At 72.2% G+C, this 57,671-nt stretch carries 50 protein-coding genes, 2 tRNA genes and 1 pseudogene (2 of these 53 running past the window's edge); 44 read left to right on the plus strand and 9 right to left on the minus strand.

What is annotated here, in order from left to right; all coding sequences use genetic code 11:
- On the minus strand, nt 1–579 hold the start of the coding sequence (locus AB0950_RS03995; RefSeq protein WP_366777746.1) for a polysaccharide pyruvyl transferase family protein. Its footprint begins 819 nt before the window's first position; only the first 579 of its 1,398 coding nucleotides appear in the window; its start codon is at nt 577–579; the stop codon falls past the left edge of the window.
- A 222-nt stretch (nt 580–801) separates the two neighbouring features.
- Here AB0950_RS03995 and proB point away from each other — a divergent pair, with 222 nt between their 5' ends.
- From proB to AB0950_RS04020, 5 genes are all read left to right on the plus strand, one after another.
- Nucleotides 802–1,908: a glutamate 5-kinase gene (gene proB, locus AB0950_RS04000; RefSeq protein ID WP_360145474.1), complete on the plus strand. Its 1,107-nt coding sequence runs from the start codon at nt 802–804 to the stop codon at nt 1,906–1,908.
- A 120-nt stretch (nt 1,909–2,028) separates the two neighbouring features.
- On the plus strand, nt 2,029–2,454 hold the full coding sequence (locus AB0950_RS04005) for a hypothetical protein (protein WP_360144520.1): 426 nt from the start codon (nt 2,029–2,031) through the stop codon (nt 2,452–2,454).
- Nucleotides 2,455–2,525: 71 nt separating this feature from the next.
- Nucleotides 2,526–3,812 (plus strand): glutamate-5-semialdehyde dehydrogenase, encoded by a 1,287-nt coding sequence (locus AB0950_RS04010; protein WP_360144517.1) that lies wholly within the window; start codon nt 2,526–2,528, stop codon nt 3,810–3,812.
- Between the two features lie 115 nt (nt 3,813–3,927).
- On the plus strand, nt 3,928–4,518 hold the full coding sequence (locus AB0950_RS04015; RefSeq protein ID WP_366777747.1) for a hypothetical protein: 591 nt from the start codon (nt 3,928–3,930) through the stop codon (nt 4,516–4,518).
- Nucleotides 4,519–4,607: 89 nt separating this feature from the next.
- The gene (locus tag AB0950_RS04020) at nt 4,608–5,678 is read left to right on the plus strand and encodes a hypothetical protein (protein ID WP_360144511.1); all 1,071 of its coding nucleotides are present in this window, start codon (nt 4,608–4,610) and stop codon (nt 5,676–5,678) included.
- 126 nt (nt 5,679–5,804) lie between these two features.
- Here the strand turns inward: AB0950_RS04020 and AB0950_RS04025 are convergent, their stop codons facing one another.
- Nucleotides 5,805–6,893, minus strand: coding sequence for a M48 family metallopeptidase (locus AB0950_RS04025; protein ID WP_360144508.1), 1,089 nt, complete (start codon nt 6,891–6,893; stop codon nt 5,805–5,807).
- A 102-nt stretch (nt 6,894–6,995) separates the two neighbouring features.
- On the opposite strand from AB0950_RS04025, the gene AB0950_RS04030 reads away from it, so the two are divergent.
- The 7 genes from AB0950_RS04030 to AB0950_RS04060 all read left to right on the plus strand — a co-directional run bounded on the left by AB0950_RS04030 (nt 6,996) and on the right by AB0950_RS04060 (nt 11,326).
- Nucleotides 6,996–7,160, plus strand: coding sequence for a hypothetical protein (locus AB0950_RS04030; RefSeq protein ID WP_360144505.1), 165 nt, complete (start codon nt 6,996–6,998; stop codon nt 7,158–7,160).
- Nucleotides 7,161–7,279: 119 nt separating this feature from the next.
- Nucleotides 7,280–7,435 carry a hypothetical protein gene (locus AB0950_RS04035; RefSeq protein WP_330340003.1) on the plus strand — a complete coding sequence of 52 codons (156 nt, stop codon included), beginning with the start codon at nt 7,280–7,282 and terminating at the stop codon, nt 7,433–7,435.
- A gap of 56 nt (nt 7,436–7,491) precedes the next feature.
- A complete protein-coding gene (gene nadD / locus AB0950_RS04040; protein ID WP_360144502.1) occupies nt 7,492–8,187 on the plus strand; it encodes a nicotinate-nucleotide adenylyltransferase in 696 nt (231 codons plus the stop codon).
- 16 nt (nt 8,188–8,203) lie between these two features.
- The gene (locus AB0950_RS04045) at nt 8,204–9,922 is read left to right on the plus strand and encodes a LytR C-terminal domain-containing protein (protein WP_366777748.1); all 1,719 of its coding nucleotides are present in this window, start codon (nt 8,204–8,206) and stop codon (nt 9,920–9,922) included.
- 103 nt (nt 9,923–10,025) lie between these two features.
- On the plus strand, nt 10,026–10,469 hold the full coding sequence (rsfS, locus tag AB0950_RS04050) for a ribosome silencing factor (protein ID WP_360144496.1): 444 nt from the start codon (nt 10,026–10,028) through the stop codon (nt 10,467–10,469).
- Nucleotides 10,469–11,137: a histidine phosphatase family protein gene (locus AB0950_RS04055; RefSeq protein WP_366777749.1), complete on the plus strand. Its 669-nt coding sequence runs from the start codon at nt 10,469–10,471 to the stop codon at nt 11,135–11,137. Before rsfS ends, AB0950_RS04055 begins: the two co-directional genes overlap by 1 nt.
- A 116-nt stretch (nt 11,138–11,253) precedes the next feature.
- A tRNA-Ala gene (locus AB0950_RS04060) sits at nt 11,254–11,326 on the plus strand.
- A gap of 76 nt (nt 11,327–11,402) precedes the next feature.
- Here the strand turns inward: AB0950_RS04060 and AB0950_RS04065 are convergent.
- Nucleotides 11,403–12,419: a helix-turn-helix transcriptional regulator gene (locus AB0950_RS04065; RefSeq protein ID WP_366777750.1), complete on the minus strand. Its 1,017-nt coding sequence runs from the start codon at nt 12,417–12,419 to the stop codon at nt 11,403–11,405.
- Nucleotides 12,420–12,724: 305 nt separating this feature from the next.
- Here AB0950_RS04065 and AB0950_RS04070 point away from each other — a divergent pair, with 305 nt between their 5' ends.
- From AB0950_RS04070 to AB0950_RS04085, 4 genes are all read left to right on the plus strand, one after another.
- Nucleotides 12,725–14,089 (plus strand): MFS transporter, encoded by a 1,365-nt coding sequence (locus tag AB0950_RS04070; RefSeq protein WP_366777922.1) that lies wholly within the window; start codon nt 12,725–12,727, stop codon nt 14,087–14,089.
- Between the two features lie 69 nt (nt 14,090–14,158).
- Nucleotides 14,159–14,332, plus strand: a complete 174-nt coding sequence (locus tag AB0950_RS04075) for a hypothetical protein (RefSeq protein WP_330340009.1) — start codon at nt 14,159–14,161, stop codon at nt 14,330–14,332.
- 3 nt (nt 14,333–14,335) lie between these two features.
- Nucleotides 14,336–14,569 carry a hypothetical protein gene (locus tag AB0950_RS04080; RefSeq protein WP_006136074.1) on the plus strand — a complete coding sequence of 78 codons (234 nt, stop codon included), beginning with the start codon at nt 14,336–14,338 and terminating at the stop codon, nt 14,567–14,569.
- Between the two features lie 287 nt (nt 14,570–14,856).
- A tRNA-Ala gene (locus AB0950_RS04085) sits at nt 14,857–14,929 on the plus strand.
- 116 nt (nt 14,930–15,045) lie between these two features.
- Here the strand turns inward: AB0950_RS04085 and AB0950_RS04090 are convergent.
- Nucleotides 15,046–16,656: an NADH-ubiquinone oxidoreductase-F iron-sulfur binding region domain-containing protein gene (locus tag AB0950_RS04090; RefSeq protein ID WP_360144487.1), complete on the minus strand. Its 1,611-nt coding sequence runs from the start codon at nt 16,654–16,656 to the stop codon at nt 15,046–15,048.
- Nucleotides 16,653–17,930 (minus strand): cytochrome b/b6 domain-containing protein, encoded by a 1,278-nt coding sequence (locus AB0950_RS04095; protein ID WP_366777751.1) that lies wholly within the window; start codon nt 17,928–17,930, stop codon nt 16,653–16,655. Before AB0950_RS04095 ends, AB0950_RS04090 begins: the two co-directional genes overlap by 4 nt.
- Before the next feature lie 437 nt (nt 17,931–18,367).
- Between AB0950_RS04095 and leuS the strand changes: the two genes are divergently transcribed.
- The 8 genes from leuS to holA all read left to right on the plus strand — a co-directional run bounded on the left by leuS (nt 18,368) and on the right by holA (nt 29,766).
- The gene (gene leuS / locus AB0950_RS04100) at nt 18,368–21,247 is read left to right on the plus strand and encodes a leucine--tRNA ligase (protein ID WP_360144481.1); all 2,880 of its coding nucleotides are present in this window, start codon (nt 18,368–18,370) and stop codon (nt 21,245–21,247) included.
- 142 nt (nt 21,248–21,389) lie between these two features.
- The gene (locus AB0950_RS04105) at nt 21,390–22,136 is read left to right on the plus strand and encodes a hypothetical protein (RefSeq protein ID WP_360144478.1); all 747 of its coding nucleotides are present in this window, start codon (nt 21,390–21,392) and stop codon (nt 22,134–22,136) included.
- A gap of 71 nt (nt 22,137–22,207) precedes the next feature.
- Nucleotides 22,208–23,053 carry a DegV family protein gene (locus tag AB0950_RS04110; RefSeq protein WP_360144475.1) on the plus strand — a complete coding sequence of 282 codons (846 nt, stop codon included), beginning with the start codon at nt 22,208–22,210 and terminating at the stop codon, nt 23,051–23,053.
- A 119-nt stretch (nt 23,054–23,172) separates the two neighbouring features.
- Nucleotides 23,173–24,399 (plus strand): ComEA family DNA-binding protein, encoded by a 1,227-nt coding sequence (locus AB0950_RS04115; RefSeq protein WP_360570853.1) that lies wholly within the window; start codon nt 23,173–23,175, stop codon nt 24,397–24,399.
- A gap of 140 nt (nt 24,400–24,539) precedes the next feature.
- On the plus strand, nt 24,540–27,287 hold the full coding sequence (locus AB0950_RS04120; protein ID WP_366777923.1) for a ComEC/Rec2 family competence protein: 2,748 nt from the start codon (nt 24,540–24,542) through the stop codon (nt 27,285–27,287).
- Nucleotides 27,288–27,312: 25 nt separating this feature from the next.
- On the plus strand, nt 27,313–28,152 hold the full coding sequence (locus AB0950_RS04125; protein ID WP_366777752.1) for an arylamine N-acetyltransferase: 840 nt from the start codon (nt 27,313–27,315) through the stop codon (nt 28,150–28,152).
- 101 nt (nt 28,153–28,253) lie between these two features.
- A complete protein-coding gene (locus AB0950_RS04130; RefSeq protein WP_360144463.1) occupies nt 28,254–28,499 on the plus strand; it encodes a hypothetical protein in 246 nt (81 codons plus the stop codon).
- 277 nt (nt 28,500–28,776) lie between these two features.
- A complete protein-coding gene (gene holA, locus AB0950_RS04135; RefSeq protein WP_360570859.1) occupies nt 28,777–29,766 on the plus strand; it encodes a DNA polymerase III subunit delta in 990 nt (329 codons plus the stop codon).
- A 514-nt stretch (nt 29,767–30,280) separates the two neighbouring features.
- Here the strand turns inward: holA and rpsT are convergent.
- The gene (rpsT, locus tag AB0950_RS04140) at nt 30,281–30,547 is read right to left on the minus strand and encodes a 30S ribosomal protein S20 (protein ID WP_360144457.1); all 267 of its coding nucleotides are present in this window, start codon (nt 30,545–30,547) and stop codon (nt 30,281–30,283) included.
- Nucleotides 30,548–30,772: 225 nt separating this feature from the next.
- Between rpsT and lepA the strand changes: the two genes are divergently transcribed.
- The 5 genes from lepA to AB0950_RS04165 all read left to right on the plus strand — a co-directional run bounded on the left by lepA (nt 30,773) and on the right by AB0950_RS04165 (nt 38,743).
- On the plus strand, nt 30,773–32,647 hold the full coding sequence (gene lepA / locus AB0950_RS04145) for a translation elongation factor 4 (protein WP_360144454.1): 1,875 nt from the start codon (nt 30,773–30,775) through the stop codon (nt 32,645–32,647).
- 271 nt (nt 32,648–32,918) lie between these two features.
- Nucleotides 32,919–34,793 (plus strand): AMP-dependent synthetase/ligase, encoded by a 1,875-nt coding sequence (locus AB0950_RS04150; RefSeq protein WP_360144451.1) that lies wholly within the window; start codon nt 32,919–32,921, stop codon nt 34,791–34,793.
- 202 nt (nt 34,794–34,995) lie between these two features.
- Nucleotides 34,996–36,816, plus strand: a complete 1,821-nt coding sequence (locus AB0950_RS04155; protein WP_366777924.1) for a SpoIIE family protein phosphatase — start codon at nt 34,996–34,998, stop codon at nt 36,814–36,816.
- Between the two features lie 41 nt (nt 36,817–36,857).
- Nucleotides 36,858–38,090 (plus strand): radical SAM family heme chaperone HemW, encoded by a 1,233-nt coding sequence (hemW, locus tag AB0950_RS04160; protein ID WP_366777753.1) that lies wholly within the window; start codon nt 36,858–36,860, stop codon nt 38,088–38,090.
- Nucleotides 38,091–38,116: 26 nt separating this feature from the next.
- Entirely contained in the window at nt 38,117–38,743 is a 627-nt protein-coding gene (locus AB0950_RS04165; protein WP_360144446.1) for a hypothetical protein, read from the plus strand.
- Here AB0950_RS04165 and AB0950_RS04170 read toward each other — a convergent pair.
- Nucleotides 38,727–39,530 carry a DUF3097 domain-containing protein gene (locus AB0950_RS04170; protein WP_360145465.1) on the minus strand — a complete coding sequence of 268 codons (804 nt, stop codon included), beginning with the start codon at nt 39,528–39,530 and terminating at the stop codon, nt 38,727–38,729. The two genes, AB0950_RS04165 and AB0950_RS04170, sit on opposite strands and share 17 nt — an antisense overlap.
- A 97-nt stretch (nt 39,531–39,627) precedes the next feature.
- Nucleotides 39,628–40,350 (minus strand): MBL fold metallo-hydrolase, encoded by a 723-nt coding sequence (locus AB0950_RS04175; protein WP_366777754.1) that lies wholly within the window; start codon nt 40,348–40,350, stop codon nt 39,628–39,630.
- A 169-nt stretch (nt 40,351–40,519) separates the two neighbouring features.
- Between AB0950_RS04175 and hrcA the strand changes: the two genes are divergently transcribed.
- The 10 genes from hrcA to AB0950_RS04225 all read left to right on the plus strand — a co-directional run bounded on the left by hrcA (nt 40,520) and on the right by AB0950_RS04225 (nt 51,473).
- On the plus strand, nt 40,520–41,536 hold the full coding sequence (hrcA, locus tag AB0950_RS04180) for a heat-inducible transcriptional repressor HrcA (protein WP_360144442.1): 1,017 nt from the start codon (nt 40,520–40,522) through the stop codon (nt 41,534–41,536).
- Nucleotides 41,537–42,670 carry a molecular chaperone DnaJ gene (dnaJ, locus tag AB0950_RS04185; RefSeq protein WP_360144439.1) on the plus strand — a complete coding sequence of 378 codons (1,134 nt, stop codon included), beginning with the start codon at nt 41,537–41,539 and terminating at the stop codon, nt 42,668–42,670. It begins immediately after the preceding gene.
- 333 nt (nt 42,671–43,003) lie between these two features.
- Nucleotides 43,004–44,080, plus strand: a complete 1,077-nt coding sequence (locus AB0950_RS04190; RefSeq protein WP_360144436.1) for a nitronate monooxygenase — start codon at nt 43,004–43,006, stop codon at nt 44,078–44,080.
- On the plus strand, nt 44,077–44,829 hold the full coding sequence (locus tag AB0950_RS04195; RefSeq protein WP_360144433.1) for a 16S rRNA (uracil(1498)-N(3))-methyltransferase: 753 nt from the start codon (nt 44,077–44,079) through the stop codon (nt 44,827–44,829). Before AB0950_RS04190 ends, AB0950_RS04195 begins: the two co-directional genes overlap by 4 nt.
- A gap of 15 nt (nt 44,830–44,844) precedes the next feature.
- On the plus strand, nt 44,845–45,237 hold the full coding sequence (locus tag AB0950_RS04200; RefSeq protein ID WP_366777755.1) for a VOC family protein: 393 nt from the start codon (nt 44,845–44,847) through the stop codon (nt 45,235–45,237).
- 106 nt (nt 45,238–45,343) lie between these two features.
- The gene (locus AB0950_RS04205) at nt 45,344–45,856 is read left to right on the plus strand and encodes a hypothetical protein (RefSeq protein WP_366777756.1); all 513 of its coding nucleotides are present in this window, start codon (nt 45,344–45,346) and stop codon (nt 45,854–45,856) included.
- A 46-nt stretch (nt 45,857–45,902) separates the two neighbouring features.
- Complete coding sequence (locus AB0950_RS04210) at nt 45,903–49,133, plus strand: PDZ domain-containing protein (protein WP_366777757.1); 3,231 nt, start codon at nt 45,903–45,905, stop codon at nt 49,131–49,133.
- Between the two features lie 49 nt (nt 49,134–49,182).
- The gene (locus tag AB0950_RS04215; RefSeq protein ID WP_360144421.1) at nt 49,183–49,536 is read left to right on the plus strand and encodes a histidine triad nucleotide-binding protein; all 354 of its coding nucleotides are present in this window, start codon (nt 49,183–49,185) and stop codon (nt 49,534–49,536) included.
- Between the two features lie 6 nt (nt 49,537–49,542).
- On the plus strand, nt 49,543–50,448 hold the full coding sequence (locus AB0950_RS04220; protein WP_366777758.1) for a ribonuclease Z: 906 nt from the start codon (nt 49,543–49,545) through the stop codon (nt 50,446–50,448).
- Nucleotides 50,449–50,468: 20 nt separating this feature from the next.
- Entirely contained in the window at nt 50,469–51,473 is a 1,005-nt protein-coding gene (locus AB0950_RS04225; protein ID WP_360144415.1) for an adenosine deaminase, read from the plus strand.
- On the opposite strand, the gene AB0950_RS04230 is transcribed toward AB0950_RS04225, so the two are convergent.
- Entirely contained in the window at nt 51,425–52,729 is a 1,305-nt protein-coding gene (locus AB0950_RS04230; RefSeq protein ID WP_366777759.1) for an MFS transporter, read from the minus strand. The genes AB0950_RS04225 and AB0950_RS04230 overlap by 49 nt on opposite strands.
- 275 nt (nt 52,730–53,004) lie before the next feature.
- Here AB0950_RS04230 and AB0950_RS04235 point away from each other — a divergent pair.
- From AB0950_RS04235 to ybeY, 5 genes and pseudogenes are all read left to right on the plus strand, one after another.
- Nucleotides 53,005–53,915: pseudogene (locus tag AB0950_RS04235) on the plus strand (5-dehydro-4-deoxyglucarate dehydratase).
- Complete coding sequence (locus tag AB0950_RS04240; protein ID WP_360144409.1) at nt 53,912–55,201, plus strand: glucarate dehydratase family protein; 1,290 nt, start codon at nt 53,912–53,914, stop codon at nt 55,199–55,201. Before AB0950_RS04235 ends, AB0950_RS04240 begins: the two are co-directional and overlap by 4 nt.
- 82 nt (nt 55,202–55,283) lie before the next feature.
- Nucleotides 55,284–56,423: a PfkB family carbohydrate kinase gene (locus AB0950_RS04245; RefSeq protein WP_360145462.1), complete on the plus strand. Its 1,140-nt coding sequence runs from the start codon at nt 55,284–55,286 to the stop codon at nt 56,421–56,423.
- Nucleotides 56,424–56,553: 130 nt separating this feature from the next.
- On the plus strand, nt 56,554–57,633 hold the full coding sequence (locus AB0950_RS04250) for a PhoH family protein (RefSeq protein ID WP_360144406.1): 1,080 nt from the start codon (nt 56,554–56,556) through the stop codon (nt 57,631–57,633).
- Nucleotides 57,634–57,645: 12 nt separating this feature from the next.
- Nucleotides 57,646–57,671, plus strand: the start of a protein-coding gene (ybeY, locus tag AB0950_RS04255) for an rRNA maturation RNase YbeY (protein ID WP_360144403.1). The gene runs 472 nt beyond the window's last position; the window shows 26 of its 498 coding nt (coding positions 1–26); the start codon lies at nt 57,646–57,648; the stop codon falls past the right edge of the window.

Here is a 57,671-nt window from a genome sequence, read left to right on the forward strand (position 1 = left end):
CACCGCGATCCGCGACTCGGCGGTCAGCGCCGGCACCCGCTTGCGGACGTCCAGCTCGGCGCCGTACAGGAACATCGACGGGCAGCCGATGATCTCCACGTCACGGAAACCCATGTCCCGCAGATACTGCTCGGTGAACTCGCCCCGCACCCCGATCGACGAGCTGCGCTCCAGCACCGCCGCGCAGAACTCGCGCACCGACCGCTCCATCGGCTTCAGCCGGGCCGGGTCGTAGGTCACCCCGGTCTGCGCGCCGACGCCCAGGACCACGACCGGGATCCTCAGCTTGGAGATCAGCCGGGTCAGCCGCTTCAGCCGGGCCTCGAAGGACGGCCGGAAGGCGTTGGCCAGGGGGACGACGAACGCGTCGTACTCCTCGTTGATCCGCGCGGCCGCGGTCAGGTCCGTGCCGATGCCGTTGGAGACGACCTCGGTGTCCGGTGTCTGCAGGATCTTGTGGGCCGCGTCGCTGAAGATCAGATTGCCTGAGTTGGTCGCGATGACGTCCCGGTGCAGGGCTTCCTCGATGGGCAGGACGTCGTACGGGCTCTTGCCCGACCTCAGCAGAATGCGTTTCACGACCTTCAACTTATGTTGACGCGAGCTTTAATTTCCATACGCAACCAGTACAACCTTTTTGCCGTACGCAAACCGTGAACGGACGGCTACGGCCCGCTTGTCCGGAGGCTGGACCGGCGCGCGCGGGACGATCCACTTCGCGTAGATTGCCAGTCGGGGAGCCGTAACCGCGCGCGGGACCGAGAAGGAACAGAGGGCAAGGTGACAAGGGCAAGGCAGGCCGTGGGCGAGGCCCGCAGGATCGTCGTCAAGGTGGGCTCCTCGTCGCTGACCACCGCGGCCGGCGGACTGGACGCCGACCGCGTCGACGCCCTGGTCGACGTGCTCGCCAAGAGCCGCAGCGGGGGAGAGCGGGAGGTCGTCCTCGTCTCCTCCGGCGCCATCGCCGCCGGTCTCGCGCCGCTCGGCCTGCGCCGCCGCCCGAAGGACCTCGCCCGCCAGCAGGCCGCCGCCAGCGTCGGCCAGGGCCTGCTCGTCGCCCGCTACACCGCCTCCTTCGCCCGCTACGGCGTCCGCGTCGGCCAAGTCCTGCTCACCAGCGACGACATGAGCCGCCGCGCCCACCACCGCAACGCCTCCCGCACCCTCGACAAGCTCCTCGCGATGGGCGCCTTCCCGATCGTCAACGAGAACGACACCGTCGCCACCGACGAGATCCGCTTCGGCGACAACGACCGCCTCGCCGCCCTCGTCGCCCACCTCGTCCACGCCGACCTGCTGGTCCTGCTCTCCGACGTGGACGGCGTGTACGACGGCGACCCCAGCAGGCCCGGCACCTCCCGGATAGCGGAAGTGAAGGGACCGGAGGACCTCGCGGGCGTCGAGATCGGCAGCGCGGGCAAGGCCGGCGTCGGCACCGGAGGGATGGTCACCAAGGTCGAGGCCGCCCGGATCGCGGCCGCCGCCGGCATCCCCGTGGTCCTCACCAGCGCCGTGCACGCGGCGGAGGCCCTGAGCGGCGGCGACACCGGCACCTACTTCCACCCCGCCGGCAAACGCTCCGCCGACCGCCTGCTGTGGCTCCAGCACGCCTCCACCCCCCAGGGCGCGCTGACCCTGGACGACGGCGCGGTGGACGCCGTCGTCAGGCGGCGCACGTCGCTGCTGCCCGCCGGAATCGCCGCCGTGGAGGGCGACTTCAGCGCCGGCGACCCCGTCGAACTGCGCGATGCCGCGGGCCGCGCGGTGGCCCGCGGGCTCGTCAACTTCGACGCCAAGGAGATCCCCCGGCTGATCGGGCGCTCGACCCGCGAACTGGCCCGGGAACTCGGCCCGGCGTACGAACGCGAGGTCGTACACAGGGACGACCTGGTGCTCCTGCACGCGTAAACCCTGGCCCAACGACGGCCCCCGGTGGGGGACCTTCCGTAAAACCGCCCCGCGGACCCTTACGGGCTGCTCAACTTTGACTCAGGAAACGTTCCCGAGCGCTGGGTGAAGGAGGCCGTCGTGAGACGAGTGCGCCCTGGGGCGACAACCCGCGGTGCCCTGACGAGCGTCGCGGCCGGGGACACCTACGAGGAACCCAAGGACCTGCCCAGGCTGTGGCACGTCACCCTCAGCGTCGCCGGCCCGGCGGTCCCGCTCAAGGAGCTGCGGCGGGCCCTGGAACAGCTGGCCCACGACCACCCCTTCCTGCTGACCAGCAGATACGCGAGCGACCACGCGGAGATCCGGTACTGGGAAGAGGCCCGCGACCTGCACGACGCCGCCGCCGTCGCCCTGCGCCTGTGGGGCGAGCACCGCCAGAGCGCCGGACTGCCCCCGTGGGAGATCGTCGGCCTGGAGGTCATCGACCGCGAGACCTACCACCAGCGCCTCGCCGAGGGCTACGGCCCGCCGCCCGCGACACCGGTCGGGGTGCACCCCTTTTGAGCCCCCTGAGACGCTGTCTCGCGGTTCGGGATGAGCGGTGACCTGCCCCTGCCGCGCACTACCCTTCCCTCATGACCACGCTCTCGCCGTACGACTCCATGTCCCCGGTCACCCGGGCCGCCTACCGGGCCAGGGCCGCCGCCGCCGATCTCGCGCCGCTCCCGCGCGCCGAGAAGGACGACGCGCTGCTCGCCATCGCCGACGCCCTGGAGGTCCGGACCGCCGAGATCGTCGAGGCCAACGCCCGCGACGTGGCCAAGGCCCGGGAGAACGGCACCAGCGAGGCCATCGTCGACCGGCTCACCCTCACCCCCGAGCGGGTCCGCGCCATCGCCTCCGACGTCCGTGACGTGGCGGGGCTGCCCGACCCGGTCGGCGAGGTCGTCCGCGGCTCCACCCTGCCCAACGGCATCGACCTGCGCCAGGTCCGCGTCCCGCTCGGCGTCGTCGGCATCATCTACGAGGCCCGCCCGAACGTGACCGTCGACGCGGCGGCGCTGTGCCTGAAGTCCGGCAACGCCGTCCTGCTGCGCGGCTCCGCCTCCGCCTACGAGTCCAACACCGCCCTCGTCCGCGTCATCCGGGACGCCGTCGGCGGCGCCGGGCTGCCCGCCGACGCCGTCCAGCTGGTGCCCGGCGAGAGCCGCGAGTCCGTCCGCGAGCTGATGCGCGCCCGCGGCCTGGTCGACGTGCTCATCCCGCGCGGCGGCGCCTCCCTGATCCAGACGGTCGTGAACGAGTCGACCGTCCCGGTCATCGAGACCGGCACCGGCAACTGCCACGTCTACGTCGACGCCCAGGCCGACATCGACATGGCCGTCGACATCCTGATCAACTCCAAGGCCCAGCGGGTCAGCGTCTGCAACGCCGCGGAGACCCTCCTCGTCCACCAGGACATCGCCCCGCGGTTCCTGCCGCGCGCCCTCGACGCCCTCGCCGAGGCCGGCGTCACCGTGCACGCCGACGAGCGCGTCCTGGCCTACGCCAAGGACACCGAGGCGACCGTCGTGGAGGCCGTGCCCGAGGACTGGGAGACCGAGTACCTCTCCCACGACATCGCCGCCGCGGTGGTGGACTCGCTGGACAAGGCCGTCGAGCACATCCGGCTGTGGACCTCCGGCCACACCGAGGCGATCGTCACCACCTCCCAGCAGGCCGCCCGCCGCTTCACCCAACTGGTCGACTCCACCACCGTCGCCGTCAACGCCTCCACCCGCTTCACCGACGGCGGCCAGTTCGGCTTCGGCGCCGAGATCGGCATCTCCACCCAGAAGCTGCACGCCCGCGGCCCGATGGGCCTGCCGGAGCTGACCAGCACCAAGTACATCGTCACCGGCGACGGCCACGTGCGCCCCTGACGTTCACCCGTCCGGCCGCAGGTCACCGGGCGTGCTCCCGGTACGGCCGGGAGCCGGGCCGCGCGGCTGGAAGGCGTCTCACCAGTCAGACGAATTTCCATACCGTCTGCCCAAATTGACCCCCCAGGTCTACTCTGGATGCGTGCCGGAGGACGTGGGGGGCACGCCGTTCCCTGACGGCTGGGAGCCCGACGACGACCACGACCACGGGGTGTCGGACGAAGAGTTCGCCTCCGTGGTCTTCGACGAGGCCTTCATACAGGCGGCCACGGTCCACGAGCCGACCGCCGTCGAACGCCTCCTTGCCGCCGCGCAGGCCAGAGCCGAGGCCTCCGAGGCGGAGGCCCGCCGCTCCCACGCCCGAGGCGAGCGCTACGACGACGCCTACGGCCCCGAGGGCACCGATTTCGGACAAGATCCGGACGACGAACTGGAGGACACCTACGTCCTCGGCGACCGCCACCTCGGCGGGTACGGCAAGCAGGTCCGCTGGCACCGCCCCGTGGCCTGGGTGCTGGCCGTCGTGATGGGCATCGGCATGGTCGCCCTCGCCTTCGCCGCCGTCTACCGCGGCGGCTCCGCCGGCACCCGCGACGGGGTCCCCACGCCCGCCCCCACCGGCCTGGAACAGGGCAGCGTCGCCGCGCCCTCCGTCTCCGCCGACACCTCCCAGCCGGCGGCCTCCGCCATCCCGAGAACGCCCTGAGCGGCCGCCCCCACTTTTGGTGAGCACCTGTCAGAACTTGTCCGTCAGCGGGGCGTTTACCCGAGCCTCACGCGACCTACTCTGAAAGTATGGGCGGGCCTGGAGACCCACCGGAGGGCGGCCCCGAGGGCAGCACCGGCGGCGCAGAGGACGAGTACCGATCCGTCGTGTTCGACGAGTCGTTCGTCCGCGCTGCCCGCCTACAGGAATACTCCGCCGAGGAGCGGATGGCCGACCACGCGCCCGCCGTACGGCGCCGCCCGCCCCTGCACCGCGGACTCACCCGCCAGGCCCTGATCCTCCTCGCGCTGATCGCCGTCGCCTTCGGCACCGCGATCTTCATGGGCGTCCGCCACCCCTACGGCTCCCCGGAGGCCCGGCGCCCCGTCGAGCCCCTGCGGATGACGGTGATCCCGCTCGCCCCGACGGGCAAGGTGCCCGGCACCGCCGACGCCGAGTACCTGTACGCGCACAGCCCCGCCGCCCAGTACGACGTCGGCGCCGAGGGGATATCCCTGCCGGCCACCCGCAGCACCGCCCACTTCTCCGACAGCCAGGTGGTCAGCGCCCTCACCACCGCCAAGGACTACATCGTCCGCTCCTCGCTCTACCCCGAGGTGCTCACCGGCCGTGACGTCCAGCCTGCCCGGTCCCTCCTCGACGCCGACCAGCTCGACCAGTTCGACCAGAGCTTCGACCACCCGTCGGCGGACGGCCGGCACGCCCCCACCGGCTGGCTGGTCCGCCTCGACCCCTCCCGCGCCCAGCTCGCCGACGACCGCATCCGCGTCCAGGGCGATCTGCAGGCCACCGAGGCCGACTCAGGCGCCCTGGAGGTCACCGCCGACCACACCTTCGTCTACGCCCTGCGCCCCACCGGCGCCGCCGCGAACGCGCCGGCCTCCCTGTTCACCGTCCGCCGCGAGCTGACCTTCCGCTTCACGCGCGAGGACCTGCGCACCCACCAGGTCCAGCTGGTCACGTCCTACGTCCAGGCAGGCCCCCTCGCCTGCGCCGAGGACTCCACGGCCTACTTCCGCCCCCTCCTGGCCGGCCAGACGGCCCGCACCGGCGGCCCCGCGGGCACCGACCCCTACGAGACGGACAGCCCTACGGCCCTGTGCGGCACGCTGTCCGCTGGGGCTGAGCCGAAGGTGTGACGCGGAGTCTCCGAGGGGGCCTGGGGGAGGGGGCCGGGGCGAGGGCGGGCGGTACCGGTGCCGGTGTTGCGGGGCAGTCGGCACCGGTGTGGCCGGGCGAGGGCAGTCGGTGTCGGTGTGGCGGGGTCAGCCCTCCTGCGGGGCGTCCGACGGGCCTGCCTTCGGAGGGGGCGAGCTGCGGAAGCCGTCGAAGCCTCGGCGGACCCGGCCGCCCAGGTCGCCCGCGCCGTCGGCGAGGTCCGTGACCAGCTTCATCAGCGGGTCCTTGGACGCCTTCACATCGCTCGCATAGCTCGCCGCCGACTCACGGAAGGAGTCGCTGACCGAGGTGTCCTTGTCCTGGTCGCGCCGCGGATAGTGGCCGTCCATGATCCGCTGGAAGTCCCGCGACTCGGCCCACTTCTTCAGCTCGGCCGCGCGGATCGTGGCGAAGGGATGCGACCGCGGCAGCACGTTCAGGATCTTCAGCACCGAGTCGCGCAGATCGCCCCCGGACTCGTACTCCTCGGCCTGCTCCAGGAACGCGTCCACGTTCATCTCGTGCAGATGGTTGCCGCCCGCGATCTTCATCAGGCCCCGCATCGAGGCCCGCAGGTCCTGGCCCACCAGCAGGCCCGCCCGGTCGGCGGACAGCTCCGACTTGCGGAACCACTCCCTGAGCGCCGTGATGATGGCCATGACCGCGAGGTTGCCCAGCGGGATCCAGGCGACCTTCAGCGCGAGGCTGGTCAGGAACAGCAGGATCGTGCGGTACACCGAGTGGCCGGACAGCGCGTGTCCCACCTCGTGCCCGACGACCGCCCGCATCTCCTCCTCGTCGAGCAGCTCCACGAGCCCCGTGGTGACCACGATGATCGGCTCGTCCAGGCCGATGCACATCGCGTTCGGCTGCGGGTCCTGGTTGACGTACATGGGCGGGACCTTCTCCAGGTCCAGGATGTAACAGGCGTCCAGCAGCATGTCGTGCAGATGCTGGAACTGCCGCTCGGAGACCCGCACCGAGTCGGACAGGAACAGAAGCCTCAGGCTCCGCTCGGGCAGCAGCCCGCTGAGCGCCTTGAAGACGGTGTCGAATCCGCTCAGCTTGCGCAGCGCCACCAGGGCCGAGCGGTCGGCCGGGTGCTCGTAGGCACGCGAGGAGATCCCGGGGAAGCGCCTGCGCTGCCTGCTCGGCACGCGCTCGTGCCCCGTCTGCTGCCGGCCGTCGTCGGACATGTCTTCCCCCAAGTGCGTGTGAGTGCCCACTGTGCCCCCGAGGCGGAGCCCAGCCTAGGCGGAGATACCGTGGACGGGCAGTACAGCCGAAGGAGTCCACTCATGGAGCACCACCCCGCAGCCGTCTGGCTGACCGAGGCCGCCGCGAGCGCCGTCAAGCAGCACGGGGCGGGGAATCTGCTCCGCATCGTCCTCGTCCTGATGATCCTGGGTTGTGTACTGACCGCCTGGTTCCTGCTGCGCGGCTACAAGCGGAAAGACGACTGACAGCTCGCGAAAGTTCCCCGCCCGGCCCAACGGCGGAGTCGGCGTGATCGCCGCCGGGCCGCCCGCATACGATGAGCCGACATCTTTATCCCGCCCACACGCGTTAGGTCCTGCCGAAGATGAGCCTTCCCAGCACCGCAGCCCACTTGGTCACCCTCGCCGAAGCCGAGGGCGGCCACCACAACAGCCTCAACCCGGCGGTCACCGGCGGCAGCGCCCTGGCCATCCTGCTGCTCCTGCTGTGGATCACCACGCGCTTCAACCGCGACCGCTGAGCGGGGACCCCGTCCCCGGCCGGACGTCACAAGCCGGGCCGGTAGGGTCTGCACGCATGGGAGAGCAGGACATGCCTACCGGTCCGGCGCACGAGGCCGCCGACGACACGGTGAAGCACCCGCAGTACCGGCTGCACCGGCCGGGCCACGGCCCCGCCCACACGGGCAAGCGGCGCCTGGGCGTCATGGGCGGAACGTTCGACCCGATCCACCACGGGCACCTGGTGGCCGCCAGCGAGGTCGCCGCGCAGTTCCAGCTGGACGAGGTGGTGTTCGTGCCCACCGGCCAGCCGTGGCAGAAGTCCCACCGCAAGGTCTCCCCGGCCGAGGACCGCTATCTGATGACGGTCATCGCGACCGCCGAGAACCCGCAGTTCTCCGTCAGCCGCATCGACATCGACCGCGGCGGCCCCACCTACACCGTGGACACCCTGCGCGACCTGCGCGCCCTCAACCCCGACACGGACCTGTTCTTCATCACCGGCGCCGACGCCCTCGCCCAACTGCTGACCTGGCGGGACAGCGAGGAGCTGTTCTCCCTCGCCCACTTCATCGGCGTCACCCGGCCCGGCCACCACCTGACCGACCCGGGCCTGCCGGAAGGCGGCGTCTCCCTCGTCGAGGTCCCGGCCCTCGCCATCTCCTCCACGGACTGCCGTGCGAGAGTCGCCAAGGGAGAACCCATCTGGTACATGGTGCCGGACGGAGTCGTGCGCTACATCGACAAGCGCGAGCTGTACCGCGGCGAGTGAGCCGAGAGGGGCACCGGTGAACGACCGATACGACGCGGGCGACGGAGGCTACGGCGCCGGTCCGTACGAGATCGTCGGCTACGACGAGTACGGCCGGCCCGTGTACCAGCAGGTCCCGGCACAGCCGGCACCGCAGGCCCAGCAGGCCACCTACGACCCGTACGCCCAGCAGCAGGGCTACGGCTACGACCCGTACGCCACCGGCCCGCAGCCGCAGGCGCCCTCCTACGACACCGGCAGGCCCGGCTACGACCCCTACGGCTCCCAGGCGCCGTACGACCCCTACGGCACCGGCGCCCAGCAGCCCGCCGGCTACGACCCCTACGGGCAGGCCGCGAGCAGCGGGCAGCAGCCCCGGGTCACCGAGCAGCCCGCCTACATCCCGCAGCAGGCCGGCCCGGCGGATGCCCCGACCTCCCCGGCGCACTCCGAGGAGCCCGGACAGGAGGACGAACGGGACTACCGCACCGAGCAGTTCGCGTTCGTCGAGGAGCCGGACGGCGACTCCGAGGACGTCATCGACTGGCTGAAGTTCACCGAGAACCGCACCGAGCGCCGCGAGGAGGCCCGCCGCCGCGCCCGCAGCCGGATCATCGCCCTCCTCGTCGTCCTCGCCCTGGTCGCCGTCGGCGGCGTCGGTTACCTCTGGTACGCCGGAAAGCTGCCCGGCCTGTCCTCCTCCGGTTCCAAGCCCGGCGCGGCCACCCCGGTCAGCGCCCAGAAACGCGACGTGATAGTCGTCCACCTGCACGTCACCGGCAAGGGCGGCACCTCCACGGCGCTGCTGGTCGACAACACCACCACCAAGCAGGGCAGCACCGTGCTGCTGCCCAACTCCCTCGCTCTGAGCGACGACGACGGCTCCACCACGACCCTCGCCAAGTCGGTGGACGACGACGGCTCCTCCGGCACCCGTGACCAGCTCGACACCGTCCTGGGCACCAACATCCAGGGCACCTGGCGTCTGGACACCCCCTACCTGCAGAACCTCGTCGACCTGGTCGGCAACATCGACATCGACACCAACACCGACGTGCCCGACCCGGACGCCAAGAAGAAGGGCGCCGAGCCGCTCGTCCACAAGGGCAGCGAGCAGACCCTCAGCGGCAAGATGGCCGTCGCCTACGCCACCTACCGCGCCCCCGGCGAGTCCCAGAACGCCCAGCTGGAGCGCTTCGGCCAGGTCATGCAGGGCGTGCTGCGCAAGATGTCCTCCGACCCGGCGTCGGCCACGACCACCGTGCAGACCCTCGCCCAGATCCTCGACCCGCCGCTCACCGACAAGGACCTCGGCACCTTCCTCGCCAAGCTCGCGGACCTCGCCAAGAGCGGCACTTACAAGACCGCCCTGCTGCCCGTGCAGCCCGACGGCACCCTGAGCGCGAAGACCAGCGACAGCGTGGTGAAGGACATCCTCGGCGGCACCGCCAAGAGCCCCGACGCCGGCTCCGCGGTCCGGGTCTCCGTACAGAACGCCACCGGTGTGAAGGACGACACGGAGAAGGCCCGCGTGGTCCTGCTCAACGGCGGCTTCACCTTCCTGGAAGGCGGCAGTGCCTCCGGCACCCAGGCCACCTCGAAGGTGGTCTACTCCGACGCCTCCCACAAGCCGGACGCCGCCGAGGTCGCCAAGACCCTCGGCCTGCCCGCCGGCTCCGTGGCCAAGGGAACCGTCTCCTCGGGCGCCGACGTCTCGGTCGTCCTCGGCCAGGACTACAAGCCCGCCGGTTCCTGACCGGGTCCCGCGCACGCCACGTGCCACCGTAATCACGTGGGGTGCGCCCGGCGGTCCGTGAGACCCTTGAGAAGTTCAGTGACCGCCGACCGAAAGCTACGCAGTGACCGCCACCGACCGTTCCCTTGAGCTCATCAACACCGCCGCCCAGGCGGCGGCCGACAAGCTCGCCCACGACGTCATCGCCTACGACGTCAGCGACGTCCTGTCGATCACGGACGCCTTCCTGCTGGCCTCGGCGCCGAACGACCGCCAGGTCAAGGCCATCGTCGACGAGATCGAGGAGCGCCTGCTGAAGGAACTCGGCGCCAAGCCGGTGCGGCGCGAGGGCGACCGCGACTCCCGCTGGATTTTGCTCGACTACGTCGACATCGTCGTCCACGTTCAGCACAGCGAGGAGCGCGTCTTCTACGCCCTGGAGCGGCTGTGGAAGGACTGCCCCGAGCTGGAGCTGCCCGCCGACGCCAAGGCCACCCGCGGCAAGGCGGAGGAGCACGCGAGGACGCAGGCCGCCGAGGCCGAGCAGGAGCCGGGCGGGGAGTGGTGATGAGCGCCACCGGCGAGGTGACCGACCGGAAGAACCGCGGCCGCCGCATCATCCTGTGGCGGCACGGCCAGACCGCCTGGAACGTGGAGCGCCGCTTCCAGGGCAGCACGGACGTGCCGCTCACCGAGACCGGCGTGGGCCAGGCCCGCCGCGCGGCCCGGCTGCTGGCCTCCCTGAGGCCGGACGCGATCGTCTCCTCGGATCTGCAGCGGGCGGCGGACACGGCCGCCGAGCTGGCCTCGCTCACCGGCCTCGACGTCACCCTCGAAGAGGGCCTGCGCGAGACCTACGCGGGCGTCTGGCAGGGGCTGACGCACGAGGAGATCATCGCCCGCCACGGCGAGGAGTACGCCGCCTGGAAGCGCGGTGAGGCGGTGCGCCGCGGCGGCGGCGAACTGGAGACCGAGGTCGCCGACCGCGCCGCGCCGGTCGTCCTGCGGCACGCCGAGAAGCTTCCGGAGGACGGCACCCTCGTCGTCGTCAGTCACGGCGGCACCATCCGCACCACCATCGGCCGGCTGCTCGGCCTGGAGGCCCGGCACTGGGAGAGCCTCGGCGGCCTGTCCAACTGCTGCTGGTCCGTGCTCGGTGAGGGGGCCCGCGGCTGGCGCCTGCTGGAGCACAACGCCGGCACCCTCCCGGAGCCCGTCCTCGGCGACGACGACTGAGCCGGGGACACCCCCGGGACACCGGATTTCACTTTCTGGCAGGTCACAGGCTAAAGTTCTTCTTGTTCGCCCCGCCGAGCGGGAGCGGAACACCATGCGGCTCGGCTGCGTGGCAAGGGGCTATAGCTCAGTTGGTAGAGCGCCTGCATGGCATGCAGGAGGTCAGGAGTTCAATTCTCCTTAGCTCCACTGATCGACACTCTGTTGAGTTATCAAGGATCGGTGATGAAGGTCCCGTCCCCGTCAGGGGCGGGATTTTCTGCGTTCAGCCGCGGACGAGGTCTTCCGCCTCCTCGCCCTCGTGCTCCGGCGGCCACAGCCGTATCCGCCGCGCCCGCAGCAGCCCGACCTTCTCGCGCGTCTCCTCGTCCTCGGGGGTGTAGACGACGATCCGGCACTCGGGCATGCCGTCGATGGACAGTGACTGCGAGGTCATCCGCAGCTCACCCACCGCCTCGTGCCGGAAGGTCTTCACCCGGGGCCCCGGAAGCACCACCTGACCGCTCGCCCACAGCTCCGCGAACCAGGGGCTCGCCGCGGACAGCGCGCGTATGTAGTCCTCCCAGGCCGGCTCGCCCACGTGTCTGCCGTATGCCGACCGCAGCGTCGCCACCATCAGCGGCAGCTCCCGCTCCCGCCCCACCACGGGGCAGGCGTCCTCCGACACCGTGAACAGCGTCCACAGCACGTTCGGCAGACCGAGCCTGAGGGTCTGCGGCACCGCGAACAGGTCCCGGTAGGCGGCGTTGGTGGCCAGGACGTCGTAGCGCGCGTTGTAGACCACCGCGAGCAGGGGGTCCAGGGTGTCGATGATGCCCTGCACCTCCGGGGCGACCCGCCGCGGCAGGGCGTCCGGCGCCGCCTCGAACGGCACCTCCGCCAGCCGGTACAGATGCTCGCGCTCCGGAGCGTCCAGCCGCAGGGTGCGGGCCACCGCGTCCAGCACCTGCGGTGAGGCGTTGATCGGCCGGCCCTGCTCCAGCCAGGTGTACCAGGTCACGCCCACACCGGACAGCTGGGCGACCTCCTCCCGCCGCAACCCGGGCGTGCGCCGGCGCAGGCCCGGCGGCATTCCCACGTCGGCGGGTGTCACCCGCGCCCGCCTGCTGCGCAGGAAGGCGGCCAGCTCGTGCCGTCGCCGCTGCGTGCTCGCCGGTCGCGCCGCCTTCGCCGCCCGTGCCGTATCGGCAGCGTCCGTCGTCCACTTCTCCCGTGCGGCGCGCGCCGTGTTCGGCGCGCTTGCCGTGCTCGCACTGCTCGCCGTGTTCGTCGTCATCGTCATCGTCGATCCCCCGTTCGTCCCCCGTCGTCCCCGTCTTCATGGTCGGCACCCGGATCCGGCTCTGCCAGGTGCTGGCAGTACCAGCATCGCCGGGCTCTCGGCACCGGTACCGGACCGTCGTCAGGCTCGACGCCATGACGACGACATCCCGAACCGGGCCGGATACCGGGCCCGTTGCGAACCCTGCGACCAGTGAAGCATCCGCCACTGACAGTGACCTCCCGGCCGGTCGCGGTCCGGAATCCTCCATCACCCACAGTGAAGCACCCGCCACTGACAACCGGTCCCGGCTGCTGCTCGCGGTCCTGCTCGCCGCCCTGTTCATGGCGGCCCTCGACGTGTTCATCGTGAACGTCGCGGCGCCCACCATCGGTTCCGAACTCCACGCCTCCGGCGCCGACCTGCAACTTGTCATCGCCGGTTACACCATCTCGTACTCCGTGCTGCTGATCACCGGCGCGCGGCTCGGCGACCGGCTCGGGCACGGCCGGGTCCATCTCACCGGCGTCGCCCTGTTCACGACCGCCTCGCTGGCCTGCGGCCTGGCGCAGGGGGCGACCGAGCTGATCGTCTTCCGGCTGGTGCAGGGCGCCGGCGCCGCACTGGCCATCCCGCAGGTGCTCAGCCTGATCCAGCGCACCTTCACCGGCGAGGCCCGGGCCCGGGCGCTCGGCGCCTATTCGGCGGTCCTGGCGGTCGGCGCGGTGGCCGGGCAGATCGTGGGCGGCGTGCTGGTCAGCGCCGATCTGTTCGGCACCGGCTGGCGGCCGGTGTTCCTGGTCAACGTGCCGGTGGGCGCGCTGCTGCTCGTACTGGGCCGCCGGGTCCTGCCGCTGGGCGGCGCGAGCCGGAGCGAGCGGGCGCGTGCGCTGGACCTGTCCGGACTGGTGCTGCTGGGCGCGGCCGTGTCGCTGCTGACCGTGCCGCTGGTGCTCGGGCAGGAGGAGGACTGGCCGCTGTGGTCCTGGCTGTCGCTGGCCGGAGCGGCGGTGCTGTTCGCGCTGTTCTGCGGGTACGAGACCCGGCTGGCCCGGCACGGCGGCGCCCCGTTGATCGCGCCGCGGGTGCTGCGCCACCCCGGGATCGGCCTGGCCGTGTTCCGCGTCCTCACCGTGATGTCGGTCAATGCGGGCTTCCTCTTCGCGCTCACCCTCCATGTCCAGGGTGGCCTCGGCTACAGCGCGCTGCGGGCGGGCCTGAGCTTCGGCCCGACCGCCGCGGTCTTCGCCGCCGTCAGCCTGACCTGGCGGAGGTGGCCCGCCGGGCTCCAGCGGGCGCTGACGGCGGCCGGGTTCGCGCTGACCGCGGTGTCCGTGGCCGTCGTGGGGCTGGCCTTCCACGGGGGCGGCGACGGGGGAGTGCTGCTGTACGCCGGATACACGGGCCTGGGCGCCGGGCTCGCGCTCGCCTTCAGCCCGACGCTCACCGGAGCGCTCGCCACTGTGCGGCCCGAGGACGCGGCGGACGCCAGCGGCCTGCTGGCGACGGTGACCCAGCTCGGTCAGCTGATCGGCGTGGCGTCTTTCGGCACACTGTTCCTGAACCGGCTTGAGTCAGTCGCGGTTCTGCGCTCGTATACCTCTGCGGAGGCGTTCTCGGTGTGTGCCTGGGCGCTGGCCGCGGCGGCAGCGGCGGGTGCCGTGTCCGGACTGGTACTGAGGCGTCGCTGACCGTATTGCTCCGGCCGTGGCAGAATCAAACGGCCGGAAGGGGGCGCGGCCCGACGGGAGGGAGTAGTGATGCCTGCGAGCATCCTTGAGGAGGTCGGCCACCTCCTCGGTGCGGCGTTGATACAGGACACGACCACCCGGCTGAGCTGCCCTTCCTGCGGTTCCGCGCACGTCGCCCAGGTCCTCGGCGACAACGGCGGAATCTCCTACGTGTGCACGGCCTGCGGCCACAGCTGGAGCTGATCGATGGGTGCACACAGGCGAAAGTGCGACTGGTGTGGGAGCGGTACGCCGATCGTCCGTGACATGGAGCCGATCAATCCCGACTACCAGTACTGGTGCGAGGAATGCGCGCGGGCGCTGATCATAAAAGGCGACCCGATCGAGACGTACCGGGAATTGGAGGGTGAGCCGATCTACGGCCGCCTTCTCGAGGAACACTGCACTCTCAAGCGCTTCTACTCCTTCGTCACGGCTTGACGCCGCTCGCTGCCGACTGCCGCGCCGAGCGACGACAGGGCAATTCCAGGGCGCCCCGATGGACTTCGGGGCGCCCTCTAGCGTGCCGCACTCCCAGGGGGCGCGCCACAGGCCGGCGCACCGACCCCCACCAGGTGGCATCCACACGCGCGTAGCCGACGAGTTCACGCCGCAAACCGGACATTTATGCCTGTATCGCGGCGGGGTCGAAACCGATTTGGCGCTGCGCCGCAGGGCCTGTAATGTTTACGTCGTCGCCGGGGGAACCGGGCGAAACAAGAGAACAAGGGGCTATAGCTCAGTTGGTAGAGCGCTTGCATGGCATGCAAGAGGTCAGGAGTTCAATTCTCCTTAGCTCCACAGAAATCGAAGGCGGATCATCCTCACGGATGGTCCGCCTTCGGCGTGTTGCGCAGGACGCAATCGAACGAAGGGGGCGGGGCGCCCGAGCCGGGCACCCCGCCCCCTTCGTGTGCTCAGCGGCCTAGCGCGCGCCGGCCCCGGCCCTGCGAGACGACCGGAAGGTTGCGGGACGGCGCCTGTCCGCGGGTGTCCTCCTCGATGCGCAGGGCGAGCGCAGGGCAGCGGCGCACCGCCCGCAGCGCCTTCGCCTCCGCGTAACGCGGCACCTGCGCCTGGGCGACCGTCGGAAAACCGTCGGCGCCGAGCTCGAACACCTCCGGCAGGATGTCGGCGCACAGCCCGTGGCCCCGGCACAGCGTCCAGTCGACGTAGATCCTCTGGCGGCTGGCGCCGGTCTCCTCGGGCTCTCCGCCGCCCGGGATGCCCGTAGGGGCCCTGCCGCCCTCGAAGAGCGGCAAAACGCCCTCCACGGGCCGTCCGCAGCCGTTTCCGAGGACATGCGCGGCCAGGTCGTCGGTGAACGCCTTGATGGTCGACTCCAGGAACATCGCCGAGCCGTCCGGATGCGAACACGCGCCGCGGCGCTTGACGTTCTTCGCGACCTGCTTCAGCGCCTCCAGAGCGGCCGGACCGCCGCCGTTGAGGATGTCCTCCATGCCGCGCGCCGCGGCCGGCAGCCCGAGGTAGCAGGGGCCGCACTGGCCGGCGCTCTCCTCGGCCAGCCACTGCGCCACCCGCAGCGACTCGCCCAGCGGGCAGGTCTCCTGGGTGATCGGCAGGATCGCGCCCGCGCCCAGCGAACCGCCCACCGCGTCCAGCGAGTTGCGGGAGACGATCGCCTCGTTGACGGTCGCCGCGTCGATCCACTTGCCGTGATAGCCGCCGGTCAGCACGCCCTGCGGCACCGGCGGGGCGCCCGCCAGCTGCAGCACGTAGCGCAGCGGCACCCCCGTGGGGACCTCGAGCACCATTGGGCGGGCCACCGCACCGGACACCGTGAGCATCACGGTGCCCGGCTCGTCGTACAGGCCGGTGTTGCCGTAGCGCTCGGGGCCGATGCGGGCGGCGATGGCCAGCTGCGCGAACGTCTCCGCGTTGGACAGCAGCGTGGGCGCGCCGCCGACGCCGCTCTGCGAGGCGCTGATCTTGCGGCCGGGCGGGATCGCCGGGCCGCCGTCGATCGAGCGGACCAGCGAGGCCGCCGCGCCGGTGACCATGCGCACCGGATTGCGCTGCACCCACGCGCGTAGCGCCGATCTACGGCTGTTGCTCAGCCCGCGTTCGGCGAGCGCGGCCTCCATGGAGCGCTGCGTCGATTCGCGTGTGACACCGATCACCAGCGTCCGCGCGCCGAGCGCCTCGGCGCACAGCAGCGCGCCGTCCAGGATCAGATGCGGGGCGCGGTTGATCAGCACCGTGTCCTTGCGGCAGGCCGGTTCGTCCTCGCTGCCGTTGACCACGACGACCGGCCGCACTCCGCGCTTGATCGCCGACTCGGCGACCGAGCGCAGCTTCTTGTGGAACGGGAAGCCCGCGCCGCCGCGGCCCTTGAGGTTGATGTTCTCGGCGAGCTGCGCCAGCTGCTCGCCGCCCAGCGGGTCGAGCGGCCCGTGCACCTTCAGGTGCATGGGCAGGTCGAGTCGCTCCACAAGGTCGAAGCCCGACGTGAGTTGCGGAAGACCGACCACGCGGACTTCGGGGACGTCGGGCAGGGCCTCGTTCACTTAAAGCCTCCGGACGGCGTGTTCCAGGATTCGCCCGAGCCCGGTGTGTCGAAGGACGCACCAGGCAGCGTTTCGGTCGCGGGACCGCTGTTGTACGGGTCACTGGCGTTGTACGCGCCATAGAGGCCGTTTGTCTCACCGGTGTCGTACATGTCACTGCCGCCGTATCCGGCAGTGCCTGGATTGCCGTAGACGGGGATGGTCTGTCCGGTGTCCTGGAGCGGGTCGTAGGCGGACGGCGGAGCCTCGCCGACCGGGGGCGGGGACGGGATCGGCCAGCTCCCCGAGGTGCTGGACTGGCCGTCCACGCGCGGGACGGCCTCCGTGGCCTGCAGGTCCATCGGCAGGTCCATGCGGGCGGTCTGGCCGGCCGCGTACGACTGCCGGGAGCGGCCGGGCGTGGAGACGGCGCGGTAGGCCGCCGCGAAGCCCGACGCCGGTTCCGCGGCGGGGGCGACGGGGGACTGGTACAGCGGCGCGGACGGGGCGGATGCTGCCCAGGGCTCACGCCGGCCCCCGAAGCCCGCCGGCGCCGGCTCGGCCACCCTGGAGCGGCTCGCGTCCAGGTCGTCGAGCCCCGGCCGCTCGGAGCTGCCGAACAGCGCCACCAGCCGGTCGGCGACCTTGCGCCTGACCGGGCGCGGAGCGGCGCGCAGGGCGAGGGCGGCCATCACGGCCAGCAGCGACAGGCTGTAGAGGATCACGAAGACCGGCTTGGCCGAGCGCCCCGCGTACAGGCCGTGGATCAGCGCCGCGCACCAGGCGGGGTAGGCGAGCATGTGCATGGCGCGCCAGCGGGCGGCTACGGGGGCCGGGGCGGCGAAGTTGCTGCGCAGGGCTCCGGTGATGCCCACGAAGATCATCAGCAGGCCCGCCAGCGAGCCCAGGCCGATCAGGCCGCCGATTCCGGTGACGCCGAGCGAGAAGGGGATGATCGCGGCGATCAGCTGGGTGTGGCCCATCGCGATCTTCGTGGTGATGTGCAGCAGCAGGAACGCGATCGAGGCGACCGCGGTGGTCCGGTGCACCGCCTGGCCGACGATCCGCTGCCGGGTGTTCAGGAAGATCCGGTCCTGTGCGAACAGTCCCCAGATCACCGAGCAGCTGAGCGAGACCAGGGACAACACGCCCGCGCCGAAGTTCAGGAAGTCGCGGAACTGGTTGCCTCCGACCAGCACGACCACGGGTATGAGCAGCAGAACGACAGCGGACGCCACCCCATAGGCCGAGCGGCCCGGTTTGGGGAGGGAGCTGGTACTACGACGAGGGTTCATGGGGGCAACTCCGAGCAGTTTCGGGAAAGCGGTCCCGCTGCCGAACTCTAAGTGGCTGCATACCGATCAGTACGGGGGTTTGCGTTATTGCGTTGTTATCAACGGACAAGATGGCTGGAGCGATGTCCCTCAGTGGACGGTACGCGAAGTAGTCGTTGACCTTGATTCAGCTCCCCCGTGGGTCCTGGCATGTCCACAAGGGATACGGAAGCGCGACCCGGCTTGCTCAAGGCCGTCGCCGCTCGCTCAGGGCCTGCGGTACCCTAACGCCATGCGTGCCGTACGCCTTCTGCTTAGCGGGCCGCGCTGATCAGTACCGACCCCGGTCGCACCGTGAGGTCGGCATCGGCGCGGCGTCCCCTCCTGTGTGAGGGGTTTTTTCGTTTCTTTGAATGTCACAGCCGCTGGCAGAGACGATCGATGGAGCTTTGAGGATCATGAGCGAGACGAACCCCGCTGCCGCCGCCACGTCGGCGGAGGCCGCGCCGCACCGCTACACGGCCGCCATGGCAGCCGAGATCGAGGCACGCTGGCAGGACTTCTGGGACGCCGACGGCACCTACGCCGCGCCCAACCCCAAGGGCGACCTGGCGGGCGACCCCGAGCTGGCCGCCAGGCCCAAGAAGTTCATCATGGACATGTTCCCGTATCCCTCCGGTGCGGGCCTGCACGTCGGCCACCCGCTGGGCTACATCGCCACCGACGTCTACGCCCGGTTCCAGCGCATGACCGGCCACAACGTCCTGCACACCCTGGGCTTCGACGCCTTCGGCCTGCCCGCCGAGCAGTACGCCGTGCAGACCGGCACGCACCCGCGCGTGTCCACCGAGGCCAACATCGAGAACATGAAGGCCCAGCTGCGCCGGCTGGGCCTGGGCCACGACAAGCGCCGGTCCTTCGCCACGATCGACCCGGACTACTACAAGTGGACCCAGTGGATCTTCCTGCAGATCTTCAACTCCTGGTACGACGACGAGGCGAGGAAGGCCCGCCCGATCTCCGAGCTGATCGCCCAGTTCGAGTCCGGTGAGCGCCCGATTCCGGGCACCACGCGCGCGTGGAGCGAGCTGAACGCCCGCGAGCGCGCCGACGTCCTGGGCGAGTACCGCCTGGCCTACGCCTCCGACGCGCCGGTCAACTGGTGCCCGGGCCTGGGCACCGTGCTGGCCAACGAGGAGGTCACCGCCGAGGGCCGCTCCGAGCGCGGCAACTTCCCGGTCTTCAAGGCCAAGCTGCGCCAGTGGAACATGCGGATCACCGCCTACGCCGACCGGCTGCTGGAGGACCTGGAGGAGCTGGACTGGCCCGAGGCCATCAAGCTGCAGCAGCGCAACTGGATCGGCCGCAGCGAGGGCGCCCGCGTCGACTTCCCGATCGACGGCGAGCACATCACGATCTTCACCACCCGCCAGGACACCCTGTTCGGCGCGACCTACATGGTGCTGGCGCCCGAGCACCCGCTGGTCGAGAAGTTCACCCCCGGAGCCTGGCCGGAGGGCACCCACGAGGTGTGGACCGGCGGCCACGCCACGCCCGCCGAGGCCGTCGCCGCCTACCGCGCACAGGCCGCCTCGAAGTCCGACGTCGAGCGGCAGGCCGAGGCCAAGGACAAGACCGGCGTCTTCACCGGCGCGTTCGCGACCAACCCGGTCAACGGCGAGAAGATCCCGGTCTTCATCGCCGACTACGTGCTGATGGGCTACGGCACCGGCGCGATCATGGCCGTCCCGGCGCACGACACCCGCGACTTCGCCTTCGCGCGCGCCTTCGAGCTGCCGATCCGCTGCGTGGTCGAGCCGACCGACGGCCGCGGCACCGACACCTCCACGTGGGACGACGCGTTCGTCTCGTACGAGGCGAAGCTGGTCAACTCGGCGAGCGACGAGGTCTCCCTGGACGGCCTGGGCGTCGCCGAGGCCAAGGCCCGCATCACCGAGTGGCTGCAGAGCAAGGGCATCGGCGAGGGCACCGTCAACTTCCGCCTGCGCGACTGGCTGTTCAGCCGCCAGCGCTACTGGGGCGAGCCCTTCCCGATCGTCTACGACGAGGACGGCGTCGCCCACGCGCTGCCCGAGTCGATGCTGCCGCTGGAACTGCCCGAGGTCGAGGACTACAGCCCGCGCACCTTCGACCCGGACGACGCCGACACCCAGCCCGAGACCCCGCTGTCGCGCAACGAGGACTGGGTCAACGTCACCCTGGACCTGGGCGACGGGCCGAAGAAGTACCGCCGCGAGACCAACACCATGCCCAACTGGGCGGGTTCCTGCTGGTACGAACTGCGCTACCTGGACCCGCACAACGACCAGCGGCTGGTCGACCCGGAGATCGAGCAGTACTGGATGGGCCCGCGCGAGGACCGGCCGCACGGAGGCGTCGACCTGTACGTCGGCGGCGCCGAGCACGCCGTGCTGCACCTGCTGTACGCGCGCTTCTGGTCCAAGGTCCTGTACGACCTGGGCCACGTGTCGTCGGCCGAGCCGTTCCACAAGTTGTTCAACCAGGGCATGATCCAGGCCTACGTCTACCGCGACAGCCGTGGCATCGCGGTGCCGGCCGCCGAGGTGGAGGAGCGCGACGGCGCCTACTACTACCAGGGCGAGAAGGTCACCCGGCTGCTGGGCAAGATGGGCAAGTCCCTGAAGAACGCGGTGACGCCCGACGAGATCTGCGCCGAGTACGGCGCCGACACCCTGCGCCTGTACGAGATGGCCATGGGTCCGCTGGACGTCTCCCGGCCGTGGGACACGCGCGCGGTGGTCGGCCAGTTCCGGCTGCTCCAGCGGCTGTGGCGCAACATCGTCGACGAGACGACCGGCGAGGTCACCGTCACCGACGCCGAGCCCGACGAGGACACCCTGCGCGCCCTGCACAAGGCGATCGACGGCGTCCGCCAGGACCTGGAGGGCCTGCGCTTCAACACCGCCATCGCCAAGGTCACCGAGCTGAACAACCACCTGACCAAGGCGGGTACGGCGGTGCCGCGCTCGGTCGCCGAGCCGCTGGTGCTGATGGTGGCCCCGCTGGCCCCGCACATCGCCGAGGAGCTGTGGCGCAAGCTGGGCCACACCGACTCGGTCGTCCACCAGGAGTTCCCGGTCGCCGACCCGAACTACGTCGTGGACGAGACCGTGACCTGCGTCGTGCAGATCAAGGGCAAGGTCAAGGCTCGCCTGGAGGTGCCGCCGGCCATCTCCGAGGAGGAACTGGAGAAGGTGGCCCTGGCCGACGAGAAGGTCGTCGCGGCGCTGGGCGGCGCGGGCATCCGCAAGGTGATCGTCCGCGCCCCGAAGCTGGTGAACATCGTTCCCGCGTAACCCGCGGGGAGCGTCGGGCAGGCTCTCGGGGTAGTCCCCTACGGGCAGGTTCGGGGTTTTTCTGGAACTCCGGACCTGCCCGCTGCGTTTACCGTGGAAAGCGCAGGCGGCGAGTGCGCCGCCCAGCCGGAGGAGGAGCGTCGTGGAAGCAGTGATCGCCGTGTTCGCCCTGCTCTTCCTGCTCTTCATCGGCCTGGGCGTGTACGCCACGGTCAAGGCGGTCGGCGCCGCCAAGCGCGGCGTGGACCGGACGATCGAGCAGGCCCGCCGCACGGTCGAGGACCACACCCTGCGCGCCAAGTCCTTCATCCAGGTCGGCCCCGCCGCCGAGATCGCGCAGCTGCGGCTCGCGCTGCGCACCTCCATGCGTGCCACCCAGGACGCGCTGCACGCGGGCGTGGCCGAGGACGAGTCGTTGAGGGAGTCCCTCGGCCTCTTCCAGCGGCTCAGCGCGCACGGACACGAGCTGGACGCCGACCTCAGGCGCCTGGAGTCGGAGCCGGACCGGGCCGAGCTCACCGCACGGCTGCCCGAGCTGCGCAGCCGCACCGAGCGCATCACCAAGTCCGCGGACTCGCTGCGCTGGGCGGTCCGCGACCGGGCGCGCCGCTTCGGCGAGGACGATCTGGGGGCGCTCAGCGACCAGATCGACATCGAGGCCGACGCCCTGCGCCACTGGACCCCGGCCGGACCCGCGGCGGCACCGGGACAGCGGCCCGGCCCCTCCACCGCGTCCGCCGCCTCCCCTGAGCATGGCCCGGCGGCGCAGCGCGCCCGCTCCCGTCCGTCCCGCCCCGCCGAGGAGCAGGCCCGTCAGGCGATCACCCCGCCGTCACCGCGTCTCGTCCACCCCTGGCAGAAGAAGCCGCGCCCCGAGAGCACGACCTGAGCCGGACGCTCAGGGCCGCACCATGGGGGCTGGGCTGCCGCGCGCGCACCACGGCAGGTAACCTCCAGCTCATGTCCCGCCATGTCGCGATCGTCACCGATTCAACGGCCTACCTGCCGCCACGGACGATGGAGCGTCACGGCATCACAGCGGTGCCCCTGACCGTGGTCCTCGGCGACCAGGCACTCGAAGAGGGCACCGAGATCTCCACCCGCTCCCTGGCCCAGGCGCTGCAGAAGCGGCGTCCCGTCACCACCTCGCGGCCGAGCCCCGAGGTGTTCGCGGAAACCTACCGCAGGGTCGCCGAGTCCGGCGCCGACGGGATCGTCTCCCTGCACCTGTCCGCCGAGCTGTCCGGCACCTACGACGCGGCGGTCCTCGCGGCGCGCGAGGCACCGGTGCCGGTACGGGTGGTGGACACCGGGATGGTCGCGATGGCCCTCGGCTTCTGCGCGGTCGCCGCGGCCGAGGCCGCGGAGGCCGGCGGCACGGTGGACGAAGCCGTCACGGCCGCGGAGAAGCGGGCCGCGGGCACATCCGCCTACTTCTACGTCGACACCCTCGAGTATCTGCGCCGCGGCGGCCGCATCGGCGCCGCACAGGCCCTGCTCGGTTCCGCGCTCGCGGTCAAACCCCTGCTCCAACTCGACGGCGGCCGCATCGAGCTGCTCGAAAAGGTCCGTACGGCCTCCAAGGCCATCGCCCGCCTGGAGGAGATCGCCGCCGAGCGAGCGGGCGGCGCCGAGGTCGACATCGCCGTCCACCACCTCGCCGCCCCCGAGCGTGCCGCCGCGCTCGCCGACCGGCTGCGCGAACGGGTGCCGGGCCTGGCCGAACTCCATGTCAGCGAGATCGGGGCGGTGATCGGCGCACACACCGGTCCTGGGCTGCTCGGCGCGGTGATCTCACACCGCTGACCCTTCACGCGGTCTGCCACATCACTCGTACGGGTGGCGGAGTTATCCACAACGGGACGGCTGTCCCCCGAAATCGACCAAGATCATCGCGAATCGGCGGGATGACTCATCCTCGTCGCATGGCACTTCGATCACGTTCACGCACAGCCACTCCGACCAGCGGCCCCGGCCGTGGCCCCGCCTCCGACGGCCGCGTCCACCACCGTGGCACCGGCCACCGCCGCTCCATCGGCCACCGCCGTGCCCGCCACCACCCGCCGGCACCGGCCGAGGAGCTGCGCCGCCGGGCGGAACTCCTCTTCGGCGAACGAGCGGTGAAGTGGCGGGAGTCGGGAAACGGACCGCCGGACGCGGAGGGAGCCGAGAGTCCGCCGACCGTGACGACAGCGGAGGCAGCAGAGGCGTCGGACGAGGTGGCGGCCCGAGCGGCCACGGTGTCGGTCACCGGCCGAGCGTCCGGGCTGAGCCCGGCGAGGGCGGTGACGACCACGGCAGAGCCCGTCCCGACCGCGGCGACGCACGCCGGGCCGACTGACGGGCCGGCGCCGACCTCGACTCTCGGAGACGTCGAACCGTTGGGTGCGGCAGGCATGTTGGAGGGGGCACAGCCCGTCGGCCCCGGCTGGCGGGACCGGGTGGGGCTCGCGCTGCGGGAGCGGATGCCCGTGTGGTTGCAGGCGCGGTGCGGGGTGGACCGGCGGGGAGTGGTGGCGCTCGCCGTGGTGCTCGTGGCCGCAGCCGTGTTCGCCGTGCAGCACTTCTGGGCCGGGCGGACCCAATCCCTGAGCGCACCTCAAGTGGTGCGCGCGGAGAAGCCCTACACCGAGGCGTCGACGCCCTACGCCAAGAAGGAAGACGGCGCGAAAGCCGGTGCGGGCGCGGGAGCCTCGGCGACGCCGGGCGGGCAGATCGTCGTGGACGTCAGCGGCAAGGTCCGCAAACCGGGGATCCAGCGGCTGCCGGCCGGCTCCCGGGTGGTCGACGCGCTGCGGGCGGCCGGCGGTGTCCGTCCGGGGGTGAGCACCGAGGGGCTCAACCGGGCTCGCTTCCTGACCGACGGTGAACAGATCGTCGTCGGCGCACCCGCCGGGGCGATGGCTCCGCCCGGCCCGGCGGCAGGGCCGGCCACCGGCCAGGCCGGAGCGGGTCCCGCCGCGCCCGTCTCGCTCAACACGGCCACGGCGGACCAGCTCGACACGCTGCCCGGCGTCGGCCCGGTCCTCGCTCAGCACATCATCGACTACCGCACCCAGCACGGCGGTTTCCGCTCGGTGGACGAACTGCGCGAGGTCAACGGCATCGGTGACCGCCGCTTCAACGATCTGCGGAACCTGGTACGGCCATGAGCCGCACGATCACCGACCGGCCGCCGCAGCGCGGGAGTTCGGGCCGGCTGGCGAATGCCGGGCGAGGGAACCCGGGGGCCGGCGGCACGAGTCACGACCTCAGCGCGCACGGGACCGCTCACGGTGACCGGGCGGCGCCCCTGGACCTGCGTCTGGTGCCACCCGCGCTCGCGGCTTGGGCCACGGCGGCTCTGACACTGAACACACCGGCGCCCTGGACGGCCGGTATCGTGGGCATCTGCCTGGTGGGTGGGGTCGTCCTGCTGCGGGCGCGGAGACCGGGCAGGGCCGGACGGCCGGTAGCGGCGGCGCAGACGGCAGCGAACGCACCGGCGGCACGGCAGGCAGCCATCGGACCAGCGGTGCAGACGGCACCGAACGCAATGGCGGCACAGCAGGCACCCAACGCACCGGCGCCATCGGCCGGGTCTGGACGGAGGGCACAAGTCAGGCGGTCGACCGGGCGGTTCGCGTGGGCCCGTGCTTCCGTCGCCGCCGTGCTGCTCTGCGTTGCCGCGGCGGCGGCCTCGGCCGGGCTGCACGGAGCGGACCTGCGACGCGGGCCGGTGCCCGAGCTGGGCCGGCGGTACGCGACCGTGACCGCCGAGGTCGAGGTGAGCGGTGACCCCTGGCTGAGCCGGCCGCGCGTGCGCGGTGATCACGCGGCGCCGGTGGCGGTGCTGGCCCGGGCGGAGGTGCGGCGCGTCGAGCGGACCGATGGGGCGAGCGTGCGGACGCGGACCCCGGTGCTGCTGGTCGTCGACGCGGACGTCCCGGCACCGGAAGGAACTGCCGCTCGGAACGGCGGTTCCGCGGGGGAGGGGGACGCGGCTCTGCCGGCTGGCCCGGGCGCGCGAGGTGGACAGGGCGCATGGCGTGCACAGGGTCCGCAGGGGGCACGGCAGGCCTGGCTCGGGTTGTTGCCGTCCACGCGCCTGTGGGTGAGAGGGCGGCTGGCGCCCGCGCTGAGCGGTGGCGAGCGGACCGCGGCCGTGCTGCGGGTGCGTGGCCGTCCGGGACCGCGGATCGTGGCCGGGCCGAGCGGACCGCAACGGCTGGCGGGACGGCTCAGGGCCGGGCTGCGGGAGGCGACCGACGGTCTGCCGGGGGACGCGCGTGCGCTCCTTCCGGGGCTCGTCGTCGGAGACACCTCACGAATCACACCCGAGCTGGACGACGCGTTCAAGGAGACGGACCTGGCGCACACGCTGGCCGTGTCCGGCAGCAACCTCACCGTCCTGCTCGCGCTGCTCATCGGCCCGCCCGGACTGGCGCAGCTTGCCGAACGCCGTGGCCTGGCCCGGCGCCTCGGGCTCTCGCTGCGGGCGACGGCGCTGCTGGCCGGAGTGCTCACGCTGGGATTCGTGGTCGTGTGCCGGCCCGACCCCAGCGTGCTGCGGGCCGCGGCGTGCGGTGCGGTCGCGCTGCTCGCCCTGGCCACCGGACGCCGTAGATCCTTGGTTCCCGCACTGGCCACGGCAGTCCTGCTGCTGGTGCTTTACGACCCGTGGCTGGCCCGCAGTTACGGCTTTCTGCTCTCCGTGCTGGCCACCGGCGCGCTGCTCGTCCTGGCCCCGGGCTGGAGCGAGGCACTGCGCCGGCGCCGGGTGTCGCCCAGGCTCGCGGAGGCGCTGGCAACGGCCGCTGCGGCACAGGCGGTGTGTGCGCCGGTCACCGCGGTGCTGTCGGCGCGGGTGAGCCTGGTGGCGGTGCCGTGCAACCTGCTGGCCGAGGTGGCGGTGGCACCGGCCACGGTGCTGGGGTTCGCGGCGCTGGTGACGGCGCCGGTGGCGATGGCACTCGCCAAGGCGCTGGCGTGGTGCGCGAGTTGGCCCGCCGGTTGGATCGCCCGGGTCGCCCGGACGGGGGCCGCGCTGCCCGGCGCGGGAGTCGACTGGCCGGGCAGCTGGCCGGGGGCGCTGGCGCTCGCGGTGGTCACCGTGGCCGTCGTCCTGGCCGGCCGGCGGCTGATGCGGCACCCGTGGTGGTGCGGGCTGCTCGGGGTGCTGGTGCTGCTGGCGGTGGTGCGGCCGGTGCCGCTGACCCGGGTGATCACGGGCTGGCCGCCACCGGGCTGGCGGTACGCGATGTGCGACGTGGGACAGGGTGACGCGACCGTCCTGGCGGCGGGTGAGGGAGCCGGAGTGGTCGTGGACACCGGACCCGATCCGGCGCTGGTCGACCACTGCCTGCGGCAACTGGGCATCACACGAGTGCCGCTGCTCGTCCTGACCCACTTCCACGCCGACCATGTCGCGGGACTGCCCGGTGTGCTGCGGGGCCGTTCGGTGGCCGCGATCGAGACCACGGGATTCGAGGAGCCCGCCGATCAGGCCGACTTCGTCAGAAGGGAGGCGGCGTCGCGGCACATCCCGGTCACGCGGGCCGTGGCGGGGGAGGAGCGGCGCACCGGACCGCTGTCCTGGCGGGTCCTGTGGCCCCCGCCGAGTGTCCGGCCGCCCGGGGACACACGCACCCCGCTCTGGCCGGGGCCGGTGCCGGAGCCGGAGGATCCGAACGACGCCAGCGTCGCGATGCTGGTCCGCTCCGGCGGGCTGCGCATGCTGTTGCTGGGCGATCTCGAACCGCCGGCCCAGCAGGCGCTGGCACGGTCACCGGTGGCCGCCGAGCTGGCCGGTGTGGACGTAATGAAGGTCGCCCATCACGGGTCGGCGTATCAGGATCCGGAGCTGATGCGCCTTGCGGCTCCCCGGGTGGCGCTCATCAGCTGTGGTGAGGACAACCCGTACGGACACCCGGCGCCGGCGACCGTGGCCGCGCTGCGGGCGGGCGGGGCGCTGGTGCTGCGCACCGACCGGGACGGAGAACTCGCGGTCGGCGGGACCGGAGGGACGGGCGGGGAGATGCGGGTGGCGAGAGACCGATGACCGGGTGTTCGACCAGACTGGGTCCATGGACTCACGTCAGGCCGACGCATATCTCCGCCGGATCGGGGCGCAGCGTCCGCCGAAACCCACCAGCCGGGCGCTGCACGAGCTGCATCTGCGCCATCTGCGGACCGTGCCCTTCGAGAACCTGTCGATCCACCTCGGCGACGAGATCGTGCTGGAGGAGGGGCGGCTGCTGGACAAGCTGATCGGACGTGGGAGGGGTGGCTTCTGCTACGAACTGAACGGCGCCTTCGGTGCGTTGCTCGCCGCGCTCGGTTACGAGGTCGAGCTGCTCGCGGCACGCGTGTACGGCGACGAGGGGCGGCTCGGCATCCCCTACGACCATCTCGCCCTGCGGGTGGGGACGGTGGAGGGGGACACCTGGCTCGCGGACGTCGGGTTCGGGGCGCACAGCCACCACCCGCTGAGCTGCACGGACCGCGCGGAGCAGGCCGACCCCGGCGGGGTGTTCCGGGTGGCGGACGCCGGGCCGGACGCGGCCGGGGTGCGGGGCGGCGGCTCGGCCGGCGCCGGGGACCTGGACGTCGTACGGGACGGGACGCCGCGGTACCGGCTGGAGACGCGACCCCGGGCGCTCGGGGACTGCGTGGCCGGCGCCTGGTGGCACAGCACCTCGCCGCTGTCGCACTTCACCCGGTCGCTGGTCTGCTCACGGCTCACCGAGGACGGCGGGCGGATCACGCTCAGCGGGCGCGAACTGAAGACGACGGCGGCCGACGGTACGTGCGGCGCACGGGAGTTGGAGACGGACGAGGAGGTGCTGACGGCGTACCGGGAGAGGTTCGGGATCGAGCTGGACCGTGTGCCGACGGTGCGGAACCGGACCCCGAGCCCGAAGTGACCGAATGGACACCGGGCATCCGGGTCGACCTCGACGTGCAGATGGTGGGCCATGGGCTGACCTGGAGGTTGGGTTTCCGTGCGGTGCAGGAGAATGTGGCCGTGAGTGATGTGCGACATGTGCTGGTGCTGCCCGACCGGGACGCGGCGGAGGAGGTGGCCGCGACGCTCGGGGAGCGGTTCGGCATCGACGAGGAGCCCCGGCTCGTCAGGGACGCGCTGGCCGGGGAGGACGACGCCGAGGACGCGCAGTGGCTGGTGGTGCTGCGGGACGAGGGCGGACGGCTGGATCCGGCGGAACTGGACGCGTTCGCGGGCGAGTGGGAGGGCTGGCGCGAGGAGCCGTGACCGGGAAGCCGTGACCGGCTCCGACGCGGCGCCGCACGACCCCGACGCCGACCCAGGCCCCACTCCTCCCCCCGGCACTCCTGCCCTCGGCCTCGGTCCCGCCCCGACCCGCCGAGGCCCCGGGTCCCTAAGCCCCGGCCCGTCGAGCCCCGGGGTCCTCAGCCCCAACCCGTCGAGCCCCGGGCCTCAACCCCGAGACCTCCTCCGGGTGCGGTCAGGGATTGGTCAGGGGCTGTGGGGGGTCCGGTTGTCAGTGCCGCGTGGGATGCTTTGAGCAATGGCCAGGAAGACTGCGAATGACGACCCTCTCGCCCCGGTGACGCTCGCCGTGGGCCAGGAGGACCTCCTGCTCGACCGTGCCGTGCAGGAGGTGGTGGCCGCCGCCAAGGCCGCCGACGCCGACACGGACGTACGCGACCTCACCCCGGACCAGGTGCAGCCCGGCACGCTCGCCGAGCTCACCAGTCCCTCGCTCTTCGCCGAGCGGAAAGTCGTGGTCGTACGCAATGCGCAGGACCTGTCCGCCGACACGGTCAAGGACGTGAAGGCGTATCTCGGGGCGCCCGCCGAGGAGATCACGCTCGTGCTGCTGCACGCGGGCGGGGCCAAGGGCAAAGGGCTGCTCGACGCCGCGCGCAAGGCGGGCGCGCGGGAGGTCGCCTGCCCCAAGATGACCAAGCCGGCGGATCGGCTGGCCTTCGTGCGGGGCGAGTTCCGCTCCTTCGGGCGTTCGGCCACGCCCGAGGCGTGCCAGGCGCTCTGCGATGCCGTCGGCAGCGATCTGCGGGAGCTGGCCTCGGCGGTCTCCCAGCTGGTCGCCGACGTGGAGGGGACGATCGACGAGGCGGTCGTCGGGCGGTACTACACCGGCCGGGCCGAGGCCTCCAGCTTCACGGTCGCGGACCGGGCCGTGGAAGGGCGCACGGCGGAGGCGCTGGAGGCGCTCAGATGGTCGCTGGCGACCGGCGTGGCGCCGGTGCTGATCACCAGCGCGCTCGCCCAGGGCGTGCGGGCGATCGGCAAGCTGTCCTCCGCGCGCGGGGGGCGGCCGGCGGATCTCGCGCGGGAGCTGGGGATGCCGCCGTGGAAGATCGATCGGGTACGGCAGCAGATGAGGGGATGGACACCGGACGGGGTCGCGGTGGCGATGCGGGCGATCGCCGAGGCCGACGCGGGCGTGAAGGGCGGCGGCGATGACCCCGAGTACGCGTTGGAGAAGGCCGTCGTGGTGATCGCCCGTGCCGCTCGCTCCCGCGGCCGGGGATAGCCAGAGATACCGAGGCTCCACCGCAGCCCCCGCTTGCAGAAGTCGGCCCCAGTCCTCGCTCGCCGACCTCCACCCCAGCCCCTGCTTGCGGGACTCCACCCCAGCCCTCGCTTGCCGAACTCCGCCCAGCCCTCGCTTGCCGAACTCCCCCCAGCCCTCGCTTGCCGACCTCCACCGCAGCCCCCGCTTGCAGAAGTCGGCCCCAGCCCTCGCTTGCCGACCTCCAGCCCAGCCCCTGCTTGCGGGACTCCACCGCAGCCCCCGCTTGCCGAACTCCCCCCAGCCCCCGCTTGCCGACCTCCAGCCCAGCGCCCGCTCGCAAAAGCTGTCCCGGCATGCCGAAAGCCCCGTCACCCACCCTGGGGAAGGGGGAGTGGCGGGGCTTCGGTTGGAGCTGGATGGACTCGCACCCGCGTGGCGAACGCAGGCCGCGTGCGAATCCGGGGTGCCGGTCGGGAGCGGATGAGAGAGGGCCCGCTCTGGGTCCTTCCGGCGGTCAGATCACAGAGGAGGTTCAGCCCTTGAGGGACACGACCTTGGAAGCAAGCGCCGACTTCTTGTTGGCGGCCTGGTTCTTGTGGATGACGCCCTTCGAGACGGCCTTGTCGAGCGCACGCGCGGCAGCGCGCTGCAGCTCGGTGGCCTTCTCGACGTCACCCGCGGCAGCGGCCTCGCGAGCCTTGCGGATCGCGGTCTTCAGGGAGGACTTGACGGCCTTGTTGCGCAGCCGGGCCTTCTCGTTGGTCTTGATCCGCTTGATCTGGGACTTGATGTTCGCCACGAAGGAGCCTTTTCAGGTTCAGGCGCGGGGCCGCGAGGGTCCCGTACCGGTGATCCAAAATTGTTTGTCGCGCCTCGCGCTGAGAGGGCATGAGGCACAGCCATCTACAGTACCAGTGGCCCTGCGAGCGGCCCAAAACGGTGCCCGGTCCCTCCGCGTGGGACCATGGAGACTACGTATCGATCCGACCCGAGGCATAAGGCGCCTCAAGAGACAGGACCCTGCGTGCCCGCGACCCCTAACCATGTGCCCGAGCCGAGCCGTACCGACCCGGCTCTGATCCGCAATTTCTGCATCATCGCGCACATCGACCACGGCAAGTCCACGCTCGCCGACCGGATGCTCCAGCTGACCGGTGTGGTCGAGCAGCGGCAGATGCGTGCTCAGTACCTCGACCGGATGGACATCGAGCGCGAGCGCGGCATCACGATCAAGTCCCAGGCTGTGCGTCTGCCCTGGGCCCCCACCGAGGGCCCCGACCAGGGCACGACCCACATCCTCAACATGATCGACACCCCGGGGCACGTCGACTTCACCTACGAGGTCTCGCGGTCGCTCGCCGCCTGTGAGGGGACCATCCTCCTCGTCGACGCCGCCCAGGGCATCGAGGCGCAGACCCTCGCCAACCTCTACCTGGCGATGGAGAACGACCTCACGATCATCCCGGTGCTCAACAAGATCGACCTGCCGGCGGCGCAGCCGGAGAAGTTCGCCGAGGAGCTGGCGAACCTGGTCGGCTGTGACCCGGAGGACGTGCTGAAGGTCTCCGCCAAGACCGGTCTCGGCGTGGACGCGCTGCTGAACAAGGTCGTCAAGGAGATCCCGGCGCCGGTCGGCGTCGCCGACGCGCCCGCCCGCGCGATGATCTTCGACTCGGTGTACGACTCCTACCGCGGTGTCGTGACGTACGTCCGTGTCATCGACGGCCAGCTCAACAAGCGCGAGCGCATCAGGATGATGTCGACCGGCGCCACCCACGAGCTGCTGGAGATCGGCACCAACTCGCCCGAGATGCTGCCGGCCGACGGCCTCGGGGTGGGCGAGGTGGGCTATCTCATCACCGGTGTGAAGGACGTCCGCCAGTCGAAGGTCGGTGACACCGTCACCAGCCAGAGCAAGGGGGCCACGGAGGCGCTCGGCGGGTACAAGGACCCGAAGCCGATGGTCTTCTCGGGTCTGTATCCGCTCGACGGCTCCGACTACCCGGAGCTGCGCGAGGCCCTGGACAAGCTGCAGCTCAACGACGCCGCGCTGGTCTACGAGCCGGAGACCTCCGCGGCCCTCGGTTTCGGTTTCCGCGTCGGCTTCCTCGGTCTGCTGCACCTGGACGTGATCCGGGAGCGGCTGGAGCGCGAGTTCGGCCTCGACCTGATCGCCACCGCCCCCAACGTGGTCTACCGCGTGGTCATGGAGGACGGCAGCGAGCACACGGTCACCAACCCGAGCGAGTTCCCCGAGGGCAAGATCAACGAGGTCTTCGAGCCGGTCGTGCGGGCCACCATCCTCGCGCCCACCGAGTTCATCGGCTCGATCATGGAGCTGTGTCAGACCCGGCGCGGCACCCTGCTCGGCATGGACTACCTCTCGGAGGACCGCGTCGAGATCCGCTACACGCTGCCGCTCGCCGAGATCGTCTTCGACTTCTTCGACCAGCTGAAGTCCAAGACCCGCGGCTACGCCTCGCTGGACTACGAGCCCACCGGCGAGCAGACCAGCTCCCTGGTCAAGGTCGACATCCTGCTGCACGGGGACAAGGTGGACGCGTTCTCCGCGATCACCCACAGGGACCAGGCGTACGCGTACGGCGTGCGGCTCGTCGCCAAACTCAAGGAGCTGATCCCGCGGCAGGCCTTCGAGGTGCCGGTGCAGGCCGCCATCGGCTCCCGGGTCATCGCCCGCGAGACCATCCGCGCCATCCGCAAGGACGTCCTCGCCAAGTGCTACGGCGGTGACATCTCCCGTAAGCGGAAGCTGCTGGAGAAGCAGAAGGAAGGCAAGAAGCGGATGAAGATGGTGGGTTCCGTGGAGGTTCCGCAGGAAGCCTTCATCGCCGTCCTGTCGAGCGATGACAGTGCGGGGTCGGTCAAGGGCAAGAAGTAACCAGCGGTAACAGCCGGTTACGTCCACAAACGGGACACAAGGGGGCCCGTCGTGCGAAAGCGCGGCGGGCTCCCGCGCGTCCATGGCGTCGCGACGACGGAAAAGTGACTGGCCGAAGCCCCTTACGCAGCGGCCGGTCGCGGCTTACTCTGATCCCTGCTCGATAGTTACTCGCGAGTTAAACAACAGCGCAGCAGCAGCACGAACCCCCACCGTGAGTGATCCCAGCCGCACCGAGTACGCCGCACCGTCGCGGGCCCCGGAGGATGTCGTGAGCGACACACAGACCCTGATCGAGAACCGTCCGCCGTCCGTCGCGGCCCTCTTCCTGGAGCGCGTGGCGGCCACACCGGACGCCGAGGCCTACCGCTATCCGGTGCCGCCTGCCTCCGGTCAGGGCCCCGACGACTGGAAGTCGCTCAGCTGGGCGCAGGCGGCCGAGCGGGTCTACGCGATCGCGGCCGGCCTCATCGAGCTGGGCGTGCAGCCCGAGCAGCGCGTGGCGCTCGCCTCCTCCACCCGCGTCGAGTGGATCCTCGCCGACCTCGGCATCATGTGCGCGGGCGGCGCGACCACCACCGTCTACCCGCAGACCAACGCGGACGAGTCGGCGTTCATCCTCTCCGACTCCGAGAGCCGGGTGCTGATCGCCGAGGACGCGGCCCAGGTCGCCAAGGCGCTCGAGAAGCGCGCCGAGCTGCCCGACCTGACCAAGGTCGTCGTCATCGACCCGGCCGGCGCCGAGACGGGCGACTGGGTCATCAGCCTCGCCGAGCTGGAGCGGCGCGGCGCCGCCTACCTGGAGCAGCACCCGCAGCTGATCAAGGAGCGGGTCGGCGCGATCACCCGGGAGCAGCTCGCCACCCTCATCTACACCTCCGGCACCACCGGCCGCCCCAAGGGAGTCCGGCTCCCGCACGACAACTGGGCGTACATGGCGAAGGCGATCGCCGCGACCGGCCTGGTCACCATGGACGACGTGCAGTACCTGTGGCTGCCGCTCGCGCACGTCTTCGGCAAGGTGCTCACCTCCGGTCAGATCGAGGTCGGGCACGTCACCGCCGTCGACGGCCGCGTCGACAAGATCATCGAGAACCTCCCGGTGGTGAAGCCGACGTACATGGCGGCCGTGCCGCGCATCTTCGAGAAGGTCTACAACGGCGTCGCCGCCAAGGCCCGCGAGGGCGGCCCGGCCAAGTACAAGATCTTCCAGTGGGCCGCCGAGGTCGCCCGCGAGTACGCCAAGGTCAGCCAGGACCACTTCCGGCGCACCGGCACCGCCGCCGTGCCCTTCGGGCTGGCCGCCAAGCACAAGGTCGCCGACACCCTCGTCTACTCCAAGCTCCGTGAGGCCTTCGGCGGCCGGCTGCGCGCCTGCGTCTCCGGCGCCTCCGCGCTCGCGCCCGAGATCGGCTACTTCTTCGCCGGCGCCGGCATCCACATCCTGGAGGGCTACGGCCTCACCGAGTCCTCCGCCGCCTCCTTCGTCAACCCCGGCGAGGCCTACCGCACCGGCACGGTCGGCAAGCCGCTGCCCGGCACGGAGGTGCGCATCGCCGACGACGGCGAGATCCTGCTGCGCGGCCCCGGCATCATGCAGGGCTACCACAAGCTGCCCGAGAAGACCGCCGAGGTGCTGGAGTCCGACGGCTGGTTCCACACCGGCGACATCGGCGAGCTGTCGCCCGACGGCTATCTGCGCATCACCGACCGCAAGAAGGACCTGATCAAGACCTCCGGCGGCAAGTACGTCGCGCCGGCCGAGGTCGAGGGGCAGTTCAAGGCGGTGTGCCCGTACGTCTCCAACATCCTGGTGCACGGCGCCGACCGGAACTACTGCACCGCCCTCATCGCCCTGGACGAGATCGCGATCCTGGACTGGGCGAAGGAGAACGGGCTCGAGGGCAAGTCGTACGCCGAGATCGTCGCCGCCCCGCAGACGGTCGAGATGGTCGACGGGTATGTGCGGCAGCTCAACGCCGGGCTGCAGAAGTGGCAGACCATCAAGAAGTTCCGGCTGCTGCCGCGGGACCTCGACGTGGAGCACGGGGAGATCACGCCGAGCCTGAAGCTCAAGCGGCCCGTCGTGGAGCGGGAGTACAAGGACCTCATCGAGGAGATGTACGCCGGGACGAGGGAGAAGTGACGAGGGAGAGGTAAGGGGGCGGTTCGGTCAGCGGGGAGCCGCGGGCCCGTCGTGGCTCGGCGCGCCCATGCGGCGCAGCCGCACAGCGACGGCGTCCCGCGCCCCTGGATGCTCAGCGGCGCTCAAAAGGCGCCCACTTCTGTCCATTTCGGTAACTCCCCGCTTATGGCCGCCCCCTGTCTGTCACCCTGGCCGCATGGACATGGCGGCCATACCGACGCAGAGGGAGAGTGAGCCCCGGGCCAGGGAGGCCCGGGGCCGGGCGACGCTGCCCGGCAGCCCCCTCGCGCCCGGGTCGGCTCGGGCCATGGTGCAGGCCGCGCTGGCCGAGGCGCCCGGGGTCTCCGTCCGGCTCGTCGACGACGCCCTGGCCGTGGTCAGCGAGCTGGTCACCAACGCCGTCGTGCACGCCGGCACGGACGTGGAGGTCGACTGGCGGCTGGAGGAGACCGGCGCGTTCGTCGTGGAGGTGGGCGACCGGCACCCCTCCCGCGCCCCGCGCGACGCCCTCGGCGGCGACGGCTCGTACGACAGCGCCGAGTACGGGCGTGGCCTGCGCCTGGTCACCACCCTCGCCGAGTCCTGGGGCGTCACCTACCGCGCAGGCGCCAAGACCGTCTGGGCGCGGCTGCCGCCCGGAGGTGTGGACGACCCGGACGCCTCGGCGCCGGACGTGGCACTGGAGGTCGCCGAGGACCTGGCTCCGCAGCCGCACCGCGCCGACGGCGACCGGGACTGGCTCGGCCGGGGCGCGCTGTCGTTCCTCGCCGAGGCCTCCGACCTGCTCGCCGGACAGCTGGACGAGAACCTGGTCACGGCCCTCACCGGCCAGCTCATCGTGCCCCGGCTCGCCGACTGGTGCGCGGTGTGGCTGGAGGACGAGGCGACCGTGCGCGGCCGTGCCGCCGGCGGGCCCGACCGGGTCTGGCACGCCAGCGAGAACCGCATCGAGGAACTGCGCTGCGCCCTGGAGAAGGAGCCGCCCTGCCCCGGTGAGGGCCTGCGCTCCGGCCCCGAACCGTACCCGTGGCCCGGCCCCGCGCTCGGCCCGCAGGGCGCCGACGGCACGGCTCTGGCGTACCGGCTGATCGCGGGCGGCCGGCCGCTCGGCACGCTGGTCCTCGGCCGGTGCGGGCCGGGCGGCTTCCCCGAGGAGGTCACCGGGCTCGTGGAGGACCTCGGCCGCCGGGTGGCCCTGGCGATCGGCGCGGCCCGCCAGTACGCCCGCCAGGCCACCATCAGCGCGGTCCTCCAGCGCGGTCTCCTGCCCGGCGCGGTCGCCGAGATCCCCGGGATGAGCAGCGCCCTCGTCTACGAGCCCTGCGACAAGGGCGGCCCCAGCGGCGACTTCTACGACCTGTTCCCGGCCGGCGACGGCCGCTGGTGCTTCGCCGTCGGGGACGTCCAGGGCAAGGGGCCCGAGGCGGCCGTCGTGATCGGCCTCGCCCGCCCGTGGCTCCGCCTCCTCGCCCGCGAGGGCTACCGCGTCGCCGACGTCCTCGACCGGCTCAACCAGCTCCTCCTGGACGACGCCACCGAGGCCGCCGACGCCGCCGCGCGCGCCCTGGTCGCGGCGGGCGGCCGGCCGGTGGCCGCCGGGGACGGGCCGCAGACCCGCTTCCTGTCGCTCCTGTACGGCGAGCTGACGCCGTACGACGGCGGGGTCCGCTGCACGCTCGCCTCCGCGGGCCACCCGCTCCCGCTCGTCCTGAGCCCCGACGGCACCGTGCGCACGGCGGCCCGCCCGCAGACCCTGCTCGGCGTCGTCGAGGACGAGACGTACACCAGCGAGAGCATCGACCTGCGGCCCGGCGACAGCCTGCTGTGCGTCACCGACGGGGTGACCGAGCGGCGCTCCGGCTCCCGCCAGTTCGACGACGGCGACGGCCTCGCCCACGCCCTGTCCGGCTGCGCCGGCCTGCGCGCCGAGGAGATCGCCGAAAGGATCCGCCGCCTGGTCCACGACTTCAGCGGCGGCCCGCCCGAGGACGACCTCGCCCTGCTGGTCCTCCAGGCGGAGTGACGGCGGCCGGGTCACGGCGCCGGTGCTGGACAATGGAAGGCATGCCTTCCGCACTCCCCGACGGCGAGCCCGTCCCCGCCGACGGCGCGCTGCCCGCGCACGCGCTCGCCGGCGCCGCCGAGCGGCCCCTCGGGTTCTATCTCCACGTCCCGTACTGCGCGACCCGCTGCGGCTACTGCGACTTCAATACCTACACCGCGACCGAGCTGCGCGGCACCGGCGGCGTCCTCGCGTCCCGCGACAACTACGCGGACACGCTGACGGACGAGATCCGGCTCGCCCGCAAGGTGCTCGGCGACGACCCGCGCCCGGTCCGCACGGTGTTCGTCGGCGGCGGTACGCCCACCCTGCTGGCCGCCGGCGATCTCGTACGGATGCTGGGGGCCGTCCGGGACGAGTTCGGGCTGGCCCCGGACGCCGAGATCACCACGGAGGCGAACCCCGAGTCGGTCGACCCCGCGTACCTCGCCGCGCTGCGGGAGGGCGGCTTCAACCGGATCTCCTTCGGCATGCAGAGCGCCAGGCGGCACGTGCTGGACATCCTGGACCGCACCCACACCCCCGGCCGCCCCGAGGCCTGCGTCGCGGAGGCGCGGGCGGCGGGCTTCGACCACGTCAACCTGGACCTGATCTACGGCACGCCCGGGGAGAGCGACGACGACTGGCGGGCCTCGCTGGACGCGGCGATCGGCGCCGGGCCGGACCACATCAGCGCCTACGCCCTCATCGTCGAGGAGGGCACCCAGCTCGCCCGCCGTATCCGCCGCGGCGAGATCCCGATGACCGACGACGACGTGCACGCGGACCGGTACCTGATCGCCGAGGAGACTTTGAGCGCGGCGGGCTTCGAGTGGTACGAGGTCTCCAACTGGGCCACCTCGCAGGCGGGCCGTTGCCTGCACAACGAGCTGTACTGGCGCGGCGCCGACTGGTGGGGCGCCGGCCCCGGGGCGCACTCGCACGTGGGCGGCGTGCGCTGGTGGAACGTCAAGCATCCGGGGGCGTACGCGGCGGCGCTCGCCTCCGGCCGCTCACCGGGCGCCGGCCGGGAGCTGCTGTCCGACGAGGACCGGCGCGTGGAGCGCGTCCTGCTGGAGCTGCGGCTGCGGGAGGGGGCGCCGCTGGCGCTGCTGAAGGACGAGGGCCTCGCGGCGTCCCGCCGGGCGCTGGCGGACGGGCTCCTGCAGGAGGGGCCGTACGAGGAAGGCCGGGCGGTCCTGACCCTGCGGGGGCGGCTGCTGGCGGATGCGGTGGTCAGGGACCTGGTGGACTGACCGCCGTACGGATACAGTCCCCGGCCATGATCTCCGACAGATGGCCGGAAACCGACGCCACGGTGGTGCGGTTCGGCCTGCGATGGCTGCTCTGGGTCTCGCTGCTGATCGTCGTGCCGTTCGGCGGGATGGGCGTGGTCGGCGTGTTCGTCGTCCTGTGGCAGGGTGACGTCTCCGGCTGGCCGTTGCTGCTGGGCCTCGCGAGCCTGTTCACGCTCCGCCCGGTGTGGTCGTGGCGCCGTCGGGTGACGGCCCTGGACAGTCAAGGGTTCTGGGTCCTGGAAGGCAAGCGCGCTGTACTGATCCCCTGGGATTCACTGGCAGGGGTCGGCATCCACTGGGCGCGTTACGGCCGTACCCACGTCTACACGGTGGAGCTCTGCCCCCGCGGCGAGATCGACCGCGACCATCCCCTGCTCTGGGAGTTCGTCCGGGACGCGGCGCCTCTGCGCGAGGGGCTGCCGCGGTTGCGCTACCGGTTCGACGTACGGCACTTCTTCCGCGTGTACGAAGAGGCGCTCCGGCGCTGGGCGCCGCCCGGGCTGTGGTTCGGGCGGCTCGAACAGCCCAGCTCCTACCTGGGCGCCCCGGACCGCGCCGGTCACAAGCAGCGCACCCGTGACGCCGCCGCCCGCGTCACTCCGGGGCCGTGACGAAGTCGATCAGCTCCTCCACGCGGCCCAGCAGTTCCGGTTCCAGGTCCTTGTAGGACGTCACCCGTTTCAGGATCGCCTGCCACACCGCCCCGGTGTTCTCCGACGGCCAGCCCAGGGCCCGGCACACGCCCGTCTTCCAGTCCTGCCCCTTCGGCACCGCCGGCCACGCCTCGATGCCCAGCGCGGCCGGTTTCACCGCCTGCCAGATGTCGATGTACGGATGGCCGACGACGAGGGCGTGTTCGCTGCGCACCGACTCCGCGATCCGCCACTCCTTCGTGCCCGGCACCAGGTGGTCCACCAGCACGCCCAGCCGGGCGTCGGGGCCCGGCCCGAAGGACGACACGATCGACGGCAGGTCGTCCACGCCCTCCAGGTACTCCACCACCACGCCCTCGACGCGCAGGTCGTCTCCCCACACCTTCTCGACCAGCTCGGCGTCGTGCCGGCCCTCGACATAGATGCGGCCGGCGCGGGCCACGCGGGCGCGGGCGCCGGGCACGGCGACCGAGCCGGAGGCGGTGCGGGCGGGCCGTACCGGGCCGCCGGACGACGGCCGCACCAGCGTGACCACCCGGCCCTCCAGCAGGAAGCCGCGCGGCTCCAAGGGGAACACCCGGTGCTTGCCGAAGCGGTCCTCCAGCGTCACCGTGCCCGCCTCGCAGCGGATCACCGCCCCGCAGAACCCGGTACCGGCCTCCTCCACCACCAGGCCCGGCTCGGCCGGCACCTCGGGTACGGGCTTCGGTTTCTTCCACGGCGGGGTCAGATCGGCGGAGTACACACGAGGGCGCGGGCCCGAGGGGCCCTCGTGGGAAGGGCGGTGGCGGGAGACGGGTGGGCGCATTCGGATGACGATAGGAGAAGGGCCGGACCCGTACCTACGACACGCCGAACCTGGCCGCCAGCTCGTCGCGTTGACGCCGTACGAAGCCCGCGTCCACCACCGCTCCGTGACCGGGCACGTACAGCGCGTCCTCGCCGCCGAGCGCGAGGAGACGGTCGAGGGCGTCCGGCCAACGGGACGGGACGGCGTCCGGCCCGGCCTGCGGTTCGCCGGACTCCTCGACCAGGTCGCCGCAGAAGACCACCTCACGCTCCCCGGGCACCAGGACCGCCAGATCGTGTCCGGTGTGGCCCGGGCCCACGTTCGCCAGCAGGACCTGCCGGCCGCCGCCGAGGTCCAGGGTCCACTCGCCCGAGACCAGGTGACCGGGCGGCACCAGCGCGTCCACCGCCTCGTCGGCGTCCGCCACCGCGAGTCCGTTGCGGACGGCGTCCAGACGCAGCGCCTCGCGCTCGCGGGCGAGGACGGCGTCCAGGCCCACCGCCCCGTACACCTCCGCCCCCGCGAAGGCGGACGCCCCGAAGACGTGATCGAAGTGGGGGTGGGTCAGCGCGAGATGGGTCACACGGCCGCCGGCCAGTTGCTCGGCCCGGCTCCGCAGCCGGGCGCCCTCGGAGAGACTGGAACCGGCGTCCACCATCAGCGCCGTACCCGCCCCGAGGACCAGACCGGCCGTGCAGTCCCAGCCGGGCAGCCGGCACCGGCCGACCCCCGCGGCCAGCCGTTCCCAGCCCAGCTCTTCCCAAGTCACCGTCATACCGCGACGCTATCCGCACGAGCCGCCGCGACGGCAGCGACCTTGCCCCGGGTGTACCCGACAGCCGTACACTGGGCCGGGGACGCTGGCACTCGCATGCGACGAGTGCCAGGCGGACGAACGCAGGACCGAGCGGAACCGAGGGACCACATGCTGGAGGTGCGCGCGAATGCTGAGTGAACGCAGGCTTCAGGTACTGCGCGCCATCGTCCAGGACTACGTGGGCACCGAGGAGCCGGTCGGGTCGAAGGCCCTGACCGAGCGGCACAATCTCGGGGTGTCCCCGGCGACGGTCCGCAACGACATGGCCGCCCTGGAGGACGAGGGGTACATCGCCCAGCCGCACACCAGCGCGGGGCGCATCCCCACCGACAAGGGCTACCGGCTGTTCGTGGACAAGCTGGCGGGCGTCAAGCCGATGACCGCGCCCGAGCGGCGGGCGATCCAGAACTTCCTGGAGGGCGCCGTCGACCTCGACGACGTCGTGGCGCGCACCGTGCGGCTGCTCGCCCAGCTCACCCGCCAGGTCGCCGTGGTGCAGTACCCGTCCCTGACCCGGTCCACCGTCCGGCACGTGGAGCTGCTCTCGCTCGCCCCCGCGCGCGTGATGCTCGTGCTGATCACGGACACCGGGCGGGTCGAGCAGCGGATGGTCGACTGCCCGGCGCCGTTCGGCGAGGCCTCCCTCGCCGACCTGCGCGCGCGGCTGAACAGCCGGGTCGCGGGCCGCCGGTTCACAGACGTGCCGAAGCTGGTCGAGGACCTGCCGGAGGCCTTCGAGGCCGAGGACCGCGGTACGGTCTCGACGGTGCTCTCCACTCTCCTGGAGACACTCGTCGAGGAGAACGAGGAGCGGCTGATGATCGGCGGCACCGCCAATCTCACCCGCTTCGGGCATGACTTTCCTCTCACGATCCGGCCGGTGCTCGAGGCGCTGGAGGAGCAGGTCGTGCTCCTCAAGCTGCTGGGCGAGGCGAAGGATCCGGGCGTGACGGTGCGCATCGGGCACGAGAACGCTCACGAGGGACTCAACTCCACCTCCGTGGTGTCGGTCGGCTACGGTTCGGGCGGCGAGGCGGTTGCCAAGCTCGGCGTGGTCGGACCGACCCGCATGGACTACCCGGGAACGATGGGAGCGGTACGCGCAGTGGCACGGTACGTCGGACAGATCCTGGCGGAGTCGTAAGTGGCCACGGACTACTACGCCGTTCTCGGCGTGCGCCGCGACGCGTCGCAGGATGAGATCAAGAAGGCGTTCCGCCGGCTCGCCCGCGAGCTGCACCCGGACGTCAACCCGGATCCGAAGACCCAGGAGCGGTTCAAGGAGATCAACGCCGCTTACGAGGTGCTGTCGGATCCGCAGAAGAAGCAGGTCTACGACCTCGGCGGCGACCCGCTCTCGCAGAGCGGCGCCGGCGCGGGCGGCTTCGGGGCCGGCGGCTTCGGCAACTTCTCGGACATCATGGACGCGTTCTTCGGTACGGCGTCGCAGCGCGGCCCGCGCTCGCGCACCCGGCGCGGCCAGGACGCGATGATCCGGATCGAGGTCGAGCTGGACGAGGCGGCCTTCGGGACCACCAAGGACATCCAGGTCGACACCGCGGTCGTCTGCAACACCTGCAACGGCGAGGGCGCGGCGCCCGGTACGACCGCCCAGACGTGTGACATGTGCCGGGGCCGTGGTGAGGTCTCGCAGGTCACCCGGTCCTTCCTGGGCCAGGTCATGACCTCGCGGCCGTGCCCCCAGTGCCAGGGCTTCGGCACCGTGGTGCCGACCCCGTGCCCCGAGTGCGCGGGCGACGGCCGGGTCCGCTCCCGGCGCACGCTCACCGTGAAGATCCCGGCCGGTGTCGACAACGGCACGCGGATCCAGCTCGCCGGCGAGGGCGAGGTCGGGCCGGGCGGCGGTCCGGCGGGTGACCTGTACGTCGAGATCCACGAGCTGCCGCACCCGATGTTCCAGCGGCGCGGCGACGACCTGCACTGCACGGTGACGATCCCGATGACGGCCGCGGCGCTCGGCACCAAGGTGCCGCTGGAGACCCTGGACGGCATGGAGGAGGTCGACATCCGGCCCGGCACCCAGTCCGGCCAGTCGATCCCGCTGCACAACCGGGGAGTCACGCACCTGCGCGGCGGCGGCCGGGGCGACCTCGTCGTCCACGTCGAGGTCCAGACCCCGAACAAGCTCGACCCCGAACAGGAACGCCTCCTGCGCGAGCTGGCCAAGCTCCGCGGCGAGGAACGCCCGCAGGGGCAGTTCCAGCCGGGGCAGCAGGGGCTGTTCTCACGGCTGAAGGATGCGTTCAACGGGCGCTGAGGTGAGGCGGGGGCTGGCCGGGGGTCCGGGGGTCGTCCCCCGGGCAGGCACAGTCAGCCGGGTCAGCAGGGGCTGTTCTCACGGCTGAAGGATGCGTTCAACGGGCGCTGAGGTGAGGCGGGGCTGGCCGGGGGTCCGGGGGTCGTCCCCCGGGCAGGCACAGTCAGCCGGGTCAGCAGGGGTTGTTCTCTCGGCTGAAGGATGCGTTCAACGGGCGCTGAGGTGAGGCGCTGAGACGCTGGGTACGGGGTGTTTCCGCACCCCGTATGCCATCGTCCTATGCCGTCGGAAGCCCGATTCGGACTCTTTCAAAGGACGTGACAACATGCGGTCATGTCCTCCGCGCTGACCGATCTCCTCCTGCGCCCGATCGTGCAGGCCCCCATGGCGGGCGGTGTCTCCGTCCCGCAGCTTGCCGCCGCCGTATCCGAGGCCGGTGGCCTCGGGTTTCTCGCCGCCGGGTACAAGACCGCCGACGGCATGTACCAGGAGATCAAGCAGCTGCGGGGCCTCACCGCCCGCCCCTTCGGCGTGAACGTGTTCATGCCGCAGCCCGAATACGCCGAGTCCGGCGCGGTCGACGTCTACGCCCACCAGCTGGCCGGCGAGGCCGCCTGGTACGAGACCGAGCTGGGCGACCCGGACAGCGGTCGGGACGACGGCTTCGACGCCAAGCTCGCCGTGCTCCTCGACAACCCGGTGCCGGTGGTCTCCTTCCACTTCGGCGTGCCGAGCCCCGAGGTGTTCGACAGCCTGCGCCGCGCCGGCACCTACACCCTCGTCACCGCCACCACCGCCGAGGAGGCCCGCGCGGTGGAGCGGGCCGGCGCGGACGCGGTGATCGCGCAGGGCGTGGAGGCCGGCGGTCACCAGGGCACCCACCGCGACGTCCCCGAGAACGACGGCGCCGGCATCGGCCTGCTGTCGCTCGTCGCGCAGATCCGCGAGGCCGTGGACATCCCGGTCGTCGCCGCCGGCGGCATCATGCGCGGCAGCCAGATCGCCGCCGTCCTCGCGGCCGGCGCGAGCGCGGCCCAGCTCGGCACCGCGTTCCTCGCCACCCCCGAGTCCGGCGCCCCCGCCGTGCACAAGCAGGCGCTGACCAACCCCCTGTTCACGCACACCGAGCTGACCCGCGCGTTCTCCGGGCGGCCGGCGCGCGGACTGGTCAACCGGTTCCTGCGCGAGCACGGACCGTACGCCCCCGCCGCCTACCCGGACATCCACCACCTCACAGCGCCGCTGCGCAAGGCCGCCGCGAAGGCCGGGGACGCGCAGGGCATGGCGCTGTGGGCGGGGCAGGGGCACCGGCTGGCCCGCGCGCTGCCCGCCGCGGAGCTGGTGGAGGTGCTGGCCGCCGAACTCGGCGCCGCCCGGACAGCGTTGTCGGCCAAGGGCGGCCTGCGATGACCGCGCCGGTGTTCGTCGTCGACTCGCTGGAGGGCGTGGGCCCCGGCTCGGTCGTCGACGTCACGGGCCCCGAGGGGCGGCACGCGGTCTCCGTACGGCGTCTGCAGGCCGGCGAGCACGTGGTGCTGACCGACGGCAAGGGGCGCGGGGCCGCCGGAGTCGTCGTCGGCGTGTCCGGCAAGGACCACCTGGTGGTGGAGCCCTTCGAGTTCCCCGTGGAGCCCGAGCCCAGCCCCCGGATCACCGTCGTGCAGGCGCTTCCGAAGGGCGACCGGGGCGAACTCGCCGTCGAGACGATGACGGAGACCGGCGTCGACGCGATCGTGCCCTGGCAGGCCGCCCGCTGCATCACCCAGTGGAAGGGCGAGCGCGGCCAGAAGGCGCTCGCCAAGTGGCGGGCCACCGCGCGCGAGGCCGGCAAGCAGTCCCGCCGGCTGCGCTTCCCCGAGGTCGCGGACGCGGCGAGCACCAAGCAGGTTGCGGCACTTCTCGCCAAAGCCGACTTCGCCGCCGTGCTGCACTCCGACTTCGAGCACGCAAGCGGGCGGCTGGCGACCGCCGAACTGCCCGCCGAGGGCGAGATCGTGCTGGTCGTCGGCCCCGAAGGCGGCGTCGCCCGGGACGAGTTGGCGCTCTTCGAGGAGGCGGGTGCGAAGGCGTACGTGCTCGGTCCTACCGTGTTGCGTACATCAACCGCCGGCACCGCCGCCGTGGCCCTGCTGCTGGGCCGCACCGGCCGCTGGTCCTGACGTCTGGGGGACACCGTGGAACTCGCCCAAGTCCGGCTCCTCGTCACCGACTTCGCCGCCTGCTACCGCTTCTACGCCGACGTCCTCGGCCTCAAGCCGCAGTCCGGGGCGACCGAGGGCCCGTACGAGAAGTTCAGTCCGCACACCGGCTCCGCGGGGATCGCGCTGCAGGACCGCTCGATGATGGCCGAGGTGCTCGACGAGCTGGGCGAGACGGCCACGGGGCATCGGTCGCTGGTGGTGCTGCGGGTGGACGACCTGGACGCGTACGTGTCGGAGATCACCGGCCGGGGTGCGATTGTGGTGCACGGGCCCGCGTCCATGACGGACCGCATGCGGGTGGCTCACCTCAAGGACCCCGAAGGGAACCTGGTGGAGCTTCAGGAGTGGTTGCTGCTTCGGGGATAGCCTCGCCGCCGGTTGGGCGCCTGAGTGGCCGTATGCCGTCTTCCGTGCCGCCTCCGCCGGTGGCACCCTCCCCTGCATGGGGGTTTTGCGAGGGAATCGGCGTGGGATGCGGGTGGTGGCCGCGGGCGGTGTCGTCCTGGCGGCCGGGGCTGCTCTGGTGGCGTGTCAGCCCGGTGATCTCAGCACCACCTCCGCCGCCTACACCACCGACACCACGGCGACGGCCAAGCTGAAGCGGCAGCATGTCGACGTCAGTTGGCTCACCTGCACCGGGAACTACGGCGGTGGCGCGGCGAAGAGGACGCCGTCGCCCAGCGAGAGCACCGTCGTGTCCGTCGACTGCCGGGGTGAGACCAAGGACGGGCGGAAGATCACCGTCACCGGGAAGGTGACCCGGGCCGTCGACGGCGCCTGTGTGCGGGGGGACCTGACCGCGAAGGTCGGCGGCCGGCAGGTGTTCCACGTCGACGGGCTCGGGGACTGCGACGCCACGACGGGGCCGACGTACAAGCCGCCCACGTATCAGCCGGGCGGTGGCAGGCCGACCGTGACCGTCACCGTCACCCGGACCCTGTGGTGCAAGGGCGACCCCACCTGCTGGCCCGTCCAGGGCAAGTGATCGGAACAGGGGGCGCGGTACACCCGCCGCTGCGTACAGTGACGGGGTGACTCAGGGTGCCGCTTATCTCCGATTCCCGCATGTACACGGCGACTTGGTGGCCTTCGTCGCCGAGGACGACGTCTGGCTCGCGCCCCTCGAGGGCGGCCGGGCCTGGCGGGTCAGCGCCGACAACAGGCCGGTCACCATGCCCCGGATCTCCCCGGACGGCCGGCATCTCGCCTGGACCTCCACCCGCGACGGCGCGCCCGAGGTGCATGTGGCCCCCGTCGAGGGAGGGCCGGCGGAGCGGCTGACGTACTGGGGCAACCGCCGTACCGAGGTGCGCGGCTGGACCGCCGACGGGCGGGTGCTCGCGCTCGGCGCGCACGGCCGGCACAGCTTCCGGCACAGCTGGGCGTACGCCGTCCCGCTGGACGGTGGCCCCGCCGAGACCCTGCCGTACGGCCCGGTCGGCGACGTGGCCTTCGGCCCCGCCACCGTGCTGCTGTCCGCGCCGATGGGCCGCGAGGCCGCCCACTGGAAGCGCTACCGGGGCGGCACGGCGGGCAAGCTGTGGATCGACCGGGAGGGCAGCGGGGAGTTCGAGCGGCTGCACGAGGAGGTCGACGGCAACATCGAGTGCCCGGTGTGGGTGGGGGACCGGATCGCGTTCCTGTCCGACCACGAGGGCACCGGCGCGCTCTACTCCTCCCTCGCCGACGGCTCCGACCTGCGCCGGCACACCCCGCTTGGGGGCACCTCCCGCTCGAGCGGAGCCGAGAGCGGGGGAGGGTTCTACGCCCGGCACGCCTCCGGTGACGGCAGCCGCGTCGTCTACGGCTCCGGCGGTGAACTCTGGCTGCTGGACGACCTGGACGGCGCCGAGCCGCGCCGGCTGGAGGTGCGGCTCGGCGGGCCCCGGATCGATCTGCGCCCCCGGCCGGTGGACGCCGCCCGCTGGTTCGGCGAGGCGTCGCCCGACCACACCGGGCGCGGCAGCGCGGTCTGCGTGCGCGGCGGGATCCACTGGGTCACCCACCGCTCCGGGCCCGCCCGCGCCCTCGCGGCCACCCCCGGCGTCCGCGCCCGGATGCCGCGCACCTTCCGCGCCGAGGGCGAGGAGTGCGTGGTGTGGGTGACGGACGCGGAGGGCGACGACGCCCTGGAGTTCGCCCCCGCGACCGGGACCGTACCGGGCGCCCCGCCCCGCCGGCTGGCCGCCGGGCAGCTCGGCCGGGTGCTGGAGCTCGCCATGGCCCCCGACGGCAGCCGGGCCGCCGTCGCCGCGCACGACGGACGGCTGCTCCTCGTCGAGCGGGAGACCGGCGAGGTCCGCGAGGTCGACCGCAGCGACGACGGCGAGGTCTCCGGCCTCGCCTTCTCCCCCGACTCCGCCTGGCTGGCCTGGGCCCACCCCGGCGCCCGCCCGCTCTCCCAGCTGCGCATCGCCCACACCACCGACCTGTCGGTCACCGAGGCGACCCCGCTCCGCTTCCAGGACTACGCCCCCGCCTTCACCCTCGACGGCAAGCACCTCGCCTTCCTCTCCAACCGCGCCTTCGACCCGGTCTACGACGAGCACGTCTTCGACCTCGCGTTCGTGGTCGGCGCCCGCCCGCACCTGATCACCCTGGCCGCCACCACCCCCTCGCCGTTCGGCCCGCAGCGCCACGGCCGCCCCTTCGAGAACCCCGACAAGGACGAGACCCCGGACAGCGAGGGCACCCCCGCCACCCGCATCGACCTCGAAGGCCTCGCCGACCGGATCGTGCCCTTCCCGGTGGAGGCCGGCCGCTACTCCACCCTGCGCGCCGCCAAGGACGGCGTGCTCTGGCTGCGCCACCCCGTGCACGGCGTCCTCGGCGCCGCCCGCGCCCACCCCGAGGACCCCGACCCGCACACCGAGCTGGAGCGCTACGACCTCGCCCAGCGGCGCCTTGAGCCTCTGGCCACGGGCGCCGACCACTTCGAGGTCAGCGGCGACGGCAAGCGCGTCCTGCTGTGGGCCGACGAACGGCTCCGGGTCGTGCCCGGCGACCGCCGCACCGGCGCCGACGACGACGGCGACACCAGCGTCACCGTCGACCTGGCCCGCGTCCGGCAGACCCTCGACCCGGCCGCCGAGTGGCGGCAGATGTATGACGAGACCGGCCGCCTCATGCGCGACCACTTCTGGCGCCCGGACCTCGGCGGCGCCGACTGGACCGGCGTCCTGAACCGCTACCGCCCGCTCCTGGCCCGCGTCGCCACCCACAGCGACCTGGTCGACCTCCTCTGGGAGGTGCACGGCGAACTCGGCACCTCGCACGCCTACGTCATCCCCGGCGGCGGCCGCGGCGACGGCCCCCGGCACGGCCTGCTCGGCGCCGACATCTCCCGCCACCCGGACGGCAGTTGGCGCGTCGACCGCATCCTGCCCTCGGAGACCTCCGACCCCGACGCCCGCTCCCCGCTCGCCGCACCCGGCGTCGCCGTCCGCCCCGGGGACGCGATCATCGCGGTCGCGGGCCACCCCGTCGACCCGGTCACCGGACCGGGGCCGCTGCTGGCCGGCACGGCCGGCCAGCCGGTGGAGCTGACCATCTCCCCGGCGGGCGGCGGCGAGCCGCGCCACACGGTCGTCGTCCCGGTCGCCGACGAGGAACCCCTGCGCTACCACGCCTGGGTGGCCGACCGCCGCGCCCACGTCCACGCCGCCTCCGACGGCCGGTTCGGCTACCTCCACGTGCCCGACATGCAGGCCCCCGGCTGGGCGCAGATCCACCGGGACCTGCGGGTGGAGGTCGCCCGCGAGGGGCTGGTGGTCGACGTCCGCGAGAACCGCGGCGGCCACACCTCCCAGCTGGTCGTCGAGAAGCTGGCCCGCCGCATCATCGGCTGGGACCTGCCGCGCGGCATGCGCCCCACCAGCTACCCGCTCGACGCCCCGCGCGGCCCGGTCGTCGCCGTCGCCAACGAGTTCTCCGGCTCCGACGGCGACATCGTCAACGCCGCGATCAAGGCCCTCGGCATCGGCCCGGTCGTCGGCACCCGCACCTGGGGCGGCGTCATCGGCATCGACAGCCGCTACCACCTGGTCGACGGCACCCTGGTGACCCAGCCGAAGTACGCGATGTGGCTGGAGGGGGTCGGCTGGGACGTGGAGAACCACGGCGTGGACCCCGACGTGGAGGTCGTACAGCGGCCCCAGGACTGGGCGCAGGACCGCGACACCCAACTGGACGAAGCGGTCAGGCTCGCCCTGGAGGCACTGGAGGAACGGCCCGCGAAAACACCGCCGGTGCTGCCGGCCTGATACGACTACGATGCACCGGTATTGATCACCAGCGTGAGGAGGCACACGCATGGCCGGCGAACCGCAGGACGACTGCCTGTTCTGCAAGATCGTCGCGGGTACGATCCCGGCGACGATCGTCCGCGAGACAGAGACCACCGTCGCCTTCCGGGACATAAACCCCCAGGCCCCCACCCACATCCTGGTGATCCCCAAGGCCCACTACGAGAACGCCGCCGCGCTCGCCGCCGGCGCCCCGCAGCTCGCCGCGGACGTGCTCGCCGAGACCCAGGCCGTGGCGGACGAGGAAAAGCTGGAGAGCTACCGCACCGTCTTCAACACGGGCAGCGGCGCCGGCCAGACCGTCTGGCACGCGCACGCGCACGTCCTCGGCGGCCGCGGACTGCAGTGGCCGCCCGGGTGACCGGCGGTGTCCGTACGTGAACTGGTGATCCTCGGCACCGCCAGCCAGGTCCCCACCCGGCACCGCAACCACAACGGCTATCTGCTGCGCTGGGACGGCGAGGGCATCCTGTTCGACCCCGGCGAGGGCACACAGCGCCAGATGGTGCGCGCCGGGGTCGCCGCCCACGACCTGAACCGGATCTGCGTCACCCACTTCCACGGCGACCACTCACTCGGTCTCGCCGGGGTCATCCAGCGGATCAACCTCGACAAGGTGCCGCACGAGGTCACCGCGCACTATCCGCGCTCCGGGCAGCGCTTCTTCGACCGGCTCCGGTACGCCACCGCCTACCGGGAGACGGTCCCCCTCACCGAGGCGCCGGTCGCCGCCGACGGCGTCCTCGCGGCGACGCCGTCGTACACGCTCGAGGCCCGCAGGCTCTCCCATCCCGTGGAGTCCTACGGCTACCGGCTGATCGAGCCCGACGGCCGCCGGATGCTGCCCGACCGGCTCGCCGCGCACGGGATCGAGGGACCGGAGGTCGGCCGGCTGCAGCGCGAGGGCCGGCTCGGGGACATCGCGCTGGAGGACGTCAGCGAGGTGCGGCGCGGGCAGCGGTTCGCGTTCGTCATGGACACCCGGCTCTGCGACGGCGTGCACGCGCTCGCGGAGAGCTGCGACCTGCTCGTCATCGAGTCGACCTTCCTCGACGAGGACGCGGAACTCGCCGTCGAGTTCGGCCATCTGACGGCCGGTCAGGCAGCCGCCGTGGCCCGGGACGCGGGCGTACGGCACCTCGTCCTCACCCACTTCAGCCAGCGCTACTCCGAACCGCAGGAGTTCGAACGGCAGGCGCGGGCGGCCGGCTTCGAGGGCGAGCTGACCGTGGCACACGACTTGCAGCGAGTGCCGCTTCCGAAACGTCGGTGAAACACCCGTACGATGCCCTGATGCCCCTCCCGAAAGCAGAACTGCACCTCCACATCGAAGGCACCCTGGAGCCGGAGCTGGCGTTCGAGCTGGCCGCCCGCAACGGCGTGACCCTGCCGTACGCCGACACCGACGCCCTGCGCGAGGCCTACCGGTTCCAGGACCTCCAGTCCTTCCTGGACCTCTACTACGAGCTGATGGCCGTCCTGCGCACCGAGCAGGACTTCGCCGACCTGGCGAACGCCTATCTGGCGCGGGCCGCCGCGCAGGGCGTCCGGCACGCGGAGATCTTCTTCGACCCGCAGGCCCACACCGCGCGCGGCGTCGACCTGGGCACGGTCGTGGAAGGGCTGTGGCGGGCGCTGGGCCGCAGCGAGGAGAACCACGGCGTCTCCACCAAGCTCATCCTGTGCTTCCTGCGGGACGACTCCGCCGAGTCGGCCATGGAGACCCTGCGGGCGGCCCGGCCGTACCTGGACCGGATCACCGGCGTCGGCCTGGACTCCGCCGAGGTCGGGCATCCGCCGGCGAAGTTCCGGGAGGTGTACGAGGCCGCCGCCGCGCTCGGGCTGCGCCGGGTCGCGCACGCCGGTGAGGAGGGGCCGCCGGCGTACATCACCGAGGCCCTGGACGTGCTCGGCGTCGAGCGCGTCGACCACGGGCTGCGCTGCATGGAGGACCCGGCGCTGGTCGAGCGGCTGGTGCGGGAGCGGATCCCGCTCACCCTGTGCCCGCTGTCCAACGTCCGCCTGCGCGCCGTCGGCACCCTGGCGGACCACCCGCTGCCGGCCATGCTCGACGCCGGGCTGCTGTGCACGGTCAACTCCGACGACCCGGCGTACTTCGGCGGGTACGCCGACGACAACTTCGACGCCGTACGGCAGACCCTGGGACTGACCGAGGACCGGCTGCGCGAGCTGGCCCGCAACTCCTTCCTCGCCTCCTTCCTGGAGGACGACGAGGAGCGGCGGGCCCGCTACCTCGCCGAGGTCGACGCGTACGAGTTCGGGGACGCGGTGTCGTAGGCGCTCCGGTCGGCCGGGGCGGGCGTCTCCAGAGGGACTTCCACGACCGAAAGTTCGGCGACCGGGAGTTCCGCGAGCGGGACTTCCGCGACCGGGATCTCCACGACCGGGAGTTCCGCGCCGCGCAGGGGGCGCCTGCCCGCCCGCAGCGCCACCGCCGTCATCGGCACGGCGATCAGGAGCAGCCCGGCGGCGAGCAGCCGCCCCATCGCCGGGAAGCCCGTCCCCGCCGCCAGCACACTGCCCGCCAGCGGTCCCGCCGCCGTGCCCAGCGAGGCCGCCGAGCCGACCAGCACCGCCCAGCGGCCGCGCGGGTCGAGGGAGGCGGCGAGACCGATGACGTACGACAGGACGACCGGGTACAGCAGGTTCCAGGAGATCTCGCCCGCCGCGAAGGACGGCAGGCCGGACGCCGACGCGCTGAGCGCGATGCAGCCCGCGATCAGCGCCGTACCGGCGCCGATGGGCACCGCCTGGCCCAGCCGGGGGCCGAGCGCGCCGGCCCCGACGACCCCGAGCAGTCCGGCGCCGAGCGCGACGGCGAACACCGCGCCGACGGTGACCTCCGTCAGATGGGCCTGGTCGAGCCCGATCCGGCCGCTGACACCCCAGAGGGCGTTCTGGGCCAGGGACCAGCAGGGCATGGCGGCGGCCAGCAGCAGTCCGGCGCGCGGGTGCGGCAGCCGCCCGTGCGCCGGGGACGCCGTGCGGGCCGGTGCCGTACGGCCGGGCAGCCGGCCGGTGACCGGCAGGACGGCGAGCGCCGTGAGCGCGATCGCGGCCAGCGGCACGCCATGGCCGGGGCCGAGGTGAGGGATCGTCAGGTAGAGGGCGCCGGCCAGGGCGGAGACGCCGAACAGGCCGAGTGTGGTGACCCGGTGCGGATCGCGGTGGGCGGCGATGGCGGTCGCGGCGACCGCCGTGACCGTGCCCGACCCGAACCCGCCGACGACCGCGCCCGCGACGACGGCCGGGACGAAGGCGGTGAGCGCGGCGCCGCCGTAGCCGAGGGCGGCGAGCACGAGGCCCGCGCGGGCGAGGGCGCGGGGGCCGGTCCGGTCGACCCGGGAGGCCAGCAGGAAGCCCGCCGCCGCCGAACTCAGCAGCAGCGCGCTGCCGACGGCCCCGGCCTGGGTGGGACTGAGCGGAAGCCCGGAATCGAGTCGGCCTACGGCGGTCGGCAGCAGATACGGCGCGAGGTACCCGGCCGTGAAAAGGGCGACGAGGGGCCAGGGCAGGGTGCGGCGGGCGGACACGGGCGTTCCCAAGGCAGACGAAAGGAAGGGCTCGACAAGGGGGGTGGAGCGACGACCGTCGACGGACAGGGACGCGCAAGCAAGTTGTACCAAGCACGCGGTTTGCCGACGAAACGCGAGCGGTGCGATCTACGTCACTTTTCCGTTTGGCAGATGTGGGGTCGGGTAGGAGGAGCTAGGCTCGTTCTCATATGTAGACGTCATTCATAAGAGGAGATGGTCGGGTGGGCGGCGATCCGAGTCCCGGCAGCGTGGTGCGGCGGCTGCGGGAGGGGATGGCGCGCGGGGTGCTGTCCTTCCCGCTCACCGCCTTCCATGACGACGGCTCCCTCGCCCCCGATGGCTGCCGCGCCCATGTCGCCGCCCGGCTCGCGGCCGGCCCCGGCGCCGTCTTCCCGGCCTGCGGTACGGGGGAGTTCTTCTCCCTGGACGAGGACGAGTACCGGACCGTCGTCCGGGTGACGGTCGAGGAGGCCGCCGGGCGGGTGCCGGTCGTGGCCGGGACCGGGTACGGCTGGGCACAGGCCGCCCGGTTCGCGCGGATCGCCGAGGAGGCCGGCGCGGACGCCCTGCTCGTGCTGCCGCACTACCTGGTCGACGCCCCGCAGGACGGCCTCGCCGCCCAGCTGGAGCGGCTCGCCGAACGCACCCGGCTGCCGCTGATCGCCTACCAGCGCGGCCAGGTCGCCTACACCGCGGACACCTTGCGGCGCATCGCGCGCGTCCCGGGCGTCATCGGCCTCGACCGCCTCCAGCGCCTGACCCTCGCCGCGTCCGACGGCTTCCTGTTCTTCAACGGCGCCGCCACCGCCGAAATCCAGGCCCGCTCCCCCACGCTCGAATACGCTCGCGCGGGGGGACCCCCATCGCCGCCGTCGGCGTCCCCGCCTACTCCTCCGCCGTGCACGCCTTCGCCCCCGAGATCGCCGGCGCCTTCTTCGCCGCCCTGCGGGACGCCGACCATGGGACCGCCGACAAGCTGCTGCGCGACTTCTACGTCCCCTTCGTCGAACTCCGCGACCGCGCCCCCGGGTACGCGGTGTCCCTGGTGAAGGCGGCGGCCCGGCTGCGCGGGCAGCGCGTCGGACCCGTCCGCGCCCCGCTCGCCGACCCCGCGCCCGCCGACCTCGCCGACCTCAAGGCCCTGCTCACCGCCGGACTCGACCTCGTAGGAGCCTCCCTGTGACCCGTGACCTGACCATCGCCGAGGTGCGGCTGACGCCGATCCTGGTCGCCGACGCCCCCCTGCTCAACACCCAGGGCGTGCACCAGCCGTACACCCCGCGGCTGATCGTGGAGATCGTCACCGCGGACGGGATCACCGGGCTCGGCGAGACCTACGGCGACGCCAAGTACCTGGAACTGGCCCGCCCGCTGTCCGAACGGCTCCCCGGACGCTCGGTCACGGATGTGAACGGCCTGTTCGCGATCGACCTCGGTGTGGACGAGTCCCGGGTCCAGGGGCAGGTCGACGCCGGCGGGCTGCGCGGTGTGCAGAGCGCCGACAAGCTGCGGCTGTCGGTGCTGTCCGCCTTCGAGGTCGCCTGCCTGGACGCCCAGGGCAAGGCGCTCGGGCTGCCCGTGCACGCGCTGCTCGGCGGCAAGGTGCGGGACGCCGTCGACTACAGCGCCTACCTGTTCTACAAGTGGGCCGCGCATCCGGCGGGCGTGACCGCCGAACCGGACGACTGGGGCGCCGCGCTCGATCCGGCCGGAATCGTGGCACAGGCGCGGGAGTTGCAGCGGCGGCACGGGTTCGGGTCGTTCAAGCTCAAGGGCGGTGTCTTCCCGCCCGACGAGGAGATCGCCGCCGTACGGGCCCTCGCCGAGGCGTTCCCCGGGCATCCGCTGCGGCTCGACCCCAACGGCGCCTGGTCGGTGGAGACCTCGCTGAAGGTGGCGAAGGAACTCGGGGACGTCCTGGAGTACCTGGAGGACCCGACGCTGGGCACGCCCGCGATGGCCGAGGTGTCGGCCGGGACCGACGTCCCGCTCGCCACCAACATGTGCGTGACCACCTTCGGGGAGATCAAGGAGGCGTTCACGCGGGACGCCGTGCAGGTCGTGCTCTCCGACCACCACTACTGGGGCGGGCTGCGCAACACCCAGCGGCTCGCCGCGATCTGCGCCGCGTTCGGCGTCGGGGTGTCGATGCACTCCAACACCCACCTCGGGATCAGCCTCGCCGCCATGACCCAGGTCGCGGCCACGGTCCCCGAACTGCACCACGCCTGCGACTCCCACTACCCCTGGCAGTCCGAGGACGTCCTCACCGAGCGGCTTCGGTTCCGCGCCGGGAAGGTCGCCGTGTCCGACGCACCCGGCCTCGGCGTCGAGCTCGATCGCGACGAACTGGCCCGGCTGCACCGGCGGTGGGCCGAGGACGACGGCGCGCTGCGCGACCGCGACGACGCGGCCGCGATGCGGGTGGCCGAGCCCGGCTGGCGGCAACCGGTGATGCCCCGCTGGTAGCCCCGTGCGCGGCGGGGTGATTGGTGCACACTGGCGAGATCCGCACCACGCCAGGGAGCGCACCGTGACCCCGTCGCACACGATCCTCGGAGAGGAACCGGAACACCTCACCCCCGCCGCACGCTGTCAGGCCCAGGTCGACCCGCTCGCCGGGCTGCGCGCGCCCGGGGACCCGCCCTGGGACGTGTATCTGACGGGCACGGTCTTCCTCGACATCATCTTCACCGGCCTGGACTCGGCGCCGGTGCGCGGCACCGAGTCCTGGGCCCGGGGCATGGGCTCCAGCCCCGGCGGGGTCGCCAACATGGCCACGGCCCTGGCCCGGCTCGGCCTGAGGACCGCGCTCGCGGCGGCCTTCGGCGACGACCACTACGGCGAGTACTGCTGGGACGCGCTCGAGCAGGGCGAGGGCATCGACCTGTCCGCGTCCCGGACCGTGCCCGGGTGGCACTCGCCGGTCACCGTGTCCATGGCGTACGAGGGCGAGCGCACGATGGTGTCCCACGGGCACGAGCCGCCGCCCGAGGCCGTCTTCGGCCCGGAAGGGAGCCCGGAGTGCCCGCCCCGCGCGCGTGCCGCCGTGGCCTCGCTGACGCCCGGCACGCGCGCGCCGTGGATCGCCAAGGCGGCACGGGAGGGCACGCGGATCTTCGCCGACGTCGGGTGGGACGAGACCGGCGCGTGGGACCTGGCCGGGCTCGCCGATCTGGAGCACTGCGAGGCGTTCCTGCCGAACGCGGAGGAGGCGAAGCGGTACACCGGCGCCGACTGCCCGCGGCTCGCCGCGCACGCCCTGACCGAGTACGTGCCGGTGGCGGTCGTCACCCTGGGGTCGGAGGGCGCGTACGCGGTGGACCGGCGGACGGGCGAGGCGGCGGAGGTGCCCGCGATCGCCGTGGAGGCGCTGGATCCCACGGGTGCGGGCGACGTCTTCGTCGCCGGGTTCGTGACGGGGTCGCTGGCGGGGTGGCCGCTGGCGGACCGGCTGGCCTTCGCGGGGCTCACGGCGGCCCTGTCGGTGCAGGAGTTCGGCGGGTCCCTGTCGGCGCCCGGGTGGTCGGAGATCGGGGCGTGGTGGCGCCGGGTGCAGGCCCTTCCCGGGCAGGACCCGGCGGCGCTGGAGAGGTACGCGTTCCTGGAGGGCCTGGTACCGGAGGTGCTGGACCGGCCCTGGCCCCTGCGGCGGGCGGTGCCGACGATCGGTTTCCGCCGCTCCGGCTGACCTGCCGGGGAGCGCCCGTATGAAAAGCCCTACGGGGTTGTCAGTGCACCGTCGTACCCTGGAATCGCGAGGCCGCCCCTCAGCTGTGCGGCCGTGACGAGGAGGAAGCGCAGGCCTTAAGCGCCGGCCCATGACACAGACACCCACAGCTCACACCCCCGCGCAGGAGCAGGCGAGAGCGCAGTTCACCGTCCCCGCCCAGCACCCCATGGTGACCGTGCTGGGTTCCGGCGACTCCCTCCTGCGTGTGATCGAGAGGGCCTTCCCGGCGGCCGACATCCACGTCCGGGGCAATGAGATCAGCGCGGTCGGCGACCCGGTGGACGTCGCCCTGATCTCGCGCGTGTTCGACGAGATGATGCTGGTGCTCCGCACCGGGCAGCCGATGACGGAGGACGCAGTGGAACGCTCGATCGCGATGCTCAAGGCGAGCGAGAACGGGACGAGCGACGGGCCCGAGACCCCGGCGCAGGTGCTCACGCAGAACATCCTGTCCTCGCGGGGCCGGACCATCCGTCCGAAGACCCTCAACCAGAAGCGGTACGTCGACGCGATCGACAAGCACACGATCGTCTTCGGCATCGGCCCCGCCGGCACCGGCAAGACCTACCTGGCCATGGCCAAGGCCGTGCAGGCCCTGCAGTCCAAGCAGGTCAACCGCATCATCCTCACCCGTCCGGCGGTGGAGGCGGGCGAGCGGCTCGGCTTCCTGCCCGGCACGCTGTACGAGAAGATCGACCCGTACCTGCGCCCGCTGTACGACGCGCTGCACGACATGCTCGACCCGGACTCCATCCCCCGGCTGATGGCCGCCGGGACCATCGAGGTCGCGCCGCTCGCCTACATGCGCGGACGCACGCTCAACGACGCCTTCATCATCCTGGACGAGGCCCAGAACACGAGCCCCGAGCAGATGAAGATGTTCCTCACCCGCCTCGGTTTCGACTCCAAGATCGTGATCACCGGCGACGTGACGCAGGTCGACCTGCCGAACGGCACCAAGAGCGGTCTGCGGCAGGTGCAGGAGATCCTCGAAGGGGTCGAGGACGTCCATTTCTCCCGGCTGTCCTCCCACGATGTCGTACGGCACAAGCTGGTGGGCCGTATCGTCGACGCGTACGAGAAGTACGACAGCAAGTACGGCACCGAGAACGGCGCTCACAAGGGCGGCCATGGCAAGCCCGGCGCCAAGGGCTCCAAGGGGAAGTAGACCAGCACGACCATGTCGATCGACGTCAACAACGAGTC

The sequence above is a fragment of the Streptomyces sp. NPDC007189 genome (assembly GCF_040703635.1).
Lineage (GTDB): Bacteria > Actinomycetota > Actinomycetes > Streptomycetales > Streptomycetaceae > Streptomyces.

Coding starts and splice junctions, on each gene's coding strand:
- AB0950_RS04010 (WP_360144517.1), top strand. CDS start 2,526: ATGACCACGCTCTCGCCGTACGACTCCATGTCCCCGGTCACCCGGGCC.
- AB0950_RS04020 (WP_360144511.1), top strand. CDS start 4,608: ATGGGCGGGCCTGGAGACCCACCGGAGGGCGGCCCCGAGGGCAGCACC.
- AB0950_RS04025 (WP_360144508.1), bottom strand. CDS start 6,893: ATGTCCGACGACGGCCGGCAGCAGACGGGGCACGAGCGCGTGCCGAGC.
- AB0950_RS04030 (WP_360144505.1), top strand. CDS start 6,996: ATGGAGCACCACCCCGCAGCCGTCTGGCTGACCGAGGCCGCCGCGAGC.
- AB0950_RS04035 (WP_330340003.1), top strand. CDS start 7,280: ATGAGCCTTCCCAGCACCGCAGCCCACTTGGTCACCCTCGCCGAAGCC.
- nadD (WP_360144502.1), top strand. CDS start 7,492: ATGGGAGAGCAGGACATGCCTACCGGTCCGGCGCACGAGGCCGCCGAC.
- AB0950_RS04055 (WP_366777749.1), top strand. CDS start 10,469: ATGAGCGCCACCGGCGAGGTGACCGACCGGAAGAACCGCGGCCGCCGC.
- AB0950_RS04065 (WP_366777750.1), bottom strand. CDS start 12,419: ATGACGATGACGACGAACACGGCGAGCAGTGCGAGCACGGCAAGCGCG.
- AB0950_RS04075 (WP_330340009.1), top strand. CDS start 14,159: ATGCCTGCGAGCATCCTTGAGGAGGTCGGCCACCTCCTCGGTGCGGCG.
- AB0950_RS04080 (WP_006136074.1), top strand. CDS start 14,336: ATGGGTGCACACAGGCGAAAGTGCGACTGGTGTGGGAGCGGTACGCCG.
- AB0950_RS04095 (WP_366777751.1), bottom strand. CDS start 17,930: ATGAACCCTCGTCGTAGTACCAGCTCCCTCCCCAAACCGGGCCGCTCG.
- leuS (WP_360144481.1), top strand. CDS start 18,368: ATGAGCGAGACGAACCCCGCTGCCGCCGCCACGTCGGCGGAGGCCGCG.
- AB0950_RS04110 (WP_360144475.1), top strand. CDS start 22,208: ATGTCCCGCCATGTCGCGATCGTCACCGATTCAACGGCCTACCTGCCG.
- AB0950_RS04115 (WP_360570853.1), top strand. CDS start 23,173: ATGGCACTTCGATCACGTTCACGCACAGCCACTCCGACCAGCGGCCCC.
- AB0950_RS04125 (WP_366777752.1), top strand. CDS start 27,313: ATGGACTCACGTCAGGCCGACGCATATCTCCGCCGGATCGGGGCGCAG.
- holA (WP_360570859.1), top strand. CDS start 28,777: ATGGCCAGGAAGACTGCGAATGACGACCCTCTCGCCCCGGTGACGCTC.
- AB0950_RS04155 (WP_366777924.1), top strand. CDS start 34,996: ATGGCGGCCATACCGACGCAGAGGGAGAGTGAGCCCCGGGCCAGGGAG.
- hemW (WP_366777753.1), top strand. CDS start 36,858: ATGCCTTCCGCACTCCCCGACGGCGAGCCCGTCCCCGCCGACGGCGCG.
- AB0950_RS04165 (WP_360144446.1), top strand. CDS start 38,117: ATGATCTCCGACAGATGGCCGGAAACCGACGCCACGGTGGTGCGGTTC.
- AB0950_RS04175 (WP_366777754.1), bottom strand. CDS start 40,350: ATGACGGTGACTTGGGAAGAGCTGGGCTGGGAACGGCTGGCCGCGGGG.
- hrcA (WP_360144442.1), top strand. CDS start 40,520: ATGCTGAGTGAACGCAGGCTTCAGGTACTGCGCGCCATCGTCCAGGAC.
- AB0950_RS04190 (WP_360144436.1), top strand. CDS start 43,004: ATGTCCTCCGCGCTGACCGATCTCCTCCTGCGCCCGATCGTGCAGGCC.
- AB0950_RS04195 (WP_360144433.1), top strand. CDS start 44,077: ATGACCGCGCCGGTGTTCGTCGTCGACTCGCTGGAGGGCGTGGGCCCC.
- AB0950_RS04205 (WP_366777756.1), top strand. CDS start 45,344: ATGCGGGTGGTGGCCGCGGGCGGTGTCGTCCTGGCGGCCGGGGCTGCT.
- AB0950_RS04215 (WP_360144421.1), top strand. CDS start 49,183: ATGGCCGGCGAACCGCAGGACGACTGCCTGTTCTGCAAGATCGTCGCG.
- AB0950_RS04225 (WP_360144415.1), top strand. CDS start 50,469: ATGCCCCTCCCGAAAGCAGAACTGCACCTCCACATCGAAGGCACCCTG.
- AB0950_RS04250 (WP_360144406.1), top strand. CDS start 56,554: ATGACACAGACACCCACAGCTCACACCCCCGCGCAGGAGCAGGCGAGA.